The following is a 56,674-nucleotide window of genomic DNA, read 5'->3' on the forward strand; positions in this document are numbered from 1 at the left end:
CCGAGCGCATGCCCCTCGACGACGCGCCCGTCGGCGAGATGCAGCCACACCGATTCCGCCTCGGTAATGAGGTAGCCGATGGTCAGCACCAGCCCGTTGTCGATCACGACGCCGTTGCCGGCGCGTTCGGTGCCCAGCGTTTCGGCACTGAAGGCGTCGGGCGGGATGATGGCGTGCAGGCCGACGACGGACGCCAGCGAGCGGTCGAGATCGAAACCGTAATCGCTCGCGCGCGGCTGATTGGCCGGCGGCACTCTCCATTCGGTCAGGGCGGGCATGGAGTTCTCCTGGCTGAGAGCATTGCTCCGCCTTGGCCGGCGGAACGACGCGCGAAGCACTCATAATTTAGGCTGGAGGAGGCCGTCTTGAAAGCCTCGTTCCCAACTATTCCGGAGATCGCCGCGTGAAATCTTCGACAGGCACAGGACGCCCGCACAGGTGGCAAGCGGCCGCGCGATCCAGCACCGGCCGCATGGCTGCTGTCCCGCGACGTGCTAGGCGGGGTGCAATGAAGCTGCTAACCATTGCCGCTTCGTTTGACCAAGAGATCACGGACCGAAGCATGGATAATCGCAGCGACATCTGGCGTGGCGTCGACACGATCAAGGCGCGTTTCATCGACCTCAGCGACAGGGTCTGGGGCATGCCCGAGGTGTGCTACACCGAGGCGCGGTCCGCCGCCGAGCATCTCGCCGAGCTGCGCCACCAGGGTTTCCGTATCACCGAGAACGTCGCGGGCATCCCGACCGCGGTGATGGGCGAGTGGGGTGAGGGCGGTCCAGTCATTGCCTTCATGGGTGAATATGACGCGTTGCCGGGCCTTAGCCAGGAGGCCGGCGTCGCCGAGCACCGTCCGGTCGAGACCGGCGGCCACGGCCACGGTTGCGGCCACAATCTGCTTGGTTCCGCAGCGCTGCTCGCCGCGACCGCGATGAAGGACTGGCTCGCCGAGAACAAGGTGCCCGGCCGCGTTCGCTATTATGGCTGCCCGGCGGAAGAGGGCGGCGCAGCCAAGGCCTTCATGGTGCGCTCGGGCGCGTTTGAAGACGCCGACATCGCCATCACCTGGCATCCGCACAGCTTCTGGGAAGTCGCGGTAACGCCGTCGCTCGCCAACACGCGTGCGGATTTCATCTTCACCGGCCGCACCTCGCATGCGGCGGCCTCGCCGCATCTCGGCCGCTCCGCGCTCGACGCGGTGGAGCTGATGAATGTCGGCGTGAACTACATGCGCGAGCACATGCCGAGCGACGCGCGCGTGCATTATGCCCTGCTCGACACCGGTGGCATCGCTCCCAACGTGGTGCAGGCGCATGCGCGCGTGCGCTATTCGATCCGCGCCCGCGATCTGCCCGGCATGAACGAGCTGGTCGGACGCGTCAGCAAGATCGCAGAAGGCGCAGCGTTGATGACCGAGACCAAGGTCGAGATGAAGATCATCTCCGCGGTCTCCAACATCCTGCCGAATACGCCGCTGGAGCAAGCCTTGCACCGGGTGATGGAAGAGCTGGGGCCGCCGCATTTCGACGACGCCGACAAGGGCTTTGCCAGCCAGATCCGCGCCACGTTGAGCGACAAGGACATCGCGTCGGTCTATTACGCGATCGGCATGGAGCCGACCGATCGGCCGCTGGCCGACTTCCTGGTGCCGCTCGATGCCAAGCGCAACCCGCTGGTCGGCTCGACCGACGTCGGCGACGTGAGCTGGGTGGTGCCGACCGTGCAGGTTCACGCACCCACAGTTGCAATCGGCACGCCGTTCCACACCTGGCAGGTGGTGGCGCAGGGCAAGAGCGGACACGCCCATAAGGCCATGGTGCAGGCGGCCAAGGCGATGGCCGGGATCGGCATCAAGGCGTTGACGGATCCGGAGCTGATCAAGGCCGCGAAAGCGGACTTGCAGAAGCGGACCGCCAAGACAACTTATGTCTGTCCGCTGCCGGACCACGTCGCGCCGCCGCTGACCATGTCCGTGGCGTAGAATTTCGCCTCGATACTTCGTCTGATGCCGAGAACAAATTTTCCGCAGTGCAACGTGGATTCCGGCGCGATTTAGCGCCGGATTGCCGAACGCTTGGGCTGCGGAACAGAGTTTTGCCCAACAGACAGCCAGAACACCGTTTGCATACACATGGTCGCAGTTGACGCGCGGCCTATTCGGTGTGCCATCTACCGCCAGCAAAAACCCGGTGGCCGCGGTTGCGGCTGCCTGCATCCATACGGGAACCAGACGGGGGACAACCATGCTGGATAAAGAACTGCGTTCGATGATCGGTGACGTGAAGGACGGCCGGATGGACCGCCGTGCCTTCATCATGCGTATGGCCGCGGTCGGCCTCACCGCACCCCTCGCCAACCAGATCCTCGCGCTCGGCGGCGTCGCCATGGCGGAAGGTGCCCAGACCTACAAGCCGACCAAGCGCGGCGGCGGCGGTGCGCTGAAGCTGCTGTGGTGGCAGGGGCCGACCCTGCTCAATCCGCATTTCGCCACCGGCACCAAGGACCAGGACGGCGCGCGCCTGTTCTACGAGCCCCTCGCTTGTTGGGATCCCGACGGCAACATGAAGCTGGTTCTGGCGGCCGAAATTCCCTCGATCCAGAACGGCGGCCTCGCCGCCGACGGCAAGTCGGTGACCTGGAAGCTCAAACCAGGCGTCAAATGGCATGACGGCAAGCCGTTCACCGCCGATGACGTCGTGTTCAACTGGGAATACGCCAGGGATCCCGCGACCTCCGCCCTGACCATCGCGACGCTCCGCGACATCACGGTCGAGAAGGTGGATGACCTCACGGTTCGCGTCCTCTTTAACAAGCCGACGCCGTTCTGGGCCGACGCCTTTGTCGGGGCTCCCAACACCATCATCCCCAAACATTTGTTCGCCGACTACAAGGGGTCCAAATCGCGGGAAGCGCCCACCAACCTCTCGCCGGTCGGCACTGGCCCCTACAAGTTCGTCGAGTTCAAGCCGGGCGATCTCGTCCGCGGCCAGCTCAATCCCGATTACCACATGCCGAACCGGCCTTATTTCGACACGGTCGAGATGAAGGGCGGCGGCGACGCCGTCTCTGCGGCGCGCGCGGTGATCCAGACCGGCGAATATGATTTCGGATGGAACATCCAGGTCGAGGACGACGTGCTGCTGCGCCTCGAAAAGGGCGGCAAGGGCAAGACCGTTTATGCCGTGGGCGGCGACACCGAATTCATCGCGCTCAACTTCACCGATCCGAACACCGAGGTCGATGGCGAGCGCTCCTCGATGAAGACCAAGCATCCGCTGTTCTCCGATCCGGCGGTACGCAAGGCGCTGTCGATGCTGGTCGACCGCGAGTCCATCAAGAAGGCGATCTACGGCCGCGCCGGCCGCACCACCGCCAACTTCCTCAACGGTCCCGAGAAGTTCGTCTCCAAGAACACGACCTGGGAATTCAGTATCGAGAAGGCCTCGAAGCTGCTCGACGACGCCGGCTGGAAGCCCGGCGCGGATGGCATCCGCGAGAAGGACGGCAAGAAGCTGAAGCTTCTGTACCAGACCTCGATCAACGGACCGCGTCAGAAGACCCAGGCGATCGTCAAGCAGGCCTGTCAGAAGGCCGGCATCGACGTCGAGCTGAAGTCGGTGGTGGCGTCCGTGTTCTTCTCCTCCGATGTCGCCAACCCCGACACCTACGCGCATTTCTACGCCGATCTCCAGATGTTCCAGATCCCGCTGAGCCAGCCGGATCCGTCTCAGCATATGCGCCGCTATCTGTCGACCAACGTCGCCACGAAGGAGAACAAGTGGCAGGGCACGAACTTCCCGCGCTGGGTCAACAAGGACTATGACGCAGCGATCGAAGCAGCCGAAGGCGAAATGGATCCGGTCAAGCGCGCGGCGCACTATATCAAGGCCAACGACCTCATGTTCCAGGACACCGTGTTCATCCCGGCGCAGCATCGCCTAAAGGTGGAAGCGGCGGCCAACAATCTGCGTCCTATCATCAGCGGCTGGGCCAACGAAACCGACAATCTGCACGATTGGTACCGCGAGGAATGATCCCCCAGCTCTAGACGGGGTCTTTCCCTATGAGTCAGTACGTCCTGCGTCGCCTCCTGATCGCGATTCCGAGTCTTCTCGGAATCTCGGTCGTGCTGTTCGTCGTGCTGGCGCTTGCGCCAGGCGATCCGTTCTCGGAACTGGCGACGAACCCGAACGTCCCGCCCGAGGTGCAGGCCGCACTTCGGGCCAAGTTCGGCCTCGACGATCCGATCCACCTCCGTTACCTGCACTGGCTCAACGCCATGCTGCACGGCGACTGGGGTTTCTCCTTCGTCAGCCGGATGAATGTCGACACGCTGATCCTTCAGCGTCTGCCGGCGACGCTCTACGTGATCGGCTCGGCGCAGATCCTGGCGCTCCTGATCGCGATCCCGGTCGGGGTCTATGTGGCGACAAAGCCCTATTCGCTGTTCGACCAGATCGCCAATACGCTCGCCTTCGTCGGCTTCTCGCTGCCGACCTTCTTCACCGGCATCCTGTTCATCCTGATCTTCTCGGTCACGCTGGACTGGCTGCCTTTCGTCTATACGACCGACATCAAGGGCACCGGCATCCATTGGGTGCTGGAGATGATCCGGCAGGCGATCATGCCGGTGGCGGTGCTCGGTCTGTTTCAGGCGGCGTCGATGACGCGTTTCGTTCGCTCGGCGATGCTCGACGTGATCCGGCTCGACTATGTCACCACGGCGCGCGCCAAGGGGCTTGGGCAGGCCACGGTCATCGTCAAGCACGTCATGCGCAACGCCATGATCCCGGTCGTCACCCTGATTGCGTTGCAGATGCCGGCCGTGTTCGGCGGCGCCATCGTCACCGAGCAGATCTTCCGCATCCCCGGCATCGGCTCGCTGCTGATCTCCTCCATCCTTTCCAACGACACGCCGGTGGTGATGGCCGTTACCTTTGTCTTCGCGTGCCTCGTCGTGCTGTTCAATCTCATCGCGGACGTCCTTTATGGCTGGCTTGACCCTCGCATCTCCCTCCGCTGAGCGGCGCGTCTACTCGCCCTGGCGCGAGATGTGGCGGCGCTACAGCCGCCACAAGCTCGCCGTGGTCAGTGCGTTTCTGCTCCTCATTCTGATCCTGGCGGTGGTGGCCGGCCCCTTCGTCTGGCGGGTCAAGATCGACGACATCGATATCGTGGCGGGCATGCAGGGGCCGTCGCTGGCCCATCCGTTCGGCACCGACGATCTCGGGCAGGACATCCTGGCGCGCATGATCTATGGCGGGCGCATCTCGCTCGCGGTCGGCCTTGCCGCGATGCTGGTCTCGGTCTTTATCGGTGTCCTGATCGGCGCGCTCGCCGGCATGTCGCGCGGCGCGCTCGGCCACGGCCTGATGTGGCTCACCGATCTCTTCCTGTCCCTGCCGCAACTGCCGCTGCTGCTGCTGCTGATCTATCTCTTCCGCGACGGGTTGAAGCAGATGTTCGGTCCCGAGGGCGGCATCTTCATCCTGATCGTGCTCGTGATCGGCGGCTTGCGCTGGATGCCGGTCGCGCGGCTGGTGCGCGCACAGTTCCTGTCGATCCGCGAGAAGGAGTTCGTCGAGGCCGCCCGCGCGCTCGGCGCAAGTCCGGTGCGACAGGTGGTGCGGCACATCCTGCCCAATGCGCTCGGTCCGGTGATCATCGCCGGCACCATCGACGTCGCTGCCGCCATCATCGCGGAATCGACGCTGTCCTTCCTCGGCCTCGGCTTTCCGCCGGATACCCCGACCTGGGGCCGGCTCCTGTACGACGCCAAGGATTTCCTCGACATCGGCCCGCACTGGGCGCTGTTTCCGGGCGGCGCGATCTTCATCGCGGTGGTCGCCATCAACTTCATCGGCGACGGCCTGCGTGACGCGCTCGATGCGCGACGGGTGATCTGATGGCGCCGCTGCTGGAAATCAAAGGGCTGAAAACCCACTTCTCGACCGACGACGGCATCCTGCAGGCCGTCGACGGTGTCGACATCTCCATCAACAAGGGCGAGACGCTCTGTGTCGTCGGCGAATCCGGCTGCGGCAAGACCGTGACCGCGATGTCGATCCTGAAGCTGATCGCCATGCCGCCGGGCCGCATCGCGGCGGGCCAGATCATCTTCGAGGGCCGCGATCTCGTGCCGCTGACGAGCCGTCAGCTCGACGAGATCAGGGCCAAGGAGATCGGCTTCATCTTCCAGGAGCCGATGACCTCGCTCAATCCGGTGCTCACCATCGGCGAGCAGATCGCCGAGAGCCTGCGCCGCCATGAAGCGGTGACGAAGAAGCAGGCGCTCGAGCGCACCATCGAGATGCTGAAGCTGGTGCAGATCCCCAACGCCGAAGGCCGCGTGCACAACTATCCGCACCAGTTCTCGGGCGGCATGCGCCAGCGTGTGATGATCGCGATGGCGCTCGCCTGCAGGCCGAAGCTGATCATCGCCGACGAGCCCACCACCGCGCTCGACGTCACCATCCAGGCGCAGATCCTCGACCTCTTGCAGGACATGAAAGAGCGCTTCGGCATGGCGGTGATGCTGATCACCCACGCCATGGGCGTCGTCGCCGAGACCGCGCAGCGCGTCGTCGTGATGTATGCCGGCAAGGTGGTGGAGGAAGCGCTCGTCGACGACCTCTTCGGCAATCCCGGCCACCCCTACACCCAGGGGCTGATCCGCTCGATCCCGCGCATCGATCTCGACAGCGAGCACAAGACAAGGCTCGAAGCGATCGGCGGCTCGGTGCCGATCCTGATCAATCCGCCGGTCGGTTGCCGCTTCGCCCCGCGCTGCAAGTTTGCCATGAACGTCTGCACCGAGAAGGAGCCGCTGCTGCGCGAGATCGCGCCCGGCCACCGCATGGCCTGTCATTTGGGAGATACGCAGTTGGGAGGCACGGCATGACCGAGCCCTTGCTCCGCGTCAGCGGCCTGAAGAAATATTTCCCCGTGCACGGCGGCCTGTTGTCGCGCCAGGTCGGCAGCGTCTATGCGGTCGACGGGGTCTCGTTCTCGGTCAACCGCGGCGAGACGCTCGGCCTCGTCGGCGAATCCGGCTGCGGCAAATCCACCACTGGCCGCTGCGTGCTGCGCCTGATCGAGCCGACCGACGGCGAGGTCGTGTTCGACGGCCAGGACGTGCGCCAGCTCAGCGGCAATGATTTGCGCGCGATGCGGCGGAACATGCAGCTGGTGTTCCAGGATCCGTTCGCCTCGCTCAATCCGCGCATGACGGTCGGCGCCATCCTCGGTGAGGCCCTGATCATCCATAAGCTCGGGTCGTCGGCCAAGGAGCGCGTCGCCAGCCTGCTCGTGAAGGTCGGCCTCAAGGCCGAGCACATGCGCCGCTACCCGCACGAATTCTCGGGCGGCCAACGCCAGCGCATCGTGATCGCGCGGGCGCTCGCGGTCGAGCCGAAGCTGATCGTCTGCGACGAGCCGGTGTCCGCGCTCGACGTGTCGATCCAGGCGCAGGTGATCAATCTGCTGGAGGATCTCCAGGCGGAGCTGAACCTCACCTATCTGTTCGTCGCGCACGACCTGTCGGTGGTCGAGCACATCTCCGACCGCGTCGCCGTGATGTATCTCGGCCGGATCGTCGAGCTGGCGAAAGCGAGCGATCTCTACCGCAATCCGCAGCATCCCTACACCAGGGCGCTGTTGTCGGCGGTGCCGGTGCCCGATCCCAAGCTGAAGCGTGAACGCATTCGCCTCAAGGGCGACGTGCCGAGCCCGATGAAGCCGCCATCCGGCTGCCACTTCCACACCCGCTGCCCGATCGCCCAGCCGCGCTGCGCGGAAAGCGCACCCGAGCTGAAGGAAGGGGCGGGCGGGCACTTCGTGGCGTGCCACCTCGCCTGACGTCGCGCGAGGCGGTGCGCCCGTTCATCCGTCCCTGAGCAGGCCGTGCGCCGAAAGGGCCTGCCGGAAAGCCTCCACCGACGTGTGATGATGCGCGAAGAGGCCCGCTTCCCGCGCGCCGGCGACATTTGCCGCGAGGTCGTCGACGAACAGAACGGTCTGCGGCGTCGCCTGTAGCTCCGACAGGCAGAGGCGATAGCAGCTCGGGTCCGGCTTGGCCGCCTTGAGCCGGGCCGAAGTGTAGATGCGGGAGCCGAACAGCGGACACAATTCCGGCAGCAGCGTGTCGATATGGTCGGCGACCAGCGTGGTATTGTTGGTCAGGACGGCAACATCGATGGTCTCATGCAGGCGGTGCGCAATCTCCAGCATCGCGCGATCGGCCTTCATCGAACGGCGGCGTGCCTCCACCCACTCATCGAGCGACAGGGAATAGCCGATGCGCTCGCCAAATCCCCGCAAATAGTCGGCGGCATCGAGCGTGCCGGAGTCGCCGAGAAGCTCGAATCCGCTCTCCCAGATCGCCTTGTAGACGAACTCACTGGTGGTCCCCGCAAGCTCCGCCAGAAACGCGACGCGCCTCCCTCTGTCGTATTCGCAGAGGACATTGTCCATATCAAAGAGGACAAGCTTGATCTCGTCAGGCACGGGAACGCTCCCGGCCGGACCGAAACATCCGGCCGTGCTCGAAGTCATATCCCACTGGAACGCCGGCGACAAATCCGGGCGCAAGGGCCGAACGTTGCGATACTGGTGTCGAGCGTAGCAGCTTCATGGCTACGAGGTGCGGCGGCGGGCCAGTTGATGCAGCACCGTGTCGATGGTCGGGACCGCACCGGTTTCGCGGAGCCAATTGTCGGCCAGCTCCCTCAGTTCGCCCGGCGTCAAGCCGAACTTGCGGCGGAATGCGCGAATGAAGGTGGAATCGCTGCTGAAGCGCATGCCGACGGCGAGGTCGATCAGCCGCGTGTCCTCTGCGGACGGCGATATCAGCTGGCGGAAAGCGAGATTGAGGCGCTGCTCCCTCACGTAGTGCGAGAGCCCGCCATCCGCCTCGAACAGCCGATAGAGGGTCGCGCGCGAAATCTGGAAGTGGCGGCACAACTCGTCTGCGGTGAGCGCGTCGGTCTCGAGATTGTCCGCGATGCGGCGCTTGATCATCGCAAGATAAAGATGCCGCTCGGCGCGTTCGACTCCGGCCGCAATGTCGGCGGTCCCGCCAGCGGCCGCGGCAACGATGTCGGCGATCGCGTCGATCGTGGCCTCGGCGCTGCCCGCCTCGGGCTCGGGTGGCAGCGTAAGCGCCGCGTAATGGCTGGCAAGCAGGCGGGTATGAGGATGGTTTGACGGCAACAAGGTTGCGGTGGCCGAATCCGGATGAGCAAGCCGTGGTGCCAGCATGGCGCGTTGCAGGATGATCGCCATCAGGCGGGCACGACTGCCGCCGCCGCGCAACACGGTCCGGTTCGGCTGCGCCATGTCGATCAGGCAGATGGCGCCGGGCCCCATCGTCACCTCGCGCCGGCCCGAGCTGAACCGCATCTCGCCTTCCACACACAAGGTGATCTGAAAGTGATCCATCGCACCGCGGGCGACGTGTGCAGGCGTCCGGTCGTATTCCTGATCGGTCGCGCGCGTATCGACCAGCAACGCATTGCGGGTCATCATCGTCACGGTGGTGACATGGAAGTCGTCCTCCGTGGTGAGCGGAACGACATCGCAGATGTCGGCCGTCATGGCGCGCAACTGTCTCAGCGCGTCCACCCCGCGCCCCGGGATGTCCGCCGGCATGGTCTCGTTCACGGCCGTCTCGTCTGCATTGCCCCACGATGAGGCCCCACCGCATGGACTCGATCGTCGAAGTCCGGCGGTCCCCCAACATCGCCTCGGCATGTAGCCATTCGGAAATCAGTGCGCAAGCGATGGTGGGCGGGATTTGGCGCGCGCCGATGCGCCGCATGTGCACACCGCGTTAGCCGCGCTTGCCTGCTACGCAGGAAAGGGCGGCGTTCGCTACGTCTGGCAGGATTCGTCACGCGCTCTTCGCGGGCCAGGGCACGACCTGTCCCGACATCACCATACGGTCGCGGCCGCTGTCCTTGGCGGCGTAGAGCGCGCGGTCGGCGCCGGCGACCAGCGTGTTGCAGTCCAGCGCGGTCTGAGATGGAAGGCTTGTCGCAGCGCCGATGCTTGCCGTAACCAGCCGGGAGGGCGGATTTTGCGTATGCAGCATGGCGAGGTCGTGCAGTGCCTCGCGAATCCCTTCGCCGACTTCGGCGCAACCATCCGGACCGGTGTTCGGCAACAGAACGGCGAATTCCTCGCCGCCGTAGCGCGCCGCGAGGTTAGCCGGGCGCCTGGCCTGAGCGGACAGGATCCGGCCGAGCGCGCGCAGGCAGCCGTCGCCCGCCTGATGTCCGTAATGATCGTTGAATTTCTTGAACTGATCGACGTCGATCAACAGGAGCGAGATCTGCGTGCCGTCGCGCCGGGCGCGTGCCCATTCCTCCGCGAGGCGTTCGTCGAACGCGCGGCGGTTGGCAAGGCCGGTCAGGCCATCGGTGGTCGCGAGCGATGCGAGCTTGTCCTGCAAGTCCTTCTGCTCGGTCATGTCGCGCACGACCGCGACGACACCGTCGACTTCGCCGCTGTCGGAGGCTCGGGTCACGTGCAAGGCCGCCTCGGCCCAGATATCGCCCTTGTCGCGATGGCGCTGGCGATAGACGAACCGCGCTTCCTCGGCCTCGCCGTTCTTCAGCGATGCGATGGCCTGCTCGACCCGCTCCATGTCGTCCGCGTGGATACCGGCCACCGCCGACGTGCCGAGCAGCTCCTCGGGAGACCAGCCGATGATGCGCACGCACGAGGGAGAGACGTAGAGCAGCCGGTTATCCAGCCCGATCCGGGATACCATATCGCTGGATTGCTCGGCGAGCAGGCGGAAATGGGCTTCATTCGCGACCAGGGCCTGCGCCATTCGCTGCCGCTGCCAGAGCTGGCGGACCAGGTAGAAGCCGATCACCGCGATCAGCGCGACGAGGCCGAGCACGAAGGCCGTGCGTACGGCTGCCGCGCGCCGCCAGGGCGCCAGCACGTCGTCCTGCGACTTGCTCGCCAGCACCATCAGCGGATAGCGGCTGCTGCGCTGGTAGTAGCTCAGCCGCTGCACGCCATCGAGCGGCGACTTGAAATAGTAGACCGCCGCCGCCGGACGGCTTTTCCATTCCCTGAATAGCGGCGCATTGGAGAGGTCGCGCCCGATGAAGGCGCCGCTCTCGTCGTGGCTGCGCGCCAGCATGGTACCGGCGTCGTTGAGCAGCGATGCCGAGCCGTTCGACCCGACGTCGAAGCGCTCGTAGAATTTCGCGAAATAGGCGACGTCGATCGTGAGCAGCGCGACGCCGGCAAAGCTGCCGTCGGGGTGGTTGACCCGGCGTGACGCGGTGATGATCCACTGGCCGCCGGCGCGGCTCTTGATCGGCCGCCCGATCAGCGTGTCCTTCGCCGGGGAATCACGGTGCCGCCGGAAATATTCGCGATCGCTGTTGTTAAGCTTGGAGAAGTCGAGATGCTCGGTCGTAGCAAGCCATCGGCCGGTCTCGTCATAGACGAAGATGCCGCGGATGCGGTCCGATGATTTGCGGGTCGGCAGGTAAGTCTGGAGCTTCGCGATCGTGTCCGGGCCGGTTCCGTCGAGTTCGAGGCGATGGACCAGTCCGACCAGGATCGTATCGGCAAGCTCGAACGTGTCGTCCGCGTGCTGGACCAGGGAATGCGCGAGGTTGGCGACGTCGATCTCGGCGTTCCTGAGATCGGCGTTGTGCGTTTCCCATTCGCGCCAGACGCTCAGGCCGACGATCGCCAGGCAGATCAGCACGACGAATCCCGCCGCCCAGAGCGGAAGGCGCGTCTTGCCGAGCTCGCGGTCCGTGACCATGGCTTGCTCCAAATCGGAGCAAACCTCTCACTTTGGTCTTAACGGCCTGTTGCAACTTCCGCGATGATTTTGCGCGTCCGTAGTCAGCCAGAGGAGATCGTCGATATTTTGATCGACTCTCATCGTCGGATGTTAACCACGCCGCCGCGGCATGATGTTTCGCGCGGCGTCTGCCGCGTCAGTCCATCAGCGTGAAGCCGACGCGCAGCGTCACCTGGTAGTGGCGGACGGCGCCATTCTCGATGTGACCGCGTGTCTGCACCACCTCGAACCATTTCATTTCGCGAACGGTCTTGGCGGCGCGGCTGATCGCATTCTTGATCGCATCCTCGATGGAGGTCTCGGATGATCCGACCAGCTCCAGGATCTTGTAGACGTGATCCGTCTCGGCTGTGGGCATGGTACGTCTCCCTCGTTTGCGCTGCGGCACCACCGCCACCCGCTCCCATTTGAACGGGTACCGGCGTTCCCGGTTCCATCGTCCGCCATGGCCCGCATGCGCCAGCCGAGGTGGAGTGCGTCGCACCCGCCTGCTAAGCGCTGTCCATGGATTCGGCGCGGCGCGACAGGACGATCGGCTCTCTCTGCCTCGGTGTGACCGCGTTCGGCTGGGCGCTGAACTGGCCATTGATGAAGCTGCTGCTCCAGCAATGGCCGCCGCTGTTCGCGCGCGGGCTGGCCGGCGTCTGCGCCTCGCTCATTCTCGGCGCGCTGGCACTGAGTCGGAAGGAATCCTTCGCCGTTCCGCGCGAGGCGATTCCGCGGCTGTTGTTTGCGACCCTCACCAACGTCCTTGCCTGGATGGGGCTCGGCACGGTCGCGATGAATTATGTGACCGTGAGCGAAGGGGCTCTGCTCGCCTATACGATGCCGATCTGGGCCATGCTGTTCGCCTGGCCGGTGCTGGGTACGCGGCCGACCATGCGGGATATTTTGGGTCTCGTCCTCGGTGTCGCCGGCGTCGCGCTGCTCCTCGGCGGCAACGGCTTTGCGTTCGGCGCCGACAAGCTGCTCGGAATTGCGCTCGCGCTGCTCTGCGCCATCCTGTTCGCGCTCGGCAATGTGCTCAACCGCAAGCCGCTGCCGATGCCGCCGCTGGTGGTCGTCGCCTGGCAGGTTGGGCTAGGCTGCGCCACGATGCTGATCCTCGGCATCCTGTTCGAGCATCCCGACATCACCGCGATCACCCCGCTGGGACTCGGCTGCTTCGTCTATATGACGCTGGTGCCGATGGGCGTCTGTTACGTCACCTGGTTCGAGACGTTGCGCCGCCTGCCGCCGACCTCGGCCTCGACCGGCATGCTGATCGTCCCCGTGATCGGCGTCGTCTCCGCCGCGGTCATCCTGGGCGAGCCGCTGGGCCTGCGCGAATGGGCGGCGATGGCGCTCACGCTCGGCGGCGTGACGCTGGCGTTGCAGCGGGCGTAGAGGCGTTATTCCGCGGCCTGCGACAGGATGGGCGCCGGCTGCGTCCCGCGCCACAGCAGCCGCAGCAGCAGGACCAGGAGCGCCATCAGGGCGAAGCCGCCCAGGGCGGGCGCGAAATGTTGATCGGGATCGGCCTTCTGCCCGAATTGCACCGCGAGCCGCCCCGCCTGCAACAGCCCATAGGCTCCGGCGAACAGGATCAGCCCGTATATGACGCTCCGCTCGCGCGGGCTCGCCATCCTGGCGAGATCGGGCAGCATCAGGGCCAGACCGATCCCGACCATCGGCAGATCGTAATCATACGCATAGGGGCTGATCATCACGGATACCATCACGGCGGCGCCGAGCGTGAAGGCCGGTGAAGCGCCCCGCGCCGCACCGAGAAGGACGGTGAGCAAGGCCAGCCCGGCAACGGCCGTCTGTCCCCAGAAGGCGGCGCTTGCGGGAAGGCCGGCCTTGTACAGCGCCGCATAGGTCGAGATCATGCGGAAGAGTGGGTAGAAGCCCTGCTCGAGATAGCCCGCCGATTCCCTGATCGCTCCGAGCCACGCGAACCAGATCTGCCACCCGAAGAGGAGCGTGCAGAGCAGTGAGCTCGCCAATACGACGGCCGCGGCCGTTCCGAGCGCAATCCAGCGCCGCGTCACCAGCAGATAGACGCCGGCGGCAATCGCCAGGTGCGGCTTGATCACCATGGCGCCGAGTGCGAGGCCGGCCAACAGCTGCCGCCGCTCCACGTTGAGGCAGACCAGCCCGATCAGCGCCCCCGTCAGAAAGCCGTTCTGCCCGCAGCCGATGGTGATCGCCATTGCCGGAAACAGGATCACCAGCACCTGCGCGAAATTCCGGCCGGCGATCGCCCGGAGCGTCACGAGATAAAGTGCGAGCGTCGCGGCGGTGAACAGGAGATAGCCGATGCCGACCGGCAGGAATGCGAACGGCGCGACCAGGAGGTCGTATTGCGGCGGATAGGTCCAGGGCATGAAGCCGGTGGCGCCGCCGGCGGCCTCCATCTGCATCTTCAGCAGGGCGTCGAAATGATAGACCTGGTCGAGATCGCCGCGCCAGACGTGCTGCGCGACGATGTGGAAGGCATCGAAATCGGCGAGCTCGCGATCCGTCCAGCCGCCGAAGCGTGCGAACCAGAAGGCCTTGAACACGGCGATCGACGCCAGCGCCGCCAGCACGAAGCGGACATAGGCAGTCCGCTTCGACGGCGAGGACTGAACCGCTTCCAGCGTCTCGGCAAACATGAGCGACGACCTTGGACCTGATGGATCGGCGGTTGGACGGGCAGGGCCGCGGATCCCGGCCAAACTGCCATCGGAGGCTTAAGGGACGGTAACGAATGCGGAAGGATTTGGCGCCCGCGCCTCTCTGGCGGAGCTGGGCGCGCGGAACTGGCCCGGTTAACCGCCGATCTTGCGCCCGGGATGACGCGATTTCCGGCCGACCTGAATGCGATGTCGAGATGACCTTTTCGAAATCGCCCGCCCGCACAGATGGCCGTGCTTGCCCGCTCGAAGACAGGCGAGCTAACCTCCGTACATCCTGCCAAGTTCGATGTGCGGTGATGATCGACAATTGGACGAAGGGCGCTCTGGTTGCGATCGGCCTGTCTGCCGTGCCCGCGCCGGGCGTCGCGCAGGACGATCTCGATGCTGCGCCCGGCACGATGACGCTGCAAGTGACCACCGATCCCTCCATGATCGAGTGCCGGAAGCTTGAGACGGCCAATCCCGCCTTGCTCGCGTTCCTGCCGCTGCGCCGGACTTTCAACGATGACTTTGACGAGCATCCGCTTGCGACAGGTCGCTGGGTGCCGCATTACGCCGGCGGTGCAGCGTGGCCGGAAGCGCGCTATTGGGGCGGTGACGGCTCCGACTTCAAGCGCAAGACCAGCGCCAATGGCGAGCAGCAGATCTATGTCGATCCGCGCTATTCGGGGCGAGCGGGGACGCCGCTTGGGCTAGATCCGTTCAAGGTGAAGGACGGCGTGCTCTCGATCGTCGCCAGCCGCACGCCGCCGGAACTGAAGTCCGTTCTGTTCAACAACGAGTACATCTCGGGAATCCTGACCACGCAGGGCACATTCGCGCAGAAGCACGGCTATTTCGAAATCCGCGCCAAGGTGCCGGTCGGCCATGCGGTCTGGCCGGCGTTCTGGATGCTGGCGGACGACGGCGGCTGGCCGCCGGAGGTCGACGTGCTGGAAGGCCGCGGCGAGCGGCCCGGCGATCTCGTCATGACGACGCATTGGCGGATTCCGTCGACCCAGAAGATCCAGTCCTGCGGCTTCGACTATGCGGTCGGTGATGCCTCCAGCGTGTTCCACAATTATGGTGTGCTGTGGGAGGAGGATCGCCTGGTCTATTTCATCGACCGCAAGCCGGTCTCCGACATCAAGGTGCCGATCGGCTTCGACGATCCCATGTACATGATCGTCAATCTCGCGATCGGATCGAAATTCTTTCTCGGCGTCGGTCCGGTCGATGCGGAATCGCCGCCCACCGTCGCATTCGAGATCGACCGGATTTCCGCCTATCAGATCGATATGGAGCAAGCCCGGAGATAGCGATGTCAGCTGATGTCTCGCGGCGCGATCTTGCGAAGCTTGCGGGGCTCGCCGCGCTTGGTGCAGCGGCGGGTGCCAGGGCTGCGGATAACAAGGCTGCAGATAATGAGACGCCCGCACCGGCCGATCGCCACGCGCCCGCGCTCTTTCCCAAGGACTTTTTGTGGGGCACGGCGACCTCGTCCTACCAGATCGAGGGCGCCATCGACGAGGACGGCCGCGGCAAATCGATCTGGGACATTTTCAGCCACACGCCCGGCAAGATCGAGGACGGCTCGACCGGCGACCGCGCCAACGAGCACTATCACCGCTACAAGGACGACGTCGCGCTGATTAGGGCGCTCGGGGTCAAGGCCTACCGCTTCTCGATTGCGTGGCCGCGGGTGTTTCCGGATGGATCGGGCCAGCCCAATCCGAAGGGGCTCGATTTCTACAACCGGCTCGTCGACGAGTTGCTCGCGAACGGCATCGAGCCCTATGCGACGCTCTATCATTGGGACCTGCCGCAGGCGCTCCAGGATCGCGTCGGCGGCTGGCAGTCGAGCGACACGTCGCAGGCTTTTGCAGATTACTCCGCCTATGTCGCCGCGCGCCTGACCGATCGCGTCAAAACCATCTTCACCGTGAACGAGGTCGGGCGCTTCGTGAATTTCGGTTATGGCTGGGGCATCGATGCGCCCGGCCTCAAGCTGCCGCTGCAGCAGCTCAACCAGGCCCGGCACCACGTCGCGCTGGCGCATGGCCTCGCCGTGCAGGCGATCCGCGCGTCGGGCCGCGCCGGCACCCGCGTCGGTGCCGCCGAAAACATCGCGGCCTGCGTGCCCGCGATCGCGACGCCGGAAAATATCCGCGCCGCCGAGATAGCAACGCGGGAGCTCAATGCCGGCTTTCTCGGCGTGGTGCTGGAGGGCAAGTACACCGACGGCTTCCTCGCCTATGCCGGCGCGGATGCGCCGAAATTCACCCCTGACGAGTTGAAGATCATCGGCACGCCGAACGATTTCGTCGGGCTCAACATCTACGCGCCGCAATACTACGTCACGGCCTCCGATCGCGCGTCGGGCTTCCGCGTGCTGCCGTTCCCAACCTCGTTCCCGCACATGAACTCGGAATGGCTGCGGGTCGGCCCTGAGGTGATCTACTGGGCCCCGCGTCTCGCCGCAAAAATCTGGAACATCGAGACCATCTATATCAGCGAGAACGGCACCTCGTCCGAGGACAAGATTTCCGCCGACGGCCAGGTCTACGATCTCGACCGCATCATGTTCCTGCGCAATTACCTGACCCAGATGCAGCGTGCGATCGCCGAGGGCGTGCCGATTCGCGGCTATTTCCTGTGGAGCCTGATGGACAATTTCGAGTGGATCTACGGCTACGGCAAGCGCTTCGGCCTCTACCGGGTCGACTTCGAGACCCAAGCGCGCGTGCCGAAGCTGAGCGCGGCGTTCTATCGCGACGTGGTGATGCGGAATGCGATCGGGGTGTGAGCTGGACGCCTAGCCCCCGCTACTCTCCTGACCCACAATAGACCCGCGCCACGGCGCCGTTCGTTTCTCCTTGAAGCGCGCATCGCGGCCGCTCCGTTGCAATCGAAACAAAGATCCCGCGATTGGAAACATTCCCGTAGTGCGGTCCACGCACAGAAAGGTGGTGAATCGAACCAAAGGAATAAGTATGAGCCGTCATTTTGGGCAACGCGCGGTTGTCATCGGAGCGGGGATTGGAGGATTGTCTGCCGCCGGTGCGCTTTCTTCCGCCTTCCAGGAAGTCGTCATTCTCGAACGCGATGTCCTGCCGGCTTCGATCATGTCCCGCGCCGGCGTTCCCCAGGATCGGCATCCGCATCTTCTTCTGGCCGGTGGGCTGCAGGCCCTCGACTCCCTTTTCCCGGGTTTCGCGCAGGATCTTGCCGCCGCCGGTGCAGTTCCCGTGAATGTCTTCAAGGACGTCCAGTACGAGCGGCCAGATGTCGGCGCGCTGCCAAGGCGCGACTGCGGGACGTCGCTGCTGTGTGGCTCGCGGCCGCTGATCGAGCATACGCTGCGCCGAAAGGTGACTGCGATCGCCAATGTCAAAGTGCAATCGCAGGGCCGCGTGACGGAGATTGTGCCGGCTGCAACCCGGCCGATGGTGAAGTTCGAGAACGACGCAGGCGTTGGTGCGGCGATCGAGGCGGATCTCGTGGTGGACGCATCCGGCCGCGGCGCGCCGACGCTCGGCCTGCTCGATGTGCTTGGCTGGGAGCGGCCGCAGGAGACCGTCGTGGGCGTCGACATCAGCTACACCACCGCGGTTCTGCGGCCGGGGCGAACCTCGTTCGACTGGCAAAATCTGGTCACCTTGCCCGATCCCGCCACGTCGGCGACAGCCGGCTTGATCATTCCTCTCGAAGGCGGGCGCTGGTTTACATCGATCTCCCATCACGGCGCGACGAATCGCCCCGGCACGTGGGAGGACTATCTTGCGGCTGCGCGCCAATTGAAGACGCCGGCGATCTACAACGCAGTCTACAAGCTCTTGCCACCCGGAGGCCTCCGGCATTTCGTGTTTGACGCGAGCCGCTGGCGGCATTTTGAACGGCTCAAGCGGCTGCCGCGCGGGATTCTCCCCGTGGCGGACTCGCTGTGCCGGTTCAATCCGGTCTACGGGCAGGGCATGACGGTCGCCGCGCGAGAGGCAAAGTTGCTGCGCGAGATCCTGGATCGCGTCGCCGGGGAGGCGGACCCGATCGAGGCCCTCCAGGCTGGGTTCATGTCCGAAGTGGGCGCGCTGCTTCAGGCACCCTGGAACATGGGCGTGAACGCTGACTTCGCCTATCCAACCACACGGGGCCAGCGCCCGGAGCGGTACGAGGAAAGCCGGCAGTTCGAGGCGGCTCTATTCCGGGCCGTCGTTCCGATCCGGTGGTTCAGCGCGCGTTCTCGGATGTCGTGCAACTCGTCGAGCCGTTCGACCTGATCAATTCGCCCGATATCCGCCAACGAATCGAGGCTCATTCGCTGGCGCAGAATGCGTGACGTTCGATGAAACGAACCGAGGACCCGACGGGTCCTCGATCTTTCGATTTCAGCACGTCGCACGAACGGCCGAGCGCGAACCGCGTCGCCCTACGGATCCAGCTCCGTATCCCAGTAGAGATAGTCCAGCCAGCTATCGTGCAGATAGTTCGGCGGAAACAGGCGGCCGTTGCGGTGGAGCTGGTGCACGGTCGGCGCAAACGCGCTCTGGCGCGGAAACATTTTTGCCTGCGCCGGCGTCAGATTGCCCTTGCGCAGATTGCAGGGCGAGCATGCCGCGACCACGTTCTCCCAGGTGGTCTGGCCGCCTTTGCTGCGCGGGACGATGTGGTCGAAGGTGAGGTCTTCGGGCGAGCCGCAATATTGGCAGACGAAACGATCGCGCAGGAAGACGTTGAACCGGGTGAACGCGGGATGCGTGGTCGGCTTGACAAAGGATTTGAGCGAGACAACGCTCGGCAGCTGCATTTGCAGCGTGGGACTGTGAACCGCCTGATCGTAATGCGCGACGATGTTGACGCGGTCGAGGAACACTGCCTTGATCGCGTCCTGCCACGACCAGAGAGACAGCGGGTAGTAACTCAGCGGCCGGAAGTCCGCATTCAGCACCAACACCGGCCAACTGCCTTGCGAGACATGTGCGTTCAAGTAACGCTCCCGGCCTCCAATATACGCTGCGAAGCAGCATGTACTGACATACTACATGCAGCGTGACGGGATTGTGAAGCCCGTTGAGCGACTTATTCAGATGCAAGCAATGCGGCGGCGGGGTGGCAAAGCGCTCAAAACCGCCGTGATTTGGGGGGCGCGAACGACGCCGGGGGAGGCAGGGTCGATCCGACAGCGCGTCGCGGCCTCGCCCGCCCAACTATTCCCGCACCCGCTCCAGCTTCTGCAAGCACCGCGTCGCGCGCACCACGGCCGGCATCTCCTGGTCCGGAAAACTCGTCTTCCAGTCGGTGACGCCGACCTCGCCGACATAGATGTCGCCCTTCGAATCCAGCGCGATGCCGTGCGGAGCCAGGAATTTTCCGCTGGCGACACCCGGCCCTTCCTCACCGCCGAGCCGCGCGATGCGTTTGCCTTGCGCGTCCACGATCGAAAGCCGCGGGCCGAGATTGGGCACCTTGCGGTTGACGGCGAGGCCCGGGCCGAGCTCGCCGATTACGAATGTCGGGCTCTTGCCGCCGCCACAGCAGCACAGCGCGCAGGGCCGGTGCAGGTTGTTCCACTGCGTCTCGTACTTGCCCTCGCCATCGAACACCTGCACGCGGTGGTTCTCGCGGTCGGCGACATAGACAAAACCGTCGGCGTCGGCGGCGATGTTGTGCACGATGTTGAACTGGCCGGGGTCGGTGCCGGGCTCGCCCCAGCTCTTGAGCAGCTTGCCGTCCGGCGTGAACTTGTGCACGCGCGCGTTGCCATAGCCGTCGGAGACGTAGATCTCGCCCTTCGGCGATAGCGCGGTGTGGGTGCAGCGATGGAACGGCTCGCCGCTCATGAACGGCGACGGCTTTTCGGGGATGCCGATCGTCAACAGCACCTTGCCGTCGGTGGTGCATTTGCGCACCGTGTGGTCGCCGTCATCGGTGCAGTAGAGATGGTCGTCGGCATCGATGTGCAGGCCGTGCGCGCGCGAGAACAGCCCTTCACCCCAGCTCCGGAGGAAATTGCCCTCGCGATCCAGCACCACCATCGGATGGGCCCCGCGGTTGAAGACGTAGACGCGGTCCTTGCTGTCGACGGCGACCGAGGCGACGTCGGTCAGCGTCCAGCCGTCGGGCAGCTTCGCGAAATTTTCGACGACGCGGTAGCGGTGCTCGCCGGTGCCGAGAATGGCTGGCATTTGTTTTTCCTCTTCTTCGTTTCAGCGGCGCGATCGTCTCTACACTGTCATTGCGAGCGCAGCGAGGCAATCCAGGCTGTCTTCGCGGAAAGATCCTGGATTGCCTCGCTGCGCTCGCAATGACGAGGCTTAAGCGGCGCCCGCCTCACGCCCCAAAATCCCTTCCTCGATCGCCTTGATCTGCAGCGCGAGATATTTCGAGTTGATCCGGCACTGCGCGAGGCTGCCGGCGATGAACCAGAGGCCGGGCTGCCCGGTGCGCGCATACATGTTGCGCAGCTCCAGGCCATCGCCAAAGCCCCAGACCGGGCCGACGCGGTCGGCGACGCCGTCGCCGAACAGTTTTCGCACCAGATATCCCTGCGGCTTGTAACCGGTGGAGAGCACGATGAGGTCGGCCGCGATCATCGAGCCGTCCTTCATCCGAGCGCCGTTGGCCGTGAAGCTCTCGATATCCTCAAACTGCCTGAGCCCGATCGCGCCCTCGACGATCAGGTTGGAGCAGCCGACATTGAAATAATAGCCACCACCGCGGGTGAGGTATTTGAACTGCCAGCCGGTGCCGGCCTCGCCGAAGTCGAGCTTGAATCCGACTTTGCGCAGGCCGTCGAGCAGCTCCTTGTCGAGCTCCTTCGACTGCTCGGTCAGCATCACATGGGTTTTCTTCGCGAGCGGCGTCGGCATCGAGGTCGCGATCAGGTCGTTATCCTCGAGCGTGCCCTCGTTGTAGGTCGCATAGGCGAGCTGGGCCGACGGCTCGATATTGGTGACCAGCGTCGGCGAGCGCTGCACCAGTGTCACCTCGGCGCCGCTGGAGCAGAGATCCTGCGCGATGTCATGGCCGCTGTTGCCGGTGCCGATCACGATGGCGCGCTTGCCGGTCCAGTTCTCGCCGTCCTCGTAGCGGCTGGAATGCAGCAGCGTGCCTTTGAAATTGGCGAGGGTCGGAATATCAGGCACGTTGGCGATGCCGCTGACGCCGGTCGCCATCACCACATGGCGCGGCTGCATGGTGCGCTTGCTTCCGTCGGCGCGCCGCAGCGTAACGGTCCAGCAGCCCTTCGCGTCGTCATAGCTGCCGCCCTCGAACTCGGCGCCGGTCCAGAAATCCAGCTCCATCGCGTCGACATAGGCTTCGAACCAGTTGGCGAGCTTGTCCTTCGGGATGTAGGTCGGCCAGTTCGGCGGGAACGGCATGTAGGGCAAATGATTGACCTGCACCTGGTTATGCAGGGTCAGCGCGTGATAGCGCTTGCGCCAATTATCGCCGATCCGCGTCTCGCGATCGACGATCAGCGTGTCGATCTTCAATTGCTTCAGCCGTGCTGCAATCGCAAGGCCGGCCTGGCCGCCCCCGACCACCAGCACGGCAGGATCGCGATCGGCGTAGTCGCGCGCTGCGTTACGCAAATCGAGCCAGTTCGGCCCGCGGAAATCGCGTGAATAGGCCTGCCCCCGCGGCCGCGACGTTCCGAGCTGCTCCTCGAAGCCTTTGAGCTCATCGAGCGTGGTGAGCAGCGTCCACGCCTTCAGCCGGTCGCCATCGGCGGTATCGGGCACGAGCCGAACGATGCCGCTGCCGCGACCGATCACGGTCTCGAAATTGAAGATGACCTCGATATTGCTGGTGCCGGCGCGCGTGACCCAGCGCGGCGCCGCGCGGTTGGGCGCGATCGTGAAGCTGGTTGGCGCCGCCGGTGGCGCGAGCGCCCTCAACGCTTGGGCAATCCGGTCGTGGCCCGCAATCGTCTGCAGGTTCCAGCTCAGCGCCAGCACATCGCGCCAAAAACTGTCGGCGAGGAAGAGATGGTCCAGTGTGGCCGGATCGGGCTTGCCGAGCGAGCGCTCGAACTCATCGAGCCAGGCTTGCGCCGAGACAGAAATATCCTTCGTCTTGTCCAGCATGCGCGACCTCGTGGCCGTCTTCGCGGCGTTTCCTCTGAGGTTGACGCTATACCGGTTCGACGGGCCTCGAAAGCGGTTTACCCGAGCAGCGAGAGCATGTGGCCCTGCTCAGGCGGAATACGCCCTTTCAGCGTATCGAGAAACACCTGCCGCACCGCGTCGGGGCCGCGGCTCTCGACCACGGTCAGGCTTCGCTCCAGCAGCGGCGCAAAGCCGGACCATGCCGCGCCAAAGCGCTGCTCGATGCCGCCCGGGCCCCATTCCTTGGCGCGCTTGCGGATCTGGTCGGGCGCGAAGAACCAGCGCGGCTTTGCACCGGGCAGCTCGCCTTCGTCGGGCTCGGTGGCGCGATGCGTCAATCCGACGCGTACGGAGCATTTCATCCGGTCGCCGAAGTGCTGATGCAATCCGGCGCGCAGCGCGCTGTTGCCGGCCATGTCAACGAAGGCGACCGGCGCATCCGATGGCAGCGACGCAACGCGGTCATAGGTGACGACCTCGTCATAGCAACCGAGCGACGCGACAAAGTCGACATTGCCGGTGGACGTCAGCCCGATCACCTTGCGGCCGCGGGTGTGCAGCAGATGGGCGAGGCCGAACGCGGTCTTGCTCGAGGCGCTCGACAGCAGCACGGTGCGTGCGCCGAAATCGTCGTTCTCGGCCAGAAAGTCGTCGACCAGGAACGACAGCATGAACAGCGGCCGCAGCAGCGCCTGGTAATCGCCGTTCCGGCCGACGTAAGCGGGATCGCCGCTGACGCGTGCATAGGCATTGTAGACCGGTGCCACGCCCTGCCGGTGTGCGGCACCGTCGCGCAGGCCGCGCTTGCTCACGTCGGTCGCCTCGATGACGAGATGCGTCGCCATCGGGAAGTAGCCGAACAGGCGCTCGCCCACGGCGATGTTCGGGTGCCTGGACGCGACCACCTCGCCAAAGCCCCATACCGGAATGTTGCCGAAACCGTTCGGCGCGGGAAAGAGCTGCCAGTATTTCAACTCGTCGCCCATCACCGCATAGGTGATGTTGTTGGCGGTGAAGGCGAAGCGGTCGACCTTCACGAGCAGGGCGTCAGGCGGCAGCGCATCCGCGCCGGGAAGCTCGGTCGTGACCACCTTGCACTGGTCGAGGTCATTTTTCGCAACGACGAAGTCGATCGATGTCATGGCTTTGATCCCGGCTTTGTCCGCGCCGGCATTTCATCGTTCACCCATGATCCTTTTGCAACAGCAACATAGTTTAAAACGCCGTTCGCAGCCGTTCGTTACGCGCCGGCGCGCGCGTGGCCCGCCCAATAGGGCTCCCGCAGCTTGCGCTTGAAGATCTTTCCCGTCGCCTCGCGCGGCAGCGCGTCGCGGAATTCGACGTCCTTCGGCACCTTGAAATTGGCGAGCCGCTCGCGCAGGAACGACTGGACCGCGGCGGACGAGAGCGCTGCGCCCGGCTCCGGCTCGACATAGGTGCAGAGCCGCTCGCCAAATTCGGCGTCGGGAATGCCGAACACCGCGCAATCGCGCACGCCGGGCATTCCGATCAGCGCATTCTCGATCTCGGCGGGATAGATGTTGACGCCGCCGGAGATCACCATGTCGCGCTTGCGGTCGCATAGGAACAGATAGCCGTCCTCGTCGAGATAGCCGACGTCGCCGACGCTGACGAGCCCGTCGCGGCCGGCCTCGGCGCGCGCTTCGGCCTTGCCGTGATAGTCGAAATCCGGCACCGAGGTTTGCCGCATGTAGATTTCGCCGACCTCGCCAGCGCCGCAGAGGCTGCCGTCCTCCCGGAAGATCTTGACGATGCCGCCTTCGATGGCGCGGCCGACCGTGCCGGGCTTCTTCAGCGCCTCCGCCGCGGAGTGCCACACCGGAATCCCGGTCTCGGTCGAGCCGAAATATTCGTTGATGACGCCTCCCCACCAATCGATCATCGCCTTCTTCACGTCGGGCGGGCAGGGCGCCGCGCCATGAACGACGAAGCGCAGCGAGGACAAGTCGTAACGCCGCTTCATTTCGTCGGGCAGCCGCAGCAGGCGCACGAACATCGTCGGAACCATATGCATGTGCGTGACGCGATGGCGCTCAATCAGTTGCAGCAGGTCTTCGGGATCGAAGCGCGGTTCCAGCACGATGGTGCAGCCACTGCGATAGGCCAGCATGCCGTAGGAGTGCGGAGCGGAATGGTACATCGGGCCGTTCATCAGCACGACCTGATCCTCGTTCGGCTTGATGCCATAGGCGATCGCTCCGACGCGCTCGGAGGCCGCGACCTGCTCGGGGCGCATCGGCATGCGCCGCACCCCCTTCGGCATGCCCGTCGTGCCCGACGTGTAGAACATCGGCGCGCTGCGACGTGGCGGCTGGGTGAGTTCCGCCTGGCCGTCACGCCATTTGTCCCAATCGGTCAATCCGTCCGGCACCTTTGTGAGTGCAGCGGGGATGTCGAACGCGCCGGCGATCTCCGGCGGCGTCGGCATGACCATCAGCGCCAGTCCCTCCGGCAGGCCGTCGCGAATCTGCGGCAGCAGATCGGCACGGCAGATCAAAATGTCGGCGCCGCTGTCGGCCAGGATATAGCGGACTTCGGCGGCCTTCAGGTGCCAGTTGATCGGCACCACCGGTCGGCCGAGCGCGGCGGAAGCCGCGACGACCTCGAACAGGGCGAAGTCATTGCGCAGCATCATGGCGACCGGCGTGCCCTCGCGCCCGCCGAGCGCGCTGATCCCGCCTGCGGCCCGTCTGATCCGCGCATGGAGTTCTGGATAATCGATCCGGCGCTCGCCGCTGATGATCATGGGACGTCCTCTACCGGTCATCGAGAATGCCGCCGAACGGCACCCAGCTCTTGCCGTTGAAGCGGCGGAGCTGAAGCTGCTGGAACGGCAGATAGTCGTCCGGACCGGTCGATACGCTCATTCCGGGCAACAGCAGTGGCAGTCACCTCTTTCAGCGACGCGGCCTGCTTCAAGATGTTGTCGCGGCTGACATCGTCCTTGCAGGCGCTCAGCACCGTCATCAGCAGCGTGGCATAGTGATAGCCCGCGGCGTAGTTGGAGTTCGAGAGATCCGCGGTCGGCATGTATTGCTTCATGAAGGCGAAATAGGACTTCACGCCGGGATCGTCGGCCCATTGCGGGTCCATCGTGTCCTTCTGGTTGCTCGACGAGATCAGCCCGACCGCATTGTCCAGCCCCGCCGGCTCCAGGAACGAGATGGAGGAGGCCGAGGTCGGCACGAACAACAGCTCCGGCTTCCAGCCGATCTCGGCTACGCCCTTGACCATCTGCGAGGTGAACTTGCCGAGCACGACGCCGAACAGCACGTTGGCGCCTGACGCCTTCAGCGTCGAGAGCTGCGAGCTGATCGTCGGCGCGCTGGACTCGTAGCTCGCCTCCGCGATGATCATGCCGGCGGCCTTGGGCCCGAGCGCGCGCTTGAAGCCCGCGACATAGTCGCGGCCGAAATCGTCGTTCTGGGACAGGATCGCGATCTTCGCGTCGGGCTTGGCCTGCAAGATATACTTGGCATAGACGACGCCCTCGGATTCGTAGGCCGCCATGCCCGGCATCGTCCAGGGATTCTTCTGCGGATCGGCCCATTTGGTGGCGCCCGAGAGCACGAACAGCTGTGGCACCTTCTTGGCGTTGAGGTAACGCTGCACGGCGCTGTTGGTGGCGGTGCCGAGCGAGCCGAACATCATCAGCACCTCGTCCTGCTCCACCAGCTTGCGGGTCTGCTCGACCGTCTTCGGCGGCGAGTAGGCGTCGTCCAGCGTGATGAACTTGACCTTGCGGCCGTTGATGCCGCCCTCCGCGTTGACCTTCTCGAAGAACGCCTCCTGGGTCCGTCCGATCGCGCCGAACCCGGATGCCGGACCGCTATAGGGCAGCGTCTGTCCGATCCGGATCTCGTCCGCACCGGCGCTGCCGGCGGCAAGCGTCAGCAACGACAGGCCTGTCAGCGCGGCTGTCAGCTTCATGATGTCCTCCCGTTTGTCTTTTCAGTCCAATTTTCTTGTCGGACCAAGCCGTCAGGCTCTGGCGCGCATCAGGAAATCCTGCCGGGCCTGATCGAATTCGCCCTTCATCCGGTCGACCAGCTCGGCCACCGGCGGCGCATCCAGGATCTGGCCGATGCCCTGGCCCGATCCCCAGATGTCGCGCCACGCCTTGGATTTCATGTTGCCGCCGGAGCCGAAATTCATCTTCGTCTTGTCGGCAACCGGGAGATTGTCCGGATCGAGCCCGGCGGCCGCGATCGAGGGGCCGAGATAGTTGCCGTGCACGCCGGTGAACAGGTTGGTGTAGACGATGTCGTGCGCGGCGTGCTGCGTCAGCGCGGACTTGTAGGCTTCGTCGGCATTGGCTTCCTTCGTCGCGATGAAGCGCGTGCCCATATAGGCGAGGTCGGCGCCCAACGTCAGCGCGGAGGCAATGCCAAAACCGTCGCTGATCGCGCCCGACAGCAGGATCGCGCCGTCGAACCATTGCTTGACCTCGCGCACCAGCGCGAAAGGCGACAGCACGCCGGCATGCCCACCCGCGCCGGCGCAGACCAGGATCAGGCCGTCGACGCCCTGCTCGGCAGCCTTGCGCGCATGCTTGACGTTGATGACATCGTGGAACACCAGCCCGCCATAGGAGTGCGCGGCCTCGACGATCTCGGCGGGCGGCCGCAGCGAGGTGATGATGATGGGCGCCCTGTGCTTCACACAGGTTTCCATGTCCTTCATCAAGCGGTCGTTGGAGGCATGGCAGATCTGGTTGACGGCGTAGGGCGCGACCTTCTTGCCGGGATTGCGCGATTTGTATTCGCCGAGCTCGTCCTCGATGCGGCTCAGCCACTCGTCGAGCTTTTCCACCGGACGGGCGTTGAGCGCCGGAAACGAGCCGACGACACCGGCCTTGCATTGGGCGATCACCAGCTCCGGCCCGGAGACGATGAAAAGGGGCGAGCCGACCACGGGCAGCTCCAGATTGTTCTTGAGCAGAGCGGGCAGTGCCATCCGATCCTCCTGACGACGCGCATCAACGGCCTGCTGGCCGGGGGTGAGCGCTTCCATGTCGATTGTCGCGCCGGCGGGGTGTCCGCCGCTGGCGTGTTTGACCCCACTATAGGGTTGGACGGCGGGCGGGGATCGTTCAATATTGAACAAGCGGATATTCAGATTTGTACGGAGCCGACGTGGATTGGGATCTCTGCAAGACCTTCGTTGCGGTCGCCGACACCGGCAGCTTCACTGCGGCGGCAAAGCGCCTTCACGCCAGCCATCCGACCGTCAGCCGCAAGATCGCGGCGCTGGAGGCGCAGCTTGGCACCAAGCTCCTGGCGCGTGCCGCCGATGGCTTCGTGCTCACCGCCGATGGACGTACGCTGCGAGAGCATGCCGAGGCGATGGCGGCTGCCGCGCTCCGCGCCGAAGCCGCCGTTGGCGCCGGCGGGCGCAAGGCGCGCGGCACGGTCAAGCTGTCGATCGGCGCGACGCTGGCCTCGCACTGGCTGATGCCGCGGCTGCGCTCTTTTCTCGGCGCACATGATCACATCCGGCTCGAGATCATCACCCATCCGTTTCCGGCCAGCGTGCGGCGGCGGGAGGCCGACGTCGTGCTGCGACCGGTCGATAGCGGCGAGGAAAATCTGGTCGGTCGCAGGGTTGGCCGCCTCGGCACCGGCTTCTATGCCTCGCGCGACTATGCCACGGGCCGGTCCTTGCCGGAGCGGAGCGGCGAGTGGAAGGGGCACAGCGTCATCGGCTTTGCCGATCAGGATTCGAACGCGCAGCTGGCGCGCTGGAGCGATGCGATCACCCGGCAAGGCACCATGGTGATGCGCTGCTCGTCGCAGGGCGACATGCTGGCGGCGGTGCGCGCCGGAATCGGCATCTCCGCGCTGTCCTGCTTCGTCGCGGAAAGCTATCCGGACCTGGTGCGCGTCGCGCCGCAGAAACTCGTCAGCGTCGCCGATCTCTGGCTGCTCGCCCATCCCGATCTGGTCGAGTTGTCTGCGGTGCGCGCCGTCATCGATTTCGTCGCGGAATGCGCCCGTGCCGATCGCGAGCGGCTGCGGGGCTAGGGCTGGTTGCTGATCACACCTTCGCGCTTCTTGATCACGCGATAATAGCTCCACCACAGATGCGCGGCTGCTCCGCGCAGCGGCCGCCAGGGTTCGGCGAGCGGCGCCATCTGCTTCTCCGTCGGCCGCGCCTGAAGGCCCAGGCCAACTTTGATCCCCTCCTGCACGGCGATGTCGCCGGCCGGCCAGGCATCGCCGTGCCCGAGGCAGAACAGCAGGTAGACGTCGGCCGTCCATGGCCCGATGCCGGGCAGCGCGATCAGCGTATGGTGCGCGGCCTCGGCGTCTTCCTCGGCGAGCACGTCGAGGTTCAGCCGCTGCGCATTGATCTCGCGCGCGAGATGTTTCAGCGTCTTGATCTTGGCGGCGGACAGGCCGAGCCGTCCCAGCCGGTCGGTGCGGGCGCGGCTCACGGCCTCATGGTCGAACGGATCGAACGCGGCCGACAGCCGCCCCCAGATCGCTGCGGCGCTCGCGGTCGAAAGCTGCTGCCCGCAAACGATGTGGGCGAGCCCCGTAAAACCCGGCTCACGCCGCCGCAAGGCGGGCATGCCGGCGATCTCGAGCACGGGCTTGAGGCGCGGGTCGCGCTTGATCAGCGCGTGGACGGCGTCTTCGAGATCGGACTGGGTTTCGAGGTGGATGGTCATTTGGGTCGGCAAACTCTCTCCGGCGTCATGGCCGGGCTTGACCCGGCCATCCACGTCTCTCTAACCACACGACATGTCTAGCATGGGTGACAGTGTTCGTATCTGTCCACGACTTGACACGATCGCTGTATCGCACCGAAGAACGTGGATGGCCGGGACATAGGCGAGCGGAAGCGACGCCGTCCCTTCGGACGGCTATGCCCGGCCATGACGAGTTTCACCGCATGGCGCCACCCGTTTTCCGTTTTGCCCCCAGTCCGAATGGCCTCTTGCATCTCGGCCACGCCTATTCGGCGCTGCTCAATTTCGACCGCGCGCGCGAGACCGGCGGGCGGCTGTTGCTGCGGATCGAGGACATCGACGCGACGCGCTGCCGGCCGGAATATGAGACGGCGATCTACGACGACCTCGCCTGGCTCGGCATCGCCTGGGAAACGCCGGTGCGGCGGCAGTCGGAGCATCTCGCGGTTTATCGCGCCGCGCTCGAGAAACTCTCGGCGCTTGGTCTCGTCTATCCCGCGTTCGAAAGTCGCGCGGAGATCGCCAGGCTCGTGGTCGCGCGCGAGGCCGCCGGGCCATGGCCTCGCGATCCCGATGGCGCACCGCTTTATCCGGGTGACGCCAGATCGCTGTCGGCCGGCGAGCGCGACCGGCTCATTGCATCTGGCGTGCCTTACGCGCTGCGGCTCGACATGGCGGCCGCCTGCCGACGCGTTGCCGGCCTGAGGTGGACTGAGCTGGGCGTGGGCCCCGACGGCGAGCATGGTACCGTCCCCGCGCGGCCCGAGGCTTGGGGCGACGTCATCCTGGCCCGCAAGGAGACGCCGACCAGCTACCATTTGTCCGTCGTCGTCGACGACGCGCTTCAGGGCATCAGCGAGGTCGTGCGCGGGCAGGACCTGTTTCACGCCACCTCGGTTCACCGCCTCCTCCAGGTCCTGCTCGATCTGACGGAACCCGCCTATCGCCACCACGCCCTGATTCTGGACGAGGCGGGCCGGAAGTTGTCGAAATCGGACCGCTCGACCGGCCTGCGCGAGCTGCGCGCTGCCGGCGCCACGCCCGCCGGCGTCCGCCGGTTGGTGGGATTAGGTTAAGTTTCTCTGGGGGTTAGCAAAACGCCGCCGTGACTCCGGGGGTTCCGCCGTGCGATGCTGGCTTGAGAGCCTGGGGATCGAAGGGGACCCTTCGAAGGGATTCATGGCGGCGAAAACGCGCTCAGCGCGCACCACGCGAACGTCCAGGCGACCGCCTCGGAAGCGGTCCGGGGCGACCGGCCGGTTGCGCAAGCGCAGCGCCAAGGCCGTGGCGCCGGACGTGGTCCAGGCCGCACTCGCCGCCTTCGCCCATGAGGTCCGTACCCCCCTGACCGGTATTCTCGCGATCAGCGACCTGCTCGCCACCTCCGATCTCGGCGAGCGCGAGCGGCGCTGGGCCGACACCATCAAGGCCGGTGCCGAGCATCTGGCGAGCCTTGCCACCCTGTTCGTCGATGCCGCCAGGACCGGCAAGGGGGCGGGCAAGGGTGGAAGTGCCTTGCGGCAGGATTTGTTCGATCTGCGTGCGCTCGCCCGCAGCGCCGGCGATTCGCTCGCCGGACGCGCCGCGGCCAAGGGCCTCCAGGCCCAGGTCGATATCTCCGAGAAGCTTCCGGGGCTGGTGGTCGGCGATTCCGTCCGCCTGCGCGCCGCGCTCGAGAACCTGATCGACAATGCCGTCAAGTTCACCGAGCAGGGCGGTGTCGCGCTCGCGGTCGCGCCTTGGCGTCCCGCCAAAGGCAAGGCCAGAGACAAGGCGAAGGGCAAGGTCGGCGTCGCCTTCGCGGTGTCCGACAGCGGCATCGGCCTGACCATGGCCGAGATCAAGCGGCTGTTCCGCCCCTTCACCCAGGCCAATGTCACCATCGCCTCGCGCTTCGGCGGCGCCGGCTTGGGCCTTTCCTCGGTCAAGCAACTGGCGCGCGCGATGGGCGGGGACATCACGGTCGCACCGCGGCGCGGCGGCGGAGCCACCTTCACGTTGACGATGTCGCTCGACGCGACGGAATCGCGCAAGTCCCGCAAGTCGAAGGGCGAAGCCGAGGCGGATGCGATGGCCGCGCTGCGCGTGCTCAGCGTCGAGGACAGTCCGTTCGGCCGCGTCGTGCTCAACACCATCCTGACCGAGCTTGGCCACCATGCCGAGTTCATCGGGCGCGGCGAGGACGCGGTGAACCGGCTCGCGCAGGGCGCGTTCGATGCGGTGCTGATGGACATGGTGCTGCCTGGCATCGACGGCGTCGAGGCCATCAGGCGGATCCGGACCATGCCGGCGCCGCTGGCTCAGATCCCCATCATCGGCGTGTCCGGCCGCGGCGAGGACGAGGCGGCCTCGCGCGAGGCCGGCGCCGACGCCTTCCTGGTCAAGCCTGTGTCTCCGCGCGCTTTAGCGACTGCGCTGCTTGAAGCGAAACGCCGTGAGGAAGCCGCGACTTGATGATCGCGGCGTTGAGCTCGCCGCCATAGACGAAGATCGCGGCGATGAAATACAGGAACACCAGCGCGATGATCACCGAGGCGAGCCCCGCATACATCGTCACGTAGTTGTTGGCGAAGCGCGCCAGATATTGGCCGAACACGATGCCCGAGATCAGCGACGCCACGATGGTGAAGACGATGCCGGGCAGGATCTGGAGGAAGGCGCGCCGTCCCGCCGGCAGCCAGGCATGCAGGATGATCAGCGCCACCACCAGCGCACCCACGGTGATGCCGTAGCGCAGCCAGGTGAGGATGCTCTCGTTGGACTCGACGAACAGCGGGATATGGCGCCGCGCCGCCTCGATGAAGAGCGGGCCAAGCACGATCAGGAACGCCATCGCGAGCGCGGTGAAGGCCGCGACCAGCGTGTAGCCGATCGATTCAAGGCGCAGCCAGTACCAGCGCCGCATCTCCACCACCGCATAGGCGCGGTTCAGCGCGACGCGGAGCGCCTCGACGCCGTTGGAGGCGAAATACACCGACAGCGCTGCGCCGATCGTCAGCACGCCGGTGCGGGTCGTGGTCAAAACGTCGTGGACTTCCCCCGAGATCGAATCGGCGACCTGCTTCGGCCAGACCTGAAGCATCAGGCTTGCGGCCTGATCGGCAAGTTCCTTGGAGCCGAAGAAGCCGGCGAGCGAGGTCAGCACGATCAGGAACGGGAACAGCGCCATCAGCGTCGACAGCGCGATATGGCTCGCGATCGCCCAGCCGTCGTCGGCGAGGAAGGTGTAGAAGGCGTCTTCCACGACGACGTAGATGGTGCGGATTGCCCTCACGCGCCCACCTACACGACAGATGCCGCTCGCTCGCCCCGTGCGCGGGGAGAGGCGAAAAAGCCGGGCAATTGGCGCAGACCAGAAATCATCGCACTACCATCTGATATTATTGACCTAAAAGCCAGATCGCGAAGCGCCCCCGTCGTCATTCCGGGCTCGATGCTTCGCATCGCCCCGGAATGACGGCGGCGGCTGCCGCGGCACCATGGCGCATCCGCAAGCACGGTGTTATCTACCCCAAATGGCATCTCTCCTGAGTACTTTCATCCTGCCGGTAGCGGCCGGCGCCGTGGCGGTGGTGCTGCTGCTCGGTCTCGCCAACATGATGCGCGGCGGCTCGCCAAACACCTCGCAGAAGCTGATGCGCTGGCGCGTGCTGCTTCAGTTCGTGGCGATCGTGATTGCCATGCTCGCAGTCTGGGCGATGGGGCGTTAAAAATGGTCACGCTGAATCGCATCTATACGAAGACCGGTGACGACGGCACGACGGCGCTCGGAACGGGTGAGCGCCGTCCGAAATATGATCTGCGCATCGAAGCCTATGGCACCGTGGACGAGACCAATGCCGCGATCGGCGTTGTCAGGCTTCACACCCATGACATGCCCGAGTTCGACGCGATGCTCGGCCGCATCCAGAACGATCTGTTCGACCTCGGCGCGGACCTCGCAGTGCCCGAGCGTGAAGGCAAGGCCGAGCGGCTGCGGGTGGTGGCAAGCCAGGTCGAGCGGCTCGAGCGCGACATCGACGCGCTCAACGACAAGCTGGCGCCGCTCACCTCCTTCGTGCTGCCGGGCGGCACGCCGGCCGCCGCCTACCTCCACGTTGCCCGTACGATTTGCCGCAGGGCGGAACGCGTGATGGTGGAACTGGCGGCCCGGCCCGGCGAGCCCGTGGGCGCCGCTGGCATCCAGTATATGAACCGCCTGTCCGACTTCCTGTTCGTCGCCAGCCGTGCCGCCAACCATAACGGCGCCGGCGACGTGCTCTGGGTTCCGGGCCAGAATCGCTGACCCATTGAGGTCGATATTTCTAAGGTCTAAAATTTGGCCCTGTCGCGCGTTGACCGGGCCGGATCAGGCCTTTAGGTTCCGCGCCAGTTGATAACCCCCCTCCCAAATTGAGTGAAAGAGGATCGATGAAGGTCTTGGTGCCGGTAAAGCGGGTGGTTGATTACAACGTCAAGGTCCGCGTCAAGGGCGATGGATCGGGCGTTGAACTCGCCAACGTGAAGATGTCGATGAACCCGTTCGACGAAATCGCGGTCGAGGAAGCGTTGCGCCTGAAGGAAGGCGGCAAGGCCACCGAGGTCGTCGTGGTTTCCATTGGACCGGCGCAGGCCTCGGAGACGATCCGCACCGGTCTCGCCATGGGCGCCGACCGCGGCATCCTGGTGAAGGTCGAGGGCATCGTCGAGCCGCTCGCGGTCGCGAAGATTCTGAAGAAGATCGCCGACGAAGAGCAGCCCGGCCTGATCATCCTCGGCAAGCAGGCGATCGACGACGACAGCAACCAGACCGGTCAGATGCTGGCCGCGCTGCTCGGCTGGTCGCAGGCGACGTTTGCTTCGAAGCTCGAGGTCGAAGGCTCTGACTTCAAGGTCACCCGCGAAGTCGACGGCGGTCTGCAGACCGTCAAGCTGAAGGGACCGGCAATCGTCACCACGGATCTCCGTCTCAACGAGCCGCGCTATGCCTCGCTGCCCAACATCATGAAGGCCAAGAAGAAGCCGATCGCGGAGAAGACCGTTGCCGATTACGGCGTCGACGTCGCCGCGCGTCTCGAGGTTCTCAAGACGACGGAGCCGGCGGGCCGCAAGGCGGGCGTCAAGGTCAAGGACGTCGCCGAGCTGGTGTCGAAACTCAAGAACGAAGCCGGGGTGCTCTGATGACGACGCTTCTGATTGCCGAACACGACAATGCGTCGCTGAAGGACGCGACCAACAAGGCCCTGACCGCGGCTGCCGCACTCGGCGCGGATGTCGACGTGCTGGTGGCCGGCCAGAACGCCAAGGCTGCGGCGGATGCTGCCGCCAAGCTTGCCGGCGTAAAGAAGGTGCTGCTTGCCGAGGGCGAGACTTACGCCCACGATCTCGCCGAGCCGCTCGCCGCGCTGATCGTCTCGCTGGCTTCCGGCTATGACGCGATCGTCGCCCCCGCGACCTCGCGCTTCAAGAACGTGATGCCGCGTGTCGCAGCCCTGCTCGACGTCATGCAGGTCTCCGAGATCACCAAGGTGGTCGCCCCCGACACCTATGAGCGCCCGATCTATGCCGGCAACGCCATCCAGACGGTGAAGTCGAAGGACGCCAAGAAGGTCATCACGGTGCGCACGTCGACCTTCGCGGCGGCGGGTGAAGGCGGCAGCGCCGCCGTCGAGAACGTCGCTGCGGCGGCCGATCCGGGCCTGTCGTCATTCGTCGGCGAGGAAGTCGCCAAGAGCGACCGCCCCGAGCTGACCTCGGCCAAGATCATCGTCTCCGGTGGCCGTGCCATGCAGAGCCGCGAGAACTTCGCCAAGTACATCGAGCCGCTCGCCGACAAGCTCGGTGCCGGCGTCGGTGCCTCGCGCGCGGCGGTGGATGCCGGCTATGCGCCGAACGACTGGCAGGTCGGCCAGACCGGCAAGGTGGTGGCCCCCGAGCTCTATGTCGCGGTGGGCATTTCCGGCGCGATCCAGCATCTGGCCGGCATGAAGGACTCCAAGGTGATCGTCGCGATCAACAAGGACGAGGACGCGCCGATCTTCCAGGTCGCCGATTACGGCCTGGTCGCCGACCTCTACCAGGCGGTTCCTGAGCTCACCGAAGCGCTCGCCAAGCTCGGCAAGTAAAAACGCGCTAAAAACACCGGCCGGAGTGGTACACTCCGGCCGGTTTTTCTTTTTCAAGGCGTTTTCTTTGGCGTGGGGCACGCCGGGGAAGCGATCCAATCTAGGTTTCGAGCCAGGATTCTGATCTAATCGAGTTTCTGATTAAATCGGACCTCCCGGCTCGGGGGATGAGGCAGGCGCGATCTGCGCGCCGTTCCGGTGGATGACATTATGGCGGCAGTGATCAAGAAGGTCGGCGTGATCGGCGCGGGTCAGATGGGCAATGGCATCGCGCATGTCGCGGCGCTGGCCGGTTTCGACGTGGTGCTCAACGACGTCTCGGCCGACCGGCTCAAGTCGGGCATGGCCACCATCAACGGTAATCTGGCGCGCCAGGTCTCCAAGAAGGCCGTCAGCGAGGACGACAAGACCAAGGCGATGGCCCGCATCAAGCTCGCCGAGAAGCTCGACGACCTCGCCGATTGCGACCTCGTGATCGAGACCGCGGTCGAGAAGGAAGAGGTCAAGCGCAAGATCTTCCACGAGCTCTGCGCGGTGCTGAGCCGGAGGCGATTGTCGCCTCCGATACCTCCTCGATCTCGATCACGCGGCTTGCCGCGGCCACCGACCGGCCCGAGCGCTTCATCGGCATTCACTTCATGAATCCGGTGCCGCTGATGGAGCTGGTCGAGCTGATCCGCGGCATCGCCACCGACGACCAGACCTTCGAGGCGTCCAAGGAATTCGTCTCCAAGCTCGGCAAGCAGGTCGCGGTCTCCGAGGATTTCCCGGCCTTCATCGTCAACCGCATCCTGCAGCCGATGATCAACGAGGCGATCTACACGCTGTATGAAGGCGTCGGCAATGTCGAGGCCATCGACGCGGCGATGAAGCTTGGCGCGCATCATCCGATGGGCCCGCTCGAGCTCGCCGATTTCATCGGCCTCGATACCTGCCTGTCGATCATGCAGGTGCTGCACGAGGGCCTCGCCGATTCCAAATATCGCCCGTGCCCGCTGCTGGTGAAATACGTCGAGGCCGGCTGGCTCGGTCGCAAGACCCAGCGCGGCTTCTACGACTACCGCGGCGCCAAGCCGGTTCCGACGCGCTGATCCAATTTCCGATGCCGTAGGGTGGGCAAAGGCGCAAAGCGCCGTGCCCACCATCTCTCCAATTATGCGGTGGAAATTGGTGGGCACGCTTCCGCCTTCGCTCTTCGAGCTACGGCGGACAAGCCGCTTTGCCCACCCTACGGCGCTCTCGCCCTCAGGCCGTGCATCCGCACCGTGACAATTCATGTCGCGTTAACCGCTCGCCCCTAGGCTGCGCCCGGTAAGAGGGTTTGCGTAATGGACATGATGGCGATGGTCAGCACCATGCTGGCCGCTCAGCAAGGCGCGCTACAGTCGAATATCTCGGCGACGCTGATGAAGCAGAACGCGGATATGGAGAAATCCACCGTCCTGACGCTGCTCGGCGCCGGTCAGCCTTCGCTCGCCAATGTCGGCGCCGGCGTCGGCGGCAACCTAAACGTCACGGCTTAGTACACACCGCCTAGAGCGACGCGGCGGCCTTGCCCGTCGCAGCCCGGATCAGCTTGAGCGCGTCCTCGCTCGCCCATTCCGCCGGCCCCGCGATCGTCGCGATCTCGCAGCCCTGTGGGTCGACCAGCACCGAGGTCGGCATGCCCAGGGCCCGGCCTATGGCTTTAAGATCCTGGAAAACCTTGGCTTTCTGATCGCTAAAATAGCCGAGCCGGGTCAGATTGGCCTCTTTCAGGAACGTCTTGGGCTTCTCGGCGTCGCGGGTGTCGATGTTGATCGCCACCACCTCGAAATTCGGGCCCGAAAGCTTGCCCTGGAGCTCGTCCAGCGCCGGCATTTCCTTGCGGCAGGGCACGCACCAGGTGGCCCAGAGATTGACCAGCAGCGTCTTGCCGCGGAAATCGGACAGCTTCTTCGGCTTGCCGTCGGCGTCCTCGAAGACCAGGTCGGGCAGTTTTAGCGGCGCGCTCGCCATGGTCAGGGCGGCCAATTCGCCATGGGCGAGGGGGGCGATTTTCTGCGCCGTTGCCACCGCGGCCCGGCAGGCCGGATCGCCTGAGGACGCCCGGTTCAGGCCCAGCCCGTACAGCGCGGCGAAGCCGGCCAGCCCACCGATCGCCACGGTGGCGATGACGAGGGGGATCCGGCGCGTGGCGGAGGGCGTCTTGTCGAGCATATCGTTTGTCATCCGGTCGCAGATATGGCTATCAGGGGCCTCTTAATACGGCTGGCTCCGGCCAGCAAACGTGCGGCAGCAGCGGCAAGCAAGGCGTGAGCAGGGGATCATGAGCAACAAGATGTGGGGCGGCCGGTTCTCGGAACGTCCCGATGAGATCATGGAAGAGATCAACGTCTCCATCGACGTCGATCGTCACCTCTTCGCCCAGGACATTGCCGCATCCAAGGCGCACGCCGCGATGCTTGCCGCGCAGGGCATCATCACGGGCTCTGATGCGAAAAATATCGGCAAGGGTCTAGACACGATTTTGTCAGAGATCGGCAAGGGCGGCTTCACGTTCAAGCGTGCCCTCGAAGATATCCATATGAACGTCGAGAGCCGCCTGTCCGAGCTGATCGGCCCCGCCGCCGGCCGGCTGCACACCGCGCGTTCGCGCAACGACCAGGTTGCGACCGATTTCCGTCTCTATGTCCGCGACGTTCTCGACGAGACCGATGCAGCGCTCGCCGCGTTCCAGGCCGCGCTCGTCAATCGCGCGCTCGAACATGCCGCGACCGTCATGCCCGGCTTCACGCATCTGCAGACCGCGCAGCCCGTGACCTTCGGCCATCATCTGCTCGCCTATGTCGAGATGGCGGCGCGCGATCGCGGCCGTTTCCAGGACGCGCGCAAGCGGCTCAATGAATCGCCGCTCGGCGCCGCCGCGCTGGCCGGCACCTCGTTCCCGATCGACCGCCACGCCACCGCGAAGGCGCTCGGCTTCGATCGTCCGATGGCGAACTCGCTCGATGCGGTCTCCGATCGCGACTTCGTGCTGGAGACGCTGTCGGCGGCCTCGATCTGCGCCGTGCACATGTCGCGCTTTGCCGAGGAGATCGTGATCTGGACCTCGCCGCTGGTCGGTCTCATCCGCCTCAGCGACAAGTTCACCACGGGATCCTCGATCATGCCGCAGAAGCGCAACCCGGATGCCGCCGAGCTCGTGCGCGCCAAGACCGGCCGCGTCATCGGCGCGCTCAACGGCCTCCTGATCGTGATGAAGGGCCTGCCGCTCGCCTATCAAAAGGACATGCAGGAGGACAAGCAGGGCGCGATGGAGGGCTTTGCTGCCCTGTCGCTCGCGATCCGCGCCATGACCGGCATGGTCCGCGATCTCGTGCCCGACGAAGCGAAGATGAAGGCGGCGGCGGGCGAGGGCTATGCCACCGCGACCGACCTTGCCGACTGGCTGGTGCGGACGCTGAAGATGCCGTTCCGCGACGCCCACCACGTCACCGGTCGCATCGTGGCGAAGGCCGCCGAGGGCGGCGTGGCGCTGCACGAGCTGCCGCTGAAGGAGATGCAGGCGATCGAGCCCAAGATCACCAAGGACGTGTTCGGTGTGCTCTCGGTCGAATCGTCGGTGAAGAGCCGGACCAGCTTCGGCGGCACCGCGCCGAAGAACGTGGCGTCGCAGGCCAAGGCCTGGGCGAAGCGGCTGGAAAAAGAGCGGAAATAGGGCTGAGGGCAAAATTTCGCTTATGTTTCATGGTCATCCGGCTCTCGCCAGAGCGCGCCAATCTCTGTATGGTGCGGCCCGCGTAGTGGGGATTTCGTCGTGACGTCAAAGTTTCGCCCGGCCGGCTCGGGGTGGGCCATCATTGTCTTGAGCCTGACGGCGCTCGCGCTTGCCGGCTGTGGCCGCAAGGGCCCGCTGGATCTGCCGCCGACCGCCTCCAGTGCATCCACGGCCAATGTCGCAGCTCCAACCGACACCGAGACCGAAGCCCAGAGGACGCCGAGCGTGTTCAATCCCGGCTACGGTGCGGACGCAGCGCCTGCCGCCGCCAAGGGCAAGAAGAAATCGTTTATCCTCGACCCGCTCCTGGACGAACCTCCCGGCAAAAAATGAGCCGGGATAGCTGAGCCGACGCCATGAACCATTTCGACTATCGCAACGGCGTGCTGCACGCCGAGGCCGTGAACCTGTCCGAGCTGGCCGCAACCGTCGGTACGCCGTTCTATTGCTATTCGACCGCGACGCTCGAGCGGCACTACCGCGTCTTCGCCGACGCCTTCGCCGGCGAGAAGGTGCTGGTCTGCTACGCCATGAAGGCGAATTCCAACCAGTCGGTGCTGCGCACGCTGGCCAAGCTCGGGGCCGGCGCCGACGTGGTCTCCGGCGGCGAATTGAAGCGTGCGCTGGCCGCCGGCATTCCCGCCAGCAAGATCCTGTTCTCCGGCGTCGGCAAGACCGAAACCGAATTACGTGCCGCGCTGGCCGCCGACATCCTCTGCCTCAACGTCGAATCCGAGCCCGAGCTCGAGCTGCTGTCGCGGCTTGCGACCGAGATGGGCAAGACCGCGCGCATCTCCGTGCGCGTCAATCCGGACGTCGATGCCGGCACGCATGCCAAGATCTCGACCGGCAAGTCCGAGAACAAGTTCGGCATTCCGATCGCCTATGCCCGCGAGGTCTATGCGCGCGCCGCAAAACTTCCGGGCATCGAGGTCACAGGCACCGACGTGCATATCGGCAGCCAGATCACCGATCTCTCCAAGATGGAGACCGCGTTCCGCATCCTCTCCGAATTCGTGCAGACGCTGCGCAGCGACGGCCACAACATCAGCCACGTCGATTTCGGCGGCGGCCTCGGCATTCCCTATTACATGGACCGCGAGGCGCCGCCGGCGCCCGACGCCTATGCCGCCATGGTCAAGCGCGTCAGCCACAATCTCGGCTGCACGCTGATGTTCGAGCCGGGCCGCATGATCGTCGGCAATGCCGGCATCCTGGTCGCCAAGGTGATCTATGTGAAGCACGGCGACGGCAAGAATTTCGTCATCATCGACGCCGCCATGAACGATTTGATCCGCCCGACGCTGTACGAGGCGCATCACGACATTCTGCCGGTGACGCAGCCGGCCGCGGGCGCCGCCACGATCATGGCCGACGTCGTCGGCCCGGTCTGCGAGACCGGCGACTATCTCGCATTGGATCGCACGCTGCCGACGCCGAAGCCTGGCGATCTCATCGCCATCATGACCGCGGGCGCCTATGGCGCGGTGCAGGCCGGCACCTACAACACGCGGCCGCTGGTGCCGGAGGTGCTGGTGAAGGGCGATCAATACGCCGTGGTGCGCCCGCGCGTCGAGGTCGAGCAGCTGATCGCGATGGATACGCCGGCGCCGTGGTTGTGACGGATTGAGGGGCGGTAAGGCGCTTCAACAATTTCGCTGTCGTCCCCGCGTACGCGGGGACCCATAACCACAGGGTGTAGTTGTTGGCTGAGCTGTAACTCCGAGTCCCCGTAACCACATCCGCCTGTGGTTATGGGTCCCGGGCTCGCGCTTCGCACGCCCCGGGACGACGAGCGTGCGGGGCGGCTACTTCCCCGCCAATTCACCCTTCCCACCGACCACAACGCCCGCCTTCTTCTCGATCGGCTTGATCGCCGCCGTGAAATCGGACTCGGCGCCTTCCGCGCTGATTACGGTCTCCCATAGCCGTCCGACCGCGTCCGCGACCTCCATCGACAGGCCGAGCGACTTCATCTCCTCCAGCGCCAGCCGCACGTCCTTCACCATCAGCCCCGTGGCGAAGCCGAAGTCGAACGTTCGCGGCAGCACCGAGCGTGGAAACTTGTCGCGGCTCGCGGTGTTCATGCCGGAGCCGGCATTGATGACGTCGATCATCACCGCGGGATCGAGCCCCGCCTTGACGCCCATCACCACCGCTTCCGAGGTCGCCACGATCGCGGTCGCCGACAGGAAATTGTTGGCGAGCTTCATGGTCTGCGCCGCGCCCGGCTTCTCGCCGATGAAGAACACTTTTCCGATCACGTCGAGCGCGGGCTTGAGCAGCTCGAACTCGGCTTTGGGCCCTGAGACCATCACCGCCAGGGTGCCCTTCTCGGCGCCGCCGACGCCGCCGGAGACGGGGCAGTCGATCTGCACGATGTCGCGTTTCGCCAGCAGGCCGTGGATCTTCGCCGCCATCGTCGAGCCGACGGTGGAGAGATCGATGAAGCGCCTGGCGCGGCTCCCTTCGATCACGCCGTTCGCACCCGTCGCAACCTCGAGCGACGCCTGCAGCGAGGGCAGGCTCGCCATGACCGTCTCGACCTGGTCGGCGACATCCTTCGGCGAGGTTGCAGCGGTGGCGCCGCGCGCCACGAGCTTGTCGACGACCTCCTTGCGGGTATCGAACACGACGAGCTTGTGCCCCGCCTCGATCAGCCGCCGCGCCATCGGGAAACCCATGTTTCCGAGGCCGATGAATCCGATATGCATGGTGTTTCCTTTGTTTGTTGTTGTGCGTGAGAGCGGGGTCACATTTTACGCTCGTCGTCCCGGGGCATCGCGAAGCGATGAGCCCGGGACCCATATCCGCAGGGAGGAGTTGTTGCGCGAAAGCGGTCACTCCGAGTCCCGCTAACCACATCTGCCTGTGGTTATGGGTCCCGGGCTCGCGCTTCGCGCGCCCCGGGACGACGTCGGAGAGAGGTTGGCATCAAGCCTTTCCTCACGCCTTGCCGTCGATCTCCGCGAACACCTCGCGCGCGATGCGAAAGCTGTCGACCGCGGCGGGCATGCCGCCATAGATCGCGACCTGCATCAGGATCTCGCGGATCTCGTCGCGGGAGACGCCGTTGGTCAGCGCACCCTTGAGATGCGCGCGAAACTCGTGCTGGCGGTTGAGGATCGCGATCATGGCGATGTTGAGCATGCTGCGGGTCTTGCGCGGCAGTTCCTCGCGGCCCCACACGGTGCCCCAGCAATATTCGTTGAGCATCTCCTGGAACGGACGGTTGAAATCGTCGACGTTCTTCAGGGCATTGTTGACATAGGCCTCGCCCAGCACCGCTTTGCGGACTTCCAGGCCCTTGTCGTGCATCTTCTTTTCCATGGCGTTCCCTCTATTTCCCTTGCGTTTCCCTTGGGAATGGCGCGTGGAAATTACGGGGTTGCGCCCGGCCAGTCACGTCCTCGTGTTATGCGGGAAAAGGGGGCACTCCCGTACCGGAACGGATGCCTCAGTGCTGCCGTTGTGCTACGCTTCTCTACCGGGCAACCTGGAGAGTTGATTGAACGGCGTCACCCCCGACCCGTCAGACCCGATCCGCGATGGCGACGCTCTCTCGCGGCTGAAGCTGGCGCAGGCCCTCGATCGGGCCATTTATGCCATCGCGTGGGAACGTGCCTGGCCACATCTGGCGCGGGTGCTGACCGTCGTCGGCCTGTTCCTGGTGGTGTCGTGGGCCGGCCTCTGGCTGGTGCTGCCGTCCGTCATCCGTGCCATCGGTCTCGTGGCTTTTGCCGGCGTCGCAATCGCCGCTCTGGTCCCGCTGATTCGTTTCCGCTGGCCGGGCCGCGACGAGGCTCTGAGCCGGCTCGACCGTGGCTCCGGTATCCGTCACCGCCCGGCGACGACCCTGACGGACACGCTGAGCTCGAAAGACCCGGTCGCGCTGGCGCTGTGGCAGGCGCAGCGCGAGCGCACGCTGGCTTCGCTCAAGCGCATTCGTGCCGGCTTGCCGCATCCGCGCCTCGCCTTGCACGATCCCTGGGCGCTGCGCGCGCTGGTCATGGTGATGCTGGTCGCGACCTTCTTCGCCGCCGGCGACGAACGCGCGATGCGGTTGGGTGCCGCGTTCGACTGGAACGGCGTGCTGGCGCCGACCAACGTCCGCGTCGATGCCTGGATCACCCCGCCGCTCTACACCGGCAAGCCGCCGGTCATCCTGTCGGCCGCCAACAAGGAGGCCGCAGCGCTGCCTGCGAGCGGCCCACTCGCAGTTCCGGCCGGCTCGACCCTGATCGTGCGCTCCTCCGGTAGCAGCCTCGATGTCGTCACCTCCGGCGGCCTCAAGGAGGTCGCGCCCACCGAGGCCGCGCCGAAGGGCACCAACGAGAAGCATTTTACCATCACCGGCGACGGCACTGCGCATGTCCGCGCACCTTCCGGCCAGCCGCAATGGGCCTTCGCGGCGACGCCGGACCGCGCGCCGACGATCGCGCTCGCCAAGGATCCCGAGCGTCAGGCCTACGGCGCGTTGCAGCTCTCCTACAAGATCGAGGACGATTACGGCGTCACGGGCGCCGCCGCGCAATTCGTTCCGCGCGCAACCGAAGACAAGGACGGAACCAAGGACGCGGACGGCAAGGCCGCGCGGCCGCTGTTCCAGCCGCCGCAATTCGCGCTGACCCTGCCCAATGCGCGGACCCGCAACGGCGTCGGCCAGACCGTGAAGGACCTCAGCGAGGATCCTTATTCCGGTGCGGACGTGACGCTGACGCTCACCGCCAAGGACGAGGCCGGCAACGAGGCGAAGAGCGAGCCCTTCAACATGCGCTTGCCGGGCCGGCTGTTCACCAAGCCGCTCGCCCGCGCGCTGATCGAGCAGCGCCGCATCCTGGCGCTCGACGCCAACAAGAATTCCGACGTCTACGCCGCGCTCGACGCGCTGATGATCGCGCCCGAGATGTTCACGCCGGAAGCCGGGCAATATCTCGGCCTGCATAGCGTCGCACGCCAGCTCGAGGCGGCGCGCACCGACGATTCCCTGCGTGAGGTCGTGGCGAGCCTGTGGGCGCTCGCGGTGACGATCGAGGACGGCAACATCAGCGACGTCGCCAAGGCGCTGCGCGCGGCGCAGGACGCGCTCAAGCAGGCGCTTCAGCGCGGCGCCAGCGACGAAGAGCTCAAGAAGCTCATGGACAATCTGCGGACCGCGCTGGACAATTACATGCGCCAGTACGCGCAGCAGATGCGCAGCAATCCGCTGGCGCGGCCGGCCATCGGCCTCGACGACCAGATGAAGCGCATCGAGCGGCTGATCCAGCGCGGCAACCGCGAAGCGGCGGCGCGCGAGCTGGACCGCCTGGCCCGCGCGCTGGAAAATCCTCCGGGGCCGCCCAGCGCCGAGCAGAAAGAGATGGACGAGATTGCGCGCGAGCTGAACGATCTGCTCCGGGAGCAGAATGCGCTTCGCGACGAAACCGACCGGCAGAGCAAGGACTCCAAGCGCGGCCAACGTACCAAGCCTCTGCCGCCCAAGGTCGCGGAGATCCTGCGCAAATCGAGAGAGCTGCGGCAGAAGACGCGCGGCGCGACCAGCGATCAGCTGGAGGACCTGGCAAGGCAGCAGGACGCCTTGCGCGAAGAGCTCAGGACCTGGCGTGAATCCCAGGGAGCGAGATAGCTCATGAAACACACCTCAATCTGGCAGAACGGCAAGGTCGCGCGCGGAAGGCTCGCCACGGCTTGTCTCGTGCTTATGCTGTCCTGTTCCACGGCTTCGATTGGTCTCGCCCAATCGTCGCGCGCCGACCAAAAGAGTCTGGATGCACTGCTCGACAGCGCCGAGCGGTCGATGAAGCAATCCGCCGACAACCTGAAGGACAAGAACTCGGACGAGAGCATTGGCCAGCAGTCCCGGGCGATCCGGGACATGGAGAAGTATCTCTATCCCGATCCGAACGATCCCTCGGCGTCGCGCGAAGGGTCGCAGGATACGCAGGGCCGGCAGGAGCAACTGAAGAAGCGGCTGGAGGCCCTCAAGAAGAAGCTCGCCGAGATGGGCTTGCAGCAGGATGGCCAGAAAGGCCAGCGCGGGCAGAAACAGCCGGGGCAGCAGGGCCAACAAGGTCAGCAGGGCCAAGGTCAGGGTCAGGACGGCGACCAGGATGGCGATGACGGCTTCGACGCCGCCGAGAACGCCATGGGAGATGCCGGCAATCAGATCGGCGAAGGCGATGCCGACGGTGCGACGGCATCGCAGGGCAAGGCCATCGACGCCCTGCGCAAGGGCATGCAGGATCTCGCCGACGCGCTCGGCGGGCAGCAGAACGGCGAAGGCCAGGATCCGGGCGACGGTGACGGCCCCGGTCAGGCTGTCGGCCGCCAGCAGAGCGGCGGCGAACGGACCGACCCGCTGGGCCGGCCACTGCGCGGCAAGGAATATAGCGACGACTACACGGTCAAGATTCCCGGCGAGATCGATGCCCAGCGCGCGCGCCGCATCCTCGAAGAGCTCCGCCGCCGCCTGAGCGATCCCGCGCGTCCGCAGATCGAGCTCGATTACCTCGAGCGTCTGCTGAAGGATTTTTGACGTCACACTCGGTGTCATCGCCCGCGCAGGCGGGCGATCCAGTATTCCAGAGACGGTTGTGATTGAATGAGAGGCCGCGGCGTACTGGATGCCCCGGTCAAGGCCGGGGCATGACAGCGGAATACGCCGCGCCCTACGTCTTCTTCGCTGCCAGCGCGTCGGCAACCGCCGTACGGATGTCGGCCACCGAGAACGGCTTGGTCACGACGTCATGCACCAGCGCATTCAAATTCGAGGCGCGCTCGCGCTGATCGGCAAAGCCGGTCATCAGCAAAATGGTCAGGTCGGGAAAATCGCGCGCGGCGGAGAGCGCCAGCGCGATGCCGTCCATCACCGGCATCTGGATGTCGGTGAGCAGGAGATCGAACGCGCCGTTCTCGCGGGTCAGGATTTCCAGCGCCTCGGCGCCGTCCTGCGCGGTGGCGGTCTCGTGGCCGTCCATGGCGATGGCGCGCGCCACCAGCTGGCGCATCGAGTCCTCGTCGTCGGCGATCAGGATTTTCGGCATGAGACCAACCTTGAGACCAATCTTGGGACCAGCCTCCCGTGCGGGATATGCAAAATCGATTATACGCTGCCGCCGGCAATGTCGCGCCGGTTGAAGAAGCGAACGTCGATATTGCGGCCCTCCGGCGGCGGCGAGGCCAGGCGCGAGCGGAAGAAGGCGCGCTCACCCGGCTGCAGCACGGTCTGCTCCAGCACGGTGTTCCAGGCGTAGATTTCCGCTCCCTGCGCGTCGCGCACTGCAAAGCGCAGCCGTGGGATATCGAGCGGCTTCTTGCTTTGACCCACGATCACGCCCTCGATCACCAGCACCTGCTTACCGTCCACGGTCTCGCTGGAGAGCTTGACGTCCTTGAACGCTAACTTCGAGTCCGACCATCTTGTAGAACGCCGCCGTCTGCGGCAGCAGCCGGACCATGTCGCCGCGCCAGATGACCAGCGCCAGCACCAGCGCGCCCATGGCGGCGCAGGCGGTCGGCAGGCCGAAATGGGATTTTCGCGGAGCCTCGGTGGGGGCTTGGCGCCTCACCCGCGCCCCGCGGCGGCTGAACAGGCCGCGGAACCAGGACTGGTGCTGCGCGCCGGCGACGTCATCCTCGGCGGCGCGGGCCGCCGCTGACCATTCGTCCTCGGTCTCCTGGGCGTCCTCGGCCGGCCAGTCGCTGGCGATCGAGGGGCTGTCGACGACCGGCGTGTCGGCGGCGCCGTCGTCCCTGGCGTAGGAGTTCCACTGCTCGGCGAGGTCGGACTGGTCGTCGGCCTGGCTGGCCGCTGCCATGGCCGGGACGGACGCCTCCTCGATGGCATCCTCGGCATAGGCGACCCAGGTCTCCTTGCAGCGGGAGCAGCGGACCGTTCGTCCGTTCGCCCCCAGGCTCGCGGGCTTGATGGCGTAGGATGTCGTACAATGGGGGCAGACGATATGCATGGACACGAGCCTTGATGCACGGACTGGTCTTGACGATGCTCCGGTCGCGGAGAGCCGGGCATCCCAGATGCTACAGAGCGACCGTTAACGAACCGGAAACCATAACGGTCGCAAAACCCGTTGATCGCGCGTGGCGGAGCGCAGCAGCGCCGCCCGCGCCCCCTCTCGAACGGAGCTGAGCTTGGTTCGGTTCGAAAATGTCGGATTGCGTTACGGACTGGGGCCGGAGATTCTGCGCGACCTCAGTTTCGAGATTCCGGCGCATTCCTTCCAGTTTCTCACCGGCCCGTCCGGCGCCGGCAAGACCTCGCTGCTGCGCCTCTTGTTCCTGTCGCACCGGCCGACGCGCGGCCTCGTCAACCTGTTCGGCCACGACATCTCGCAGCTCGGCAAGGACGAGATCGCGGATTTGCGCAAGCGCATCGGCATCGTGCTCCAGGACTTCCGCCTGCTCGACCACATGACGACCTATGAGAACGTCGCCTTGCCGTTCCGCGTCATGGGCCGCAGCGAATCGAGCTACCGCAAGGAGGTGATCGACCTGCTGCGCTGGGTCGGCCTTGGTGACCGCATGGACGCGCTGCCGCCGATCCTGTCCGGCGGCGAGAAGCAGCGCGCGGCGATCGCGCGCGCCGTGATCTCGCGGCCGCAGCTCCTGCTCGCCGACGAGCCGACCGGCAGCGTCGATCCGACGCTCGGCCGCCGGCTGCTGCGGCTGTTCATCGAGCTCAACAAATCGGGCACCGCCGTCATCATCGCCACCCACGACATCGGCCTGATGGACCAGTACGAGGCGCGACGCTTCGTGCTGCACCAGGGGCGGCTGCACGTCTATGAGTAGGCCCGACGACCGCGGCGTGCTGGTCGATCTCGGACAGGAGCGTCCGCAGCTTCCGCCCAAGGCGCGCAACATGTCGCCGATCGTGCCGCGCGCCTCGATCCACGGCCGCGCGCTGGTTGCCGTCGTCGCCATCATGACCTTCCTCGCCTCGATGACCACGGGCACGGTGCTGCTCGTCAGTGCCTCCGCCGCGGAATGGCAGTCGGACGTTGCAAGCGAAATCACCATCCAGGTCCGCCCGCAGACCGGCCGCGATCTCGATCGCGACACCGCGGCAGTGACGGAGGCCATCCGCGCGCAGGCCGGCATCATCGAGGTCAAGCCGTTCACCAAGGACGAGAGCGGCAAGCTGCTCGAGCCCTGGCTCGGCACCGGCCTGTCGATGGATGATTTGCCGGTGCCGCGCATGATCATCGCGCGCGTGCAGCCCGGCACGCCGCTCGATCTCGGCGCCTTGCGCGCGCGCGTGACCCAGGCCGCACCAAGCGCCAGCGTCGACGATCACCGCGCCTGGATCGAGCGGATGCGCTCGATGACCAACGCCACCGTGCTCGCCGGCATCGGCATCCTCGCACTCGTCATCATCGCGACCATCATCTCGGTCTCGTTCGCGACCCGCGGCGCCATGGCGGCGAACCAACCGATCGTCGAGGTCCTGCATTTCGTCGGTGCCGGCGACCGGTACATCGCCAACCGCTTTCTGCGTCACTTCCTCAGGCTGGGCCTGGAGGGCGGCGTGATCGGCGGCGGCGCCGCCATGCTGGTGTTCGGCTTCTCCGAGTCGATCGCCGGCTGGTTTTCCGGGACCCCCGTCGGCGACCAGTTCGCAGCCCTGCTCGGCACCTTCTCGCTGCGGCCGTCGGGCTACATCGTGCTCGCCGTGCAGGCGGTGCTGATCGGCGCCATCACCGCGGTTGCCTCGCGCCAGACGCTGTTCGCGACGCTGAATGATGTCGATTGAGCTCGATAAACCGGACTCCACTTCGCCTCAAAACGTCCTAAAATCATCCGGGGAAGGGATCACCGACATCATATGACCGCGCCGACTGACGATCGATCGCCGAAATTGCCGCGCGGCTGGCTGCGCGCGGCATTGGTATCGACGATCGCGTTCGTCTTCGTCGGCGCGGCGGCGGGCTTCATCGCCTTCCTGGCGCAATTGCGCGGCGCTGAGATCGCGCCGGACCGCAAGGCGGACGGCATCGTGGTCCTGACCGGCGGCTCCTCGCGGGTGTCGGATGCGATGGAGCTCCTGGCGGCCGGCTACGGCAAGCGGCTCCTGATCTCCGGCGTGCACCCGACCTCGACGGCGAGCGACATCTCCCGGACGCTGCCGGAGAACCAGTCCTTCATGCATTGCTGTGTCGATCTCGACCGGACCGCGGTCTCGACCCGCGGCAACGCGGCGGAAGCGCGGCGCTGGGCCGAGGGGCGCGGCTTCAGATCGCTGATCGTCGTCACCTCGAACTATCATATGCCGCGCGCGCTGGTGGAGTTCTCGCATGCGATGCCGGAGACCACGCTGATCCCGTTCGCGGTGGTCGGCGAAAAATGGCGTGAGGAGCCGTGGTGGACCTCGGCCTCCACCTTGCGGCTGCTCTTGTCCGAATACGTCAAATACATCGCCGCCGAGCTGAGGGTGCGGCTGGAGGATTTCGGGATTGACCTTTCGCCCGAGATGTCGGAGCAGCCTGCTGGCGTGGCGCCGAAGCGGCCCGCCACGGCACAGGCCAATTGATCGGATCATCGATGTTTTTGATTTTCCTGCGCTCGCTCCTGTTCAACGTGCTGTTCTACGCCGTCCTGGTGTGCCTCGCGATCGTGGCGCTGCCGACCTTCGCATTGCCGCCGCGCGCCATGCTGACGGTCGCGCAATGGTGGGCGAAGGCGACGCTGTTCCTGATGCGCGTGATCTGCAACATCAAGGTCGAATTCCGCGGGCAGGAGAAGATCCCGGCAGGGCCGCTGGTGATCGCGGCGAAGCATCAGTCGTTCTGGGAGACCTTCGTGCTGCCGGGCTTCTTCAACCGTCCGATCTTCATTCTCAAGCGTCAGCTCATGCAGATCCCGGTGTTCGGCCAGTTCCTGGTCAAGACCGGAATGATCGCGATCGACCGCAAGGCCGGCGTGAAGGCGCTGCTGGACATGACGCGGCGGGCGCGCGACGCGGTGCGCGCAGGCGGGCAGCTCGTGATCTTTCCGGAAGGCACACGCCGGGCGCCCGGCGCTGCGCCCGATTACAAGACCGGCTTTGCGCAGATCTATTCGTCGTGCGGCGTGCGGTGCCTGCCGATCGCGCTCAATTCCGGCCTGTTCTGGCCGCGCCGCACCTTCATGCGCTATCCCGGCACGCTGGTGGTCGAGTTCCTCGATCCGCTGCCATCAGGCCTGCCGAAAGAAGAGTTTCTCTCGCGCGTGCAAACCGCCATCGAAGACGCGACCGGCCGCCTCGTCGAAGCGGGCCGGAAAGAGCAGGAGCAGTTGATCGGCTCGTCGCCGAGCTACGCGCCGTCGCAGCGCTAGCGGTTCTCTCGATCTTCTGCGGGAGCCGGCGCGTGCAGGGAATGCGCATCACCATGCAGCATGGTCGCGAGCTGATGCAATTGCGTGTCGCGAAAACCTTCGGCCTCGATCGCCTTTACCGTCGCCGTCACGTAGTCGCGGTTGGCGCCGGATTGGCCATGGCCCTGGACGACATGGCGATGCTGGTCGGCGAGCGACAGCCGGCCGGCATACTGGACGCGGCCGCGGTCGACGACATAGGCGAGCGCGGAGACGCGCTGTCGCGCATCGTTCTCAAGCCACACCGAGCGCATCACCTCGCGATAGACGGACGTGACCTGCTCGCGCGCCCGCAGATAGGCGACGACGTCGGCGCGGTCCTTCTCGGCGACGCGAAAAGCAATGCCGCGGCAGGCGCCGCCGCGGTCGAGTCCGAGCACCAGGCCCGGCTGCTCCGGCGTGCCGCGATGCACGAAGGAATAGACGCAGAGCGCGCGGTGCTCGCCGACCAGCCGCGCCGGGACGCGTTCCCTGAATTCGAAGCCCGGCCGCCACATCAGCGAGCCATAGCCGAACACCCAGAGATCGCCCTTGGCTGTGGTGACGGAGGGGAGGGTAATTTCCGACATTTCGGGCACGGCTACCAGAACGACGGCCCCAAGCGAAGTGAATTCTCGGCCTTTCGGCGCGGCCGAACCCCGCTTACATTTGACAAAATCTGGGGTCAAAGGGTCGCCGCATGTCAGATATGACCGTTGCCACAGGCCGCCGCCCCCGTCGGGGCCTTTTCATCGCCCCCATTATCCTCCTGATCCTCGCCGTCGCGTGGAGCTGTTTTTGGTTCTATGCGGCCTCGCAGGCCGAAATCGCCGCAGACGCCTGGCGGGCGCAGGAGGCCAAGTCCGGCCGCATCTACGATTGCGCCAAGCGCTCGATCGCCGGCTTCCCGTTCCGCTTCGAGGTCCAGTGCTCCGGCGCCAGCGTCGCCCTGGTGTCGCAGAACGCCAGCAAGACGCCGTTCACGGCGAAGCTCGACAACATCCTGGTCATCGCCCAAGTCTACGATCCCAAGCGCGTCATCGCCGAATTCTCCGCGCCGGCGACGCTCACCGACGGCGTCACGCAAAACACCTTCGTGGTGAATTGGAGCAAGGGCCGCAGCAGCGTGTTCGGCCTGCCGGCGGTGCCGGATCGCGCCTCCATCGTGTTCGACGATCCCGTCATCAATCGTCTCGACGGCAGCGTGCAGGTGCCGCTCGCGCGCGCCAAGCAGGTCGAGCTGCACGGTCGCCTCGCAGACGGCTCGCGGTCGGATCATCCTGTGATCGAGACCGTGCTGCACGTCGCGCAGGGCAGCATCCAGGGTGTTCATCCCCTGCTCGCCGAGCCGTTCGAGGCGGACACGCGCGCGAAGATCACGGGCCTCTCCGACCTCACGCCAAAGCCGTGGCCGCAACGCTTCCGCGAGATCCAGGCCGCCGGCGGTCACATCGAGATCGTGCAGTCGCGGGTCCAGCAGGGCGAGATGATCGCGGTTGCGGCCGGCACGCTCGGCCTCTCGGCCAATGGCCGACTCGACGGCGAATTGCAGATGACCGTGACCGGCCTCGAGCGCGTGATCCCGGCGCTCGGCATCGAGAAGATGCTGGAAGAGGGTGTGCCGCAGGCAACCCTCGACCGCGTTGCGCCCGGCGTGAAGTCGCAGGACCTCAACAATCTGTTCGGCGCCCTCGACCGCGCCGTTCCCGGCCTCGGCAAGGTCATCAAGCAGAACGCCAATGCCGGCGTTGCGGCCGGCATCAATTCGATCGGCACCGAGAGCACGCTTGAGGGCAAGAAGGCGAGGAGTTTCCCTCTGAAGTTCGTCGACGGCGCCGTGCTGCTCGGCCCGGTCAAGGTCGGGCAGATCCCGCCGCTGTATTGATGCCCCGTCATTGCGAGCGAAGCGAAGCAATCCAGACTTTCTCCTCGGAAACAGTCTGGATTGCTTCGTCGCTGCGCTCCTCGCAATGACGGAGGAGAGAGGGTGTCTACGGCTTCTTGCCGAGCTGCGCATGCGGCCGGCCGAAATCCGGCGCTGCCGAATCCTGGCCGATCTCGACGATGCCGCGGCGGATGGCGCGGGTGCGGGTGAAGTGGTCGAACAGCGCCTCGCCGTCGCCGCGGCGGATCGCGCGGGTGAGCTTGGCGAGATCCTCGGTGAAGGTGCCGAGCATCTCCAGCACGGCTTCCTTGTTGGCGAGGAAGACGTCGCGCCACATCGTCGGGTCGGACGCGGCGATGCGGGTGAAATCGCGGAAGCCGCCGGCCGAGAACTTGATCACCTCGGACTCCGTCACCTGCGCCAGCTCGTCGGCGGTGCCGACGATGGTGTAGGCGATCAGATGCGGCAAATGGCTGGTGATCGCGAGCACGAGATCATGATGATCCGGCGTCATGATCTCGACCTTGGCGCCCATCGCCGCCCAGAACGCGCGCAGACGATCGGTGGCCGCCGCATCGACGCCTTCCGGCGGCGTCAGGATACACCAGCGGTTGATGAAGAGCTCGGCGAAACCGGAATCGGGACCCGAATGCTCGGTGCCCGCGACGGGATGCGCGGGCACGAAATGAATGGTCTTCGGCAGGTGCGGCGCCATGTCCCTGACGATCGCACCCTTGACCGAGCCGACGTCGGAGACGATCGCGCCCGGCTTGAGATGTGCAGCGATCTCCTGCGCCACTGGCCCGCAGGCGCCGACGGGAATGCAGAGGATGACGAGATCGGCATCCTTCACCGCTTCCGCATTGGTCGCCACGACCTGGTCGACGATGCCGAGCTCCAGCACCCGCGCGCGCGTCTTCTCCGAGCGCGCGGTGGTGACGATCTCGGAGGCCAAGCCCTGGAGCTTCGCAGCGCGCGCGATCGAGCCGCCGATCAGGCCGAAGCCGATCAGCGCAACGCGCTGGAAGTGCGGTGTGGTGCTCATTTGCCGGCCATGAAGTCGCGCAGGCCCTCGACGACGAGGCGGTTGGCCTCCTCGGTGCCGATGGTCATGCGCAGCGAATGCGGCAGGCGGTAGTTCTTCAGCGCGCGCAACACCAGCCCGCGCTTGGTAAGATATGCGTCGGCCTCGTCCGCGGTCTTGCCATTTTCCGGGAAGTGGATCAGCACGAAATTGGCGACGCCCGGCGTCACCTTCAGTCCGAGCTTGCCGATCTCCTCGGAGAGCCAGTTGCGCCAGGTCTCGGTGAACTGCTTCGACATCGCCTGGTGCGCAGTGTCCTCGATCGCTGCGACCGCGGCATACATCGCCGGCGTCGACACGTTGAAGGGACCGCGGATGCGGTTGACCGCGTCGATGATGTGCTCGGGACCGAACATCCAGCCGACGCGCAGCGCGGCGAGGCCGTGGATCTTGGAGAAGGTGTGCGTCACCACGGTGTTCTCGGTGGTGGCGACGAGCTCGATCCCCATCTCGTAGTCGTTGCGCGAGACGTAATCGGAATAGGCGGCATCGAGCACCAGCAGCACGTGCGACGGCAGGCCGGCGCGCAGCCGCTTGACCTCGTCGAACGGCACATAGGTGCCGGTCGGATTGTTGGGATTGGCGAGCCAGACCAGCTTTGTCTTCGGCGTCACCGCCTTGAGGATGGCGTCGACATTGCAGGTGAGGTTGGTCTCCTGCGCGACCACGTTCTTGGCGCCGACCGCCATGGTCGCGATCGGGTAGACCAGGAAGCCGTGCGTGGTCGAGATCGCCTCGTCGCCGTGGCTGAGATAGGTGTGGGCGAGCAGATTGAGGATCTCGTCCGAGCCGGCGCCGCAGATGATGCGGTTGGGGTCGAGCCCGAAAGAGCGCCCGATCGCTTCGCGCAGCACGCGCGAGGTTCCTTCCGGATAGTCTTCCAGATGCGCCGCCACGTTCCTGAACGCCTCGATCGCCTTGGGCGAGGGCCCGAACGGCGTCTCGTTGGCCGAGAGCTTGAACACCTTGCGGCCCGGCTCAGCCACCGGGCTCTTGCCGGGCGTGTAGGGCGCAATATCGAGAATGCCGGGATTCGGCACGGGGCGGGACATCTTCAACTCCGGAAGTAGCTTTAAGCGGTACGCGATCTACGATTTCGACCCGGTCGGGGGCACCGTATAGCGCGTTGCGTGGCTGCCGACGAGGGCCGTGGAGCGCACCGAGGCCCCCGCTTCGATCAGGGCAGCCCCGATCTTGTCGATGCTGGTGGCGCTCGTGACCGAGACCAGCAGCGCCGCGCCGTCGAAGGCGGTATCGGGCACCGCCACGATCTCGGCGAGCGGCGACAGCGCCCGCGCGACCTCGGCGTTCCACCCGGACACGCGCACGCTGAAGGTCTCGACCTCCGTCACCACGGCGCTGTCGGCGACGCGGGAGATCGCGAACACCGGCAGCGCGGCCGGATGGTCGGCGCGCTCGACGAAGGGCATCCGCGCGATGATCTTCGGCGCGCCGTCTGCTTCCAGCTCCAGCCACCATGGCGTGCGGCTCGAGGTCGCCGAGACCAGCGCCAGATCGCCCTTGGACTTCGCCACCGCTTCGACCGCGGCCTGCGCGCTGAAATGCGCGACGTAAGGCACCGTGAAACCGAAATGGAAGCGCACGGAATCGCGCATCGCCGGCTCGCTCACCGAGATGTCGGCATGCACGGAGAACGGCGCTTGGACGTAAGTGAACGTCGAGATGATGACGCGCCAGATGCTCTCGACCGTGTCGAGCGGCAGGATGCCGCGATGGCGCTGGACGATGTCACGCATCATGGCGGCCTCGCGCGCCGGGCGGAACGCCGAGCCGACCTCCTGGGTCTGCTTCACCTGGATCAGGCGGTCGATGATGTCGCCGCGCTGCATCAGGAGACGATGCATGCCCTCGTCGATCGCGTCGATCTCCTTGCGCAATTCTTGGAGCGATGGTGGCGCGGGCGGACGTTGGGACATATCTGCGAGATGCTGGTGAGAGGCGTTCCAATGCGGGTCGGCCAAGGCCCATCGGCGAGGCCGGATCCGCTGCGATCGACGTCCTGATTAGGCAGTCGGCGCGGCGAAAGCAAAGAGAAATGCAAAGGGAAACCGGGCCTTTTCGGCCGGCCTTTCAGGGATGAATTTGGCTAATCCGGACCGTGACTTGACGAAAACCGCCCAAGACAGTAGCTTTTGCCCGTTCCGTGGTCATTTGAGCCGGCCGGCTTGCAGCCACGTTAAAAAACTCGCTAAACAGGCCGGGGACGCTTCCGATCCCGGCCGAACCTATCGTTCAGGCCGGGTTTTTCATGGCCTGATTCCAGCGGCAGCCTGACGGGTGCCGCAAACGAGGTCGATGATGGTTGGCGTGAAGCCCGTGCCGAGTCCCGCGATCAGTGCCGACGACCGGTCGCATGAGGCGGATCATCCGAATTCGCAGGTCGCGCAGTTTGGCGCCGAGCAGCCGCTGCGGCTCGATTGCGGCATCGATCTCACCCCGTTCCAGATCGCCTACCAGACCTATGGCGAGCTCAACGCCGATCGCTCCAACGCGGTGCTGATCTGCCATGCGCTGACGGGAGATCAGCATGTCGCCAACGTGCATCCCGTCACCGGCAAGTCGGGCTGGTGGGAGACGCTGGTCGGTCCCGGCCGACCTCTTGATCCTCAGCACTACTTCATCCTTTGCGCCAACGTGATCGGCGGCTGCATGGGCTCGACCGGGCCGGCCTCGATCAATCCGGCGACCGGCAAGGTGTGGGGCCTGGATTTTCCCGTCATCACCATTCCCGACATGGTGCGCGCGCAGGCGATGCTGATCGACCGGCTCGGCATCGACACGTTGTTCGCGGTGGTCGGCGGCTCGATGGGCGGCATGCAGGTGCTGCAATGGACCGCGGCCTATCCCAAGCGCGTGTACTCCGCGCTGGCGATCGCCTGTTCGACACGGCACTCGGCGCAGAACATCGCCTTCCACGAGCTCGGCCGCCAGGCGGTGATGGCCGATCCCGACTGGCACAACGGCCGCTACACCGATCAGGGCATCCATCCGCATCGCGGACTTGCGGTGGCACGGATGGCCGCGCACATCACCTATCTCTCGGACGCCGCGCTGCATCGCAAGTTCGGCCGCCGCATGCAGGACCGCGAGCTGCCGACCTTCTCGTTCGACGCCGATTTCCAGGTCGAGAGTTACCTGCGCTACCAGGGCTCGTCCTTCGTCGAGCGGTT

Annotated in this window: 51 protein-coding genes, 3 pseudogenes and 1 riboswitch (2 of these 55 running past the window's edge); of the genes and pseudogenes, 30 read left to right on the top strand and 24 right to left on the bottom strand. The window is 65.4% G+C overall.

Annotated elements, in window-relative coordinates:
- Positions 1-278: the 5' end (the start) of a S1C family serine protease gene (locus HAP41_RS07585; RefSeq protein WP_166103909.1), read on the bottom strand. The gene continues 694 nt to the left of window position 1, outside the view; 278 of the gene's 972 nt are visible here — the first part of the coding sequence; the start codon lies at positions 276-278; the stop codon falls past the left edge of the window.
- 284 nt (positions 279-562) lie between these two features.
- On the opposite strand from HAP41_RS07585, the gene HAP41_RS07590 reads away from it, so the two are divergent.
- The 6 genes from HAP41_RS07590 to HAP41_RS07615 all read left to right on the top strand — a co-directional run bounded on the left by HAP41_RS07590 (position 563) and on the right by HAP41_RS07615 (position 7,857).
- On the top strand, positions 563-1,981 hold the full coding sequence (locus tag HAP41_RS07590; RefSeq protein ID WP_166103906.1) for a M20 family metallopeptidase: 1,419 nt from the start codon (positions 563-565) through the stop codon (positions 1,979-1,981).
- Positions 1,982-2,243: 262 nt separating this feature from the next.
- Complete coding sequence (locus tag HAP41_RS07595; protein WP_166103901.1) at positions 2,244-4,034, top strand: peptide ABC transporter substrate-binding protein; 1,791 nt, start codon at positions 2,244-2,246, stop codon at positions 4,032-4,034.
- Positions 4,035-4,063: 29 nt separating this feature from the next.
- Positions 4,064-5,023 (top strand): ABC transporter permease, encoded by a 960-nt coding sequence (locus HAP41_RS07600; RefSeq protein ID WP_166103899.1) that lies wholly within the window; start codon positions 4,064-4,066, stop codon positions 5,021-5,023.
- The gene (locus HAP41_RS07605) at positions 4,989-5,906 is read left to right on the top strand and encodes an ABC transporter permease (RefSeq protein WP_014491615.1); all 918 of its coding nucleotides are present in this window, start codon (positions 4,989-4,991) and stop codon (positions 5,904-5,906) included. Before HAP41_RS07600 ends, HAP41_RS07605 begins: the two co-directional genes overlap by 35 nt.
- The gene (locus HAP41_RS07610) at positions 5,906-6,901 is read left to right on the top strand and encodes an ABC transporter ATP-binding protein (protein WP_014491616.1); all 996 of its coding nucleotides are present in this window, start codon (positions 5,906-5,908) and stop codon (positions 6,899-6,901) included. Before HAP41_RS07605 ends, HAP41_RS07610 begins: the two co-directional genes overlap by 1 nt.
- Positions 6,898-7,857, top strand: a complete 960-nt coding sequence (locus HAP41_RS07615) for an ABC transporter ATP-binding protein (protein WP_166103894.1) — start codon at positions 6,898-6,900, stop codon at positions 7,855-7,857. Before HAP41_RS07610 ends, HAP41_RS07615 begins: the two co-directional genes overlap by 4 nt.
- A 24-nt stretch (positions 7,858-7,881) precedes the next feature.
- Here the strand turns inward: HAP41_RS07615 and HAP41_RS07620 are convergent, their stop codons facing one another.
- The 4 genes from HAP41_RS07620 to HAP41_RS07635 all read right to left on the bottom strand — a co-directional run bounded on the left by HAP41_RS07620 (position 7,882) and on the right by HAP41_RS07635 (position 12,194).
- Complete coding sequence (locus HAP41_RS07620) at positions 7,882-8,505, bottom strand: HAD family hydrolase (RefSeq protein ID WP_224580922.1); 624 nt, start codon at positions 8,503-8,505, stop codon at positions 7,882-7,884.
- A 129-nt stretch (positions 8,506-8,634) separates the two neighbouring features.
- A complete protein-coding gene (locus tag HAP41_RS07625) occupies positions 8,635-9,660 on the bottom strand; it encodes a helix-turn-helix domain-containing protein (protein ID WP_166103888.1) in 1,026 nt (341 codons plus the stop codon).
- Between the two features lie 229 nt (positions 9,661-9,889).
- Entirely contained in the window at positions 9,890-11,794 is a 1,905-nt protein-coding gene (locus HAP41_RS07630; RefSeq protein ID WP_166103881.1) for a sensor domain-containing diguanylate cyclase, read from the bottom strand.
- Between the two features lie 178 nt (positions 11,795-11,972).
- A complete protein-coding gene (locus tag HAP41_RS07635) occupies positions 11,973-12,194 on the bottom strand; it encodes a dodecin (protein ID WP_063985811.1) in 222 nt (73 codons plus the stop codon).
- 146 nt (positions 12,195-12,340) lie between these two features.
- On the opposite strand from HAP41_RS07635, the gene HAP41_RS07640 reads away from it, so the two are divergent.
- Positions 12,341-13,222: a DMT family transporter gene (locus HAP41_RS07640; protein WP_166103876.1), complete on the top strand. Its 882-nt coding sequence runs from the start codon at positions 12,341-12,343 to the stop codon at positions 13,220-13,222.
- 5 nt (positions 13,223-13,227) lie between these two features.
- Here the strand turns inward: HAP41_RS07640 and HAP41_RS07645 are convergent, their stop codons facing one another.
- On the bottom strand, positions 13,228-14,475 hold the full coding sequence (locus tag HAP41_RS07645) for a glycosyltransferase family 87 protein (RefSeq protein WP_166103873.1): 1,248 nt from the start codon (positions 14,473-14,475) through the stop codon (positions 13,228-13,230).
- 320 nt (positions 14,476-14,795) lie between these two features.
- On the opposite strand from HAP41_RS07645, the gene HAP41_RS07650 reads away from it, so the two are divergent.
- The 3 genes from HAP41_RS07650 to HAP41_RS07660 all read left to right on the top strand — a co-directional run bounded on the left by HAP41_RS07650 (position 14,796) and on the right by HAP41_RS07660 (position 18,755).
- A complete protein-coding gene (locus HAP41_RS07650) occupies positions 14,796-15,797 on the top strand; it encodes a glycoside hydrolase family 16 protein (protein ID WP_166103870.1) in 1,002 nt (333 codons plus the stop codon).
- A 2-nt stretch (positions 15,798-15,799) separates the two neighbouring features.
- The gene (locus tag HAP41_RS07655) at positions 15,800-17,284 is read left to right on the top strand and encodes a GH1 family beta-glucosidase (RefSeq protein WP_166103867.1); all 1,485 of its coding nucleotides are present in this window, start codon (positions 15,800-15,802) and stop codon (positions 17,282-17,284) included.
- 139 nt (positions 17,285-17,423) lie between these two features.
- A complete protein-coding gene (locus HAP41_RS07660; RefSeq protein ID WP_224580921.1) occupies positions 17,424-18,755 on the top strand; it encodes an FAD-dependent oxidoreductase in 1,332 nt (443 codons plus the stop codon).
- 149 nt (positions 18,756-18,904) lie between these two features.
- Here the strand turns inward: HAP41_RS07660 and HAP41_RS07665 are convergent, their stop codons facing one another.
- From HAP41_RS07665 to HAP41_RS07695, 7 genes and pseudogenes are all read right to left on the bottom strand, one after another.
- Positions 18,905-19,462, bottom strand: a complete 558-nt coding sequence (locus HAP41_RS07665) for an HNH endonuclease (RefSeq protein WP_166103864.1) — start codon at positions 19,460-19,462, stop codon at positions 18,905-18,907.
- A 220-nt stretch (positions 19,463-19,682) separates the two neighbouring features.
- Positions 19,683-20,660 carry a peptidyl-alpha-hydroxyglycine alpha-amidating lyase family protein gene (locus HAP41_RS07670; protein ID WP_166103861.1) on the bottom strand — a complete coding sequence of 326 codons (978 nt, stop codon included), beginning with the start codon at positions 20,658-20,660 and terminating at the stop codon, positions 19,683-19,685.
- A gap of 129 nt (positions 20,661-20,789) precedes the next feature.
- Complete coding sequence (locus tag HAP41_RS07675) at positions 20,790-22,565, bottom strand: flavin-containing monooxygenase (RefSeq protein ID WP_166103858.1); 1,776 nt, start codon at positions 22,563-22,565, stop codon at positions 20,790-20,792.
- Positions 22,566-22,642: 77 nt separating this feature from the next.
- Positions 22,643-23,728, bottom strand: a complete 1,086-nt coding sequence (locus HAP41_RS07680; protein WP_166103855.1) for a DUF2855 family protein — start codon at positions 23,726-23,728, stop codon at positions 22,643-22,645.
- A 98-nt stretch (positions 23,729-23,826) separates the two neighbouring features.
- Entirely contained in the window at positions 23,827-25,353 is a 1,527-nt protein-coding gene (locus tag HAP41_RS07685) for an acyl-CoA synthetase (RefSeq protein ID WP_166103852.1), read from the bottom strand.
- Positions 25,354-25,363: 10 nt separating this feature from the next.
- A pseudogene (locus HAP41_RS07690) lies at positions 25,364-26,537 on the bottom strand (ABC transporter substrate-binding protein).
- Between the two features lie 51 nt (positions 26,538-26,588).
- Positions 26,589-27,563 (bottom strand): NAD(P)H-dependent flavin oxidoreductase, encoded by a 975-nt coding sequence (locus HAP41_RS07695; RefSeq protein WP_166103846.1) that lies wholly within the window; start codon positions 27,561-27,563, stop codon positions 26,589-26,591.
- Between the two features lie 179 nt (positions 27,564-27,742).
- Between HAP41_RS07695 and HAP41_RS07700 the strand changes: the two genes are divergently transcribed.
- Complete coding sequence (locus HAP41_RS07700; protein WP_166106148.1) at positions 27,743-28,630, top strand: LysR family transcriptional regulator; 888 nt, start codon at positions 27,743-27,745, stop codon at positions 28,628-28,630.
- On the opposite strand, the gene HAP41_RS07705 is transcribed toward HAP41_RS07700, so the two are convergent.
- A complete protein-coding gene (locus HAP41_RS07705; protein WP_063985797.1) occupies positions 28,627-29,280 on the bottom strand; it encodes a DNA-3-methyladenine glycosylase family protein in 654 nt (217 codons plus the stop codon). The two genes, HAP41_RS07700 and HAP41_RS07705, sit on opposite strands and share 4 nt — an antisense overlap.
- A gap of 224 nt (positions 29,281-29,504) precedes the next feature.
- On the opposite strand from HAP41_RS07705, the gene gluQRS reads away from it, so the two are divergent.
- On the top strand, positions 29,505-30,377 hold the full coding sequence (gluQRS, locus tag HAP41_RS07710; RefSeq protein WP_166103842.1) for a tRNA glutamyl-Q(34) synthetase GluQRS: 873 nt from the start codon (positions 29,505-29,507) through the stop codon (positions 30,375-30,377).
- 103 nt (positions 30,378-30,480) lie between these two features.
- Positions 30,481-31,755 (top strand): ATP-binding protein, encoded by a 1,275-nt coding sequence (locus HAP41_RS07715; protein ID WP_166103840.1) that lies wholly within the window; start codon positions 30,481-30,483, stop codon positions 31,753-31,755.
- Here the strand turns inward: HAP41_RS07715 and HAP41_RS07720 are convergent.
- Positions 31,682-32,575, bottom strand: coding sequence for a YihY/virulence factor BrkB family protein (locus HAP41_RS07720; RefSeq protein ID WP_166103836.1), 894 nt, complete (start codon positions 32,573-32,575; stop codon positions 31,682-31,684). The genes HAP41_RS07715 and HAP41_RS07720 overlap by 74 nt on opposite strands.
- Positions 32,576-32,816: 241 nt before the next feature.
- On the opposite strand from HAP41_RS07720, the gene HAP41_RS07725 reads away from it, so the two are divergent.
- The 6 genes and pseudogenes from HAP41_RS07725 (at position 32,817) to HAP41_RS07750 (ending at position 36,928) form a co-directional block, all read left to right on the top strand.
- Positions 32,817-33,011 (top strand): twin transmembrane helix small protein, encoded by a 195-nt coding sequence (locus HAP41_RS07725; RefSeq protein WP_166103834.1) that lies wholly within the window; start codon positions 32,817-32,819, stop codon positions 33,009-33,011.
- 2 nt (positions 33,012-33,013) lie between these two features.
- Positions 33,014-33,586 (top strand): cob(I)yrinic acid a,c-diamide adenosyltransferase, encoded by a 573-nt coding sequence (locus HAP41_RS07730; RefSeq protein ID WP_014491644.1) that lies wholly within the window; start codon positions 33,014-33,016, stop codon positions 33,584-33,586.
- A gap of 125 nt (positions 33,587-33,711) precedes the next feature.
- On the top strand, positions 33,712-34,461 hold the full coding sequence (locus HAP41_RS07735) for an electron transfer flavoprotein subunit beta/FixA family protein (RefSeq protein WP_166103829.1): 750 nt from the start codon (positions 33,712-33,714) through the stop codon (positions 34,459-34,461).
- On the top strand, positions 34,461-35,405 hold the full coding sequence (locus HAP41_RS07740) for an electron transfer flavoprotein subunit alpha/FixB family protein (RefSeq protein WP_063985793.1): 945 nt from the start codon (positions 34,461-34,463) through the stop codon (positions 35,403-35,405). The genes HAP41_RS07735 and HAP41_RS07740 overlap by 1 nt, the downstream gene beginning before the upstream one ends.
- Before the next feature lie 210 nt (positions 35,406-35,615).
- Positions 35,616-36,496: pseudogene (locus HAP41_RS07745) on the top strand (3-hydroxybutyryl-CoA dehydrogenase).
- 237 nt (positions 36,497-36,733) lie between these two features.
- Positions 36,734-36,928 (top strand): hypothetical protein, encoded by a 195-nt coding sequence (locus tag HAP41_RS07750; protein WP_015688853.1) that lies wholly within the window; start codon positions 36,734-36,736, stop codon positions 36,926-36,928.
- A gap of 10 nt (positions 36,929-36,938) precedes the next feature.
- Here HAP41_RS07750 and tlpA read toward each other — a convergent pair whose 3' ends face one another.
- The gene (gene tlpA, locus HAP41_RS07755; protein ID WP_166103824.1) at positions 36,939-37,604 is read right to left on the bottom strand and encodes a thiol:disulfide interchange protein TlpA; all 666 of its coding nucleotides are present in this window, start codon (positions 37,602-37,604) and stop codon (positions 36,939-36,941) included.
- 109 nt (positions 37,605-37,713) lie between these two features.
- Here tlpA and argH point away from each other — a divergent pair, with 109 nt between their 5' ends.
- The 3 genes from argH to lysA all read left to right on the top strand — a co-directional run bounded on the left by argH (position 37,714) and on the right by lysA (position 40,787).
- Positions 37,714-39,105, top strand: a complete 1,392-nt coding sequence (gene argH / locus HAP41_RS07760) for an argininosuccinate lyase (RefSeq protein WP_166103821.1) — start codon at positions 37,714-37,716, stop codon at positions 39,103-39,105.
- A 99-nt stretch (positions 39,106-39,204) separates the two neighbouring features.
- The gene (gene lptM, locus HAP41_RS07765) at positions 39,205-39,498 is read left to right on the top strand and encodes an LPS translocon maturation chaperone LptM (protein ID WP_063985789.1); all 294 of its coding nucleotides are present in this window, start codon (positions 39,205-39,207) and stop codon (positions 39,496-39,498) included.
- A gap of 23 nt (positions 39,499-39,521) precedes the next feature.
- Entirely contained in the window at positions 39,522-40,787 is a 1,266-nt protein-coding gene (gene lysA / locus HAP41_RS07770; protein ID WP_166103818.1) for a diaminopimelate decarboxylase, read from the top strand.
- Between the two features lie 186 nt (positions 40,788-40,973).
- On the opposite strand, the gene HAP41_RS07775 is transcribed toward lysA, so the two are convergent.
- Together HAP41_RS07775 and HAP41_RS07780 are read right to left on the bottom strand one after the other, a co-directional pair.
- Positions 40,974-41,879, bottom strand: a complete 906-nt coding sequence (locus tag HAP41_RS07775; RefSeq protein ID WP_166103813.1) for an NAD(P)-dependent oxidoreductase — start codon at positions 41,877-41,879, stop codon at positions 40,974-40,976.
- A 232-nt stretch (positions 41,880-42,111) separates the two neighbouring features.
- On the bottom strand, positions 42,112-42,495 hold the full coding sequence (locus HAP41_RS07780; protein ID WP_166103810.1) for a carboxymuconolactone decarboxylase family protein: 384 nt from the start codon (positions 42,493-42,495) through the stop codon (positions 42,112-42,114).
- 178 nt (positions 42,496-42,673) lie between these two features.
- On the opposite strand from HAP41_RS07780, the gene HAP41_RS07785 reads away from it, so the two are divergent.
- Together HAP41_RS07785 and HAP41_RS07790 are read left to right on the top strand one after the other, a co-directional pair.
- On the top strand, positions 42,674-44,791 hold the full coding sequence (locus HAP41_RS07785) for a TIGR02302 family protein (RefSeq protein ID WP_166103807.1): 2,118 nt from the start codon (positions 42,674-42,676) through the stop codon (positions 44,789-44,791).
- Between the two features lie 3 nt (positions 44,792-44,794).
- Positions 44,795-45,700, top strand: coding sequence for a DUF4175 family protein (locus HAP41_RS07790; RefSeq protein ID WP_071909343.1), 906 nt, complete (start codon positions 44,795-44,797; stop codon positions 45,698-45,700).
- Positions 45,701-45,833: 133 nt separating this feature from the next.
- Here the strand turns inward: HAP41_RS07790 and HAP41_RS07795 are convergent, their stop codons facing one another.
- Both HAP41_RS07795 and HAP41_RS07800 read right to left on the bottom strand, forming a co-directional pair.
- Entirely contained in the window at positions 45,834-46,208 is a 375-nt protein-coding gene (locus HAP41_RS07795) for a response regulator (RefSeq protein WP_166103803.1), read from the bottom strand.
- Between the two features lie 59 nt (positions 46,209-46,267).
- Positions 46,268-47,132, bottom strand: a pseudogene (locus HAP41_RS07800) (MJ0042-type zinc finger domain-containing protein).
- 181 nt (positions 47,133-47,313) lie between these two features.
- Between HAP41_RS07800 and ftsE the strand changes: the two are divergent.
- From ftsE to HAP41_RS07820, 4 genes are all read left to right on the top strand, one after another.
- On the top strand, positions 47,314-47,973 hold the full coding sequence (ftsE, locus tag HAP41_RS07805; RefSeq protein WP_014491659.1) for a cell division ATP-binding protein FtsE: 660 nt from the start codon (positions 47,314-47,316) through the stop codon (positions 47,971-47,973).
- On the top strand, positions 47,966-48,934 hold the full coding sequence (locus tag HAP41_RS07810) for a cell division protein FtsX (RefSeq protein WP_063985782.1): 969 nt from the start codon (positions 47,966-47,968) through the stop codon (positions 48,932-48,934). The genes ftsE and HAP41_RS07810 overlap by 8 nt, the downstream gene beginning before the upstream one ends.
- 72 nt (positions 48,935-49,006) lie before the next feature.
- Positions 49,007-49,711 (top strand): YdcF family protein, encoded by a 705-nt coding sequence (locus HAP41_RS07815; protein WP_166103800.1) that lies wholly within the window; start codon positions 49,007-49,009, stop codon positions 49,709-49,711.
- An 11-nt stretch (positions 49,712-49,722) separates the two neighbouring features.
- Entirely contained in the window at positions 49,723-50,496 is a 774-nt protein-coding gene (locus tag HAP41_RS07820; RefSeq protein WP_166103797.1) for a lysophospholipid acyltransferase family protein, read from the top strand.
- Here HAP41_RS07820 and HAP41_RS07825 read toward each other — a convergent pair.
- Complete coding sequence (locus tag HAP41_RS07825; RefSeq protein WP_166103794.1) at positions 50,493-51,104, bottom strand: gamma-glutamylcyclotransferase; 612 nt, start codon at positions 51,102-51,104, stop codon at positions 50,493-50,495. The two genes, HAP41_RS07820 and HAP41_RS07825, sit on opposite strands and share 4 nt — an antisense overlap.
- Before the next feature lie 110 nt (positions 51,105-51,214).
- Between HAP41_RS07825 and HAP41_RS07830 the strand changes: the two genes are divergently transcribed.
- Positions 51,215-52,399: a DUF2125 domain-containing protein gene (locus HAP41_RS07830; protein WP_166103791.1), complete on the top strand. Its 1,185-nt coding sequence runs from the start codon at positions 51,215-51,217 to the stop codon at positions 52,397-52,399.
- 106 nt (positions 52,400-52,505) lie between these two features.
- Here the strand turns inward: HAP41_RS07830 and HAP41_RS07835 are convergent, their stop codons facing one another.
- From HAP41_RS07835 to HAP41_RS07845, 3 genes are read right to left on the bottom strand one after another with little or no spacing between them, the layout of a single operon-like run.
- Positions 52,506-53,444, bottom strand: a complete 939-nt coding sequence (locus HAP41_RS07835) for a prephenate/arogenate dehydrogenase family protein (protein WP_014491665.1) — start codon at positions 53,442-53,444, stop codon at positions 52,506-52,508.
- Positions 53,441-54,535, bottom strand: a complete 1,095-nt coding sequence (locus HAP41_RS07840; RefSeq protein ID WP_063986730.1) for a pyridoxal phosphate-dependent aminotransferase — start codon at positions 54,533-54,535, stop codon at positions 53,441-53,443. The genes HAP41_RS07835 and HAP41_RS07840 overlap by 4 nt, the downstream gene beginning before the upstream one ends.
- A gap of 36 nt (positions 54,536-54,571) precedes the next feature.
- Positions 54,572-55,420, bottom strand: coding sequence for a chorismate mutase (locus tag HAP41_RS07845; RefSeq protein ID WP_166103788.1), 849 nt, complete (start codon positions 55,418-55,420; stop codon positions 54,572-54,574).
- A 217-nt stretch (positions 55,421-55,637) separates the two neighbouring features.
- A riboswitch (SAM riboswitch) is annotated at positions 55,638-55,717 on the top strand.
- Between the two features lie 85 nt (positions 55,718-55,802).
- Between HAP41_RS07845 and metX the strand changes: the two genes are divergently transcribed.
- Positions 55,803-56,674: the 5' portion of a homoserine O-acetyltransferase MetX gene (metX, locus tag HAP41_RS07850; RefSeq protein WP_166103785.1), read on the top strand. It continues 331 nt past the right edge of the window; the window shows 872 of its 1,203 coding nt (coding positions 1-872); its start codon is at positions 55,803-55,805; the stop codon falls past the right edge of the window.

Origin of the sequence: Bradyrhizobium barranii subsp. apii (assembly GCF_011516635.5) — a bacterium.
GTDB lineage: Bacteria > Pseudomonadota > Alphaproteobacteria > Rhizobiales > Xanthobacteraceae > Bradyrhizobium > Bradyrhizobium barranii.

Bases quoted from the DNA above. Each gene is read 5' to 3' on its own strand.
- HAP41_RS07590 (WP_166103906.1), top strand. From the start codon at position 563: ATGGATAATCGCAGCGACATCTGGCGTGGCGTCGACACGATCAAGGCG.
- HAP41_RS07595 (WP_166103901.1), top strand. From the start codon at position 2,244: ATGCTGGATAAAGAACTGCGTTCGATGATCGGTGACGTGAAGGACGGC.
- HAP41_RS07600 (WP_166103899.1), top strand. From the start codon at position 4,064: ATGAGTCAGTACGTCCTGCGTCGCCTCCTGATCGCGATTCCGAGTCTT.
- HAP41_RS07605 (WP_014491615.1), top strand. From the start codon at position 4,989: ATGGCTGGCTTGACCCTCGCATCTCCCTCCGCTGAGCGGCGCGTCTAC.
- HAP41_RS07610 (WP_014491616.1), top strand. From the start codon at position 5,906: ATGGCGCCGCTGCTGGAAATCAAAGGGCTGAAAACCCACTTCTCGACC.
- HAP41_RS07615 (WP_166103894.1), top strand. From the start codon at position 6,898: ATGACCGAGCCCTTGCTCCGCGTCAGCGGCCTGAAGAAATATTTCCCC.
- HAP41_RS07630 (WP_166103881.1), bottom strand. From the start codon at position 11,794: ATGGTCACGGACCGCGAGCTCGGCAAGACGCGCCTTCCGCTCTGGGCG.
- HAP41_RS07635 (WP_063985811.1), bottom strand. From the start codon at position 12,194: ATGCCCACAGCCGAGACGGATCACGTCTACAAGATCCTGGAGCTGGTC.
- HAP41_RS07640 (WP_166103876.1), top strand. From the start codon at position 12,341: ATGGATTCGGCGCGGCGCGACAGGACGATCGGCTCTCTCTGCCTCGGT.
- HAP41_RS07645 (WP_166103873.1), bottom strand. From the start codon at position 14,475: ATGTTTGCCGAGACGCTGGAAGCGGTTCAGTCCTCGCCGTCGAAGCGG.
- HAP41_RS07650 (WP_166103870.1), top strand. From the start codon at position 14,796: ATGATCGACAATTGGACGAAGGGCGCTCTGGTTGCGATCGGCCTGTCT.
- HAP41_RS07655 (WP_166103867.1), top strand. From the start codon at position 15,800: ATGTCAGCTGATGTCTCGCGGCGCGATCTTGCGAAGCTTGCGGGGCTC.
- HAP41_RS07670 (WP_166103861.1), bottom strand. From the start codon at position 20,660: ATGCCAGCCATTCTCGGCACCGGCGAGCACCGCTACCGCGTCGTCGAA.
- HAP41_RS07675 (WP_166103858.1), bottom strand. From the start codon at position 22,565: ATGCTGGACAAGACGAAGGATATTTCTGTCTCGGCGCAAGCCTGGCTC.
- HAP41_RS07680 (WP_166103855.1), bottom strand. From the start codon at position 23,728: ATGACATCGATCGACTTCGTCGTTGCGAAAAATGACCTCGACCAGTGC.
- HAP41_RS07685 (WP_166103852.1), bottom strand. From the start codon at position 25,353: ATGATCATCAGCGGCGAGCGCCGGATCGATTATCCAGAACTCCATGCG.
- HAP41_RS07695 (WP_166103846.1), bottom strand. From the start codon at position 27,563: ATGGCACTGCCCGCTCTGCTCAAGAACAATCTGGAGCTGCCCGTGGTC.
- HAP41_RS07705 (WP_063985797.1), bottom strand. From the start codon at position 29,280: ATGACCATCCACCTCGAAACCCAGTCCGATCTCGAAGACGCCGTCCAC.
- gluQRS (WP_166103842.1), top strand. From the start codon at position 29,505: ATGGCGCCACCCGTTTTCCGTTTTGCCCCCAGTCCGAATGGCCTCTTG.
- HAP41_RS07715 (WP_166103840.1), top strand. From the start codon at position 30,481: ATGGCGGCGAAAACGCGCTCAGCGCGCACCACGCGAACGTCCAGGCGA.
- HAP41_RS07725 (WP_166103834.1), top strand. From the start codon at position 32,817: ATGGCATCTCTCCTGAGTACTTTCATCCTGCCGGTAGCGGCCGGCGCC.
- HAP41_RS07730 (WP_014491644.1), top strand. From the start codon at position 33,014: ATGGTCACGCTGAATCGCATCTATACGAAGACCGGTGACGACGGCACG.
- HAP41_RS07735 (WP_166103829.1), top strand. From the start codon at position 33,712: ATGAAGGTCTTGGTGCCGGTAAAGCGGGTGGTTGATTACAACGTCAAG.
- HAP41_RS07740 (WP_063985793.1), top strand. From the start codon at position 34,461: ATGACGACGCTTCTGATTGCCGAACACGACAATGCGTCGCTGAAGGAC.
- HAP41_RS07750 (WP_015688853.1), top strand. From the start codon at position 36,734: ATGGACATGATGGCGATGGTCAGCACCATGCTGGCCGCTCAGCAAGGC.
- tlpA (WP_166103824.1), bottom strand. From the start codon at position 37,604: ATGCTCGACAAGACGCCCTCCGCCACGCGCCGGATCCCCCTCGTCATC.
- argH (WP_166103821.1), top strand. From the start codon at position 37,714: ATGAGCAACAAGATGTGGGGCGGCCGGTTCTCGGAACGTCCCGATGAG.
- lysA (WP_166103818.1), top strand. From the start codon at position 39,522: ATGAACCATTTCGACTATCGCAACGGCGTGCTGCACGCCGAGGCCGTG.
- HAP41_RS07775 (WP_166103813.1), bottom strand. From the start codon at position 41,879: ATGCATATCGGATTCATCGGCCTCGGAAACATGGGTTTCCCGATGGCG.
- HAP41_RS07780 (WP_166103810.1), bottom strand. From the start codon at position 42,495: ATGGAAAAGAAGATGCACGACAAGGGCCTGGAAGTCCGCAAAGCGGTG.
- HAP41_RS07790 (WP_071909343.1), top strand. From the start codon at position 44,795: ATGAAACACACCTCAATCTGGCAGAACGGCAAGGTCGCGCGCGGAAGG.
- HAP41_RS07795 (WP_166103803.1), bottom strand. From the start codon at position 46,208: ATGCCGAAAATCCTGATCGCCGACGACGAGGACTCGATGCGCCAGCTG.
- HAP41_RS07810 (WP_063985782.1), top strand. From the start codon at position 47,966: ATGAGTAGGCCCGACGACCGCGGCGTGCTGGTCGATCTCGGACAGGAG.
- HAP41_RS07815 (WP_166103800.1), top strand. From the start codon at position 49,007: ATGACCGCGCCGACTGACGATCGATCGCCGAAATTGCCGCGCGGCTGG.
- HAP41_RS07820 (WP_166103797.1), top strand. From the start codon at position 49,723: ATGTTTTTGATTTTCCTGCGCTCGCTCCTGTTCAACGTGCTGTTCTAC.
- HAP41_RS07825 (WP_166103794.1), bottom strand. From the start codon at position 51,104: ATGTCGGAAATTACCCTCCCCTCCGTCACCACAGCCAAGGGCGATCTC.
- HAP41_RS07830 (WP_166103791.1), top strand. From the start codon at position 51,215: ATGTCAGATATGACCGTTGCCACAGGCCGCCGCCCCCGTCGGGGCCTT.
- HAP41_RS07835 (WP_014491665.1), bottom strand. From the start codon at position 53,444: ATGAGCACCACACCGCACTTCCAGCGCGTTGCGCTGATCGGCTTCGGC.
- HAP41_RS07840 (WP_063986730.1), bottom strand. From the start codon at position 54,535: ATGTCCCGCCCCGTGCCGAATCCCGGCATTCTCGATATTGCGCCCTAC.
- HAP41_RS07845 (WP_166103788.1), bottom strand. From the start codon at position 55,420: ATGTCCCAACGTCCGCCCGCGCCACCATCGCTCCAAGAATTGCGCAAG.